General features: G+C 71.5%; 35 protein-coding genes (1 of these 35 only partly in view). 13 read left to right on the forward strand and 22 right to left on the reverse strand.

All coding sequences use genetic code 11. The features are described 5' to 3' along the window. The 4 genes in view from ACIRRY_RS44210 to ACIRRY_RS44225 are tightly spaced (at most 31 nt apart) and all read left to right on the forward strand, a layout consistent with a single transcriptional unit that may run on beyond the window. A protein-coding gene (locus ACIRRY_RS44210) for a GPW/gp25 family protein (protein WP_200691096.1) crosses the window boundary here: on the forward strand, positions 1-207 show its 3' end. 237 nt of this gene lie to the left of the window's left edge; only the last 207 of its 444 coding nucleotides appear in the window; the start codon falls outside the window, past its left edge; it ends in the stop codon at positions 205-207. A gap of 3 nt (positions 208-210) precedes the next feature. After that, on the forward strand, positions 211-2,169 hold the full coding sequence (locus ACIRRY_RS44215) for a putative baseplate assembly protein (protein ID WP_403984696.1): 1,959 nt from the start codon (positions 211-213) through the stop codon (positions 2,167-2,169). Positions 2,170-2,200: 31 nt separating this feature from the next. Next, complete coding sequence (locus ACIRRY_RS44220) at positions 2,201-2,767, forward strand: phage tail protein (RefSeq protein ID WP_403984698.1); 567 nt, start codon at positions 2,201-2,203, stop codon at positions 2,765-2,767. Continuing rightward, entirely contained in the window at positions 2,764-4,311 is a 1,548-nt protein-coding gene (locus tag ACIRRY_RS44225) for an NADase-type glycan-binding domain-containing protein (protein WP_403984700.1), read from the forward strand. Before ACIRRY_RS44220 ends, ACIRRY_RS44225 begins: the two co-directional genes overlap by 4 nt. Before the next feature lie 15 nt (positions 4,312-4,326). On the opposite strand, the gene ACIRRY_RS44230 is transcribed toward ACIRRY_RS44225, so the two are convergent. Further along, positions 4,327-4,785 carry a cupin domain-containing protein gene (locus tag ACIRRY_RS44230; RefSeq protein WP_403984702.1) on the reverse strand — a complete coding sequence of 153 codons (459 nt, stop codon included), beginning with the start codon at positions 4,783-4,785 and terminating at the stop codon, positions 4,327-4,329. Between the two features lie 175 nt (positions 4,786-4,960). On the opposite strand from ACIRRY_RS44230, the gene ACIRRY_RS44235 reads away from it, so the two are divergent. Then, positions 4,961-5,575, forward strand: a complete 615-nt coding sequence (locus tag ACIRRY_RS44235) for a TetR/AcrR family transcriptional regulator (protein ID WP_403984704.1) — start codon at positions 4,961-4,963, stop codon at positions 5,573-5,575. A gap of 101 nt (positions 5,576-5,676) precedes the next feature. Here the strand turns inward: ACIRRY_RS44235 and ACIRRY_RS44240 are convergent, their stop codons facing one another. Continuing rightward, a complete protein-coding gene (locus ACIRRY_RS44240; protein WP_403984706.1) occupies positions 5,677-6,735 on the reverse strand; it encodes a YbhN family protein in 1,059 nt (352 codons plus the stop codon). A 231-nt stretch (positions 6,736-6,966) separates the two neighbouring features. Between ACIRRY_RS44240 and ACIRRY_RS44245 the strand changes: the two genes are divergently transcribed. Continuing rightward, the gene (locus ACIRRY_RS44245) at positions 6,967-8,445 is read left to right on the forward strand and encodes a glycoside hydrolase family 3 protein (RefSeq protein WP_403984708.1); all 1,479 of its coding nucleotides are present in this window, start codon (positions 6,967-6,969) and stop codon (positions 8,443-8,445) included. 49 nt (positions 8,446-8,494) lie between these two features. Here ACIRRY_RS44245 and ACIRRY_RS44250 read toward each other — a convergent pair whose 3' ends face one another. Next, positions 8,495-9,787 carry a glycosyl hydrolase gene (locus tag ACIRRY_RS44250; protein WP_403984710.1) on the reverse strand — a complete coding sequence of 431 codons (1,293 nt, stop codon included), beginning with the start codon at positions 9,785-9,787 and terminating at the stop codon, positions 8,495-8,497. An 8-nt stretch (positions 9,788-9,795) separates the two neighbouring features. Here ACIRRY_RS44250 and ACIRRY_RS44255 point away from each other — a divergent pair, with 8 nt between their 5' ends. Together ACIRRY_RS44255 and ACIRRY_RS44260 are read left to right on the forward strand one after the other, a co-directional pair. Then, complete coding sequence (locus ACIRRY_RS44255; protein WP_403984712.1) at positions 9,796-10,815, forward strand: N-acetylglucosamine kinase; 1,020 nt, start codon at positions 9,796-9,798, stop codon at positions 10,813-10,815. Then, a complete protein-coding gene (locus ACIRRY_RS44260) occupies positions 10,812-13,070 on the forward strand; it encodes a glycoside hydrolase family 3 N-terminal domain-containing protein (RefSeq protein WP_403984714.1) in 2,259 nt (752 codons plus the stop codon). The genes ACIRRY_RS44255 and ACIRRY_RS44260 overlap by 4 nt, the downstream gene beginning before the upstream one ends. On the opposite strand, the gene ACIRRY_RS44265 is transcribed toward ACIRRY_RS44260, so the two are convergent. The 6 genes from ACIRRY_RS44265 to ACIRRY_RS44290 all read right to left on the reverse strand — a co-directional run bounded on the left by ACIRRY_RS44265 (position 13,060) and on the right by ACIRRY_RS44290 (position 22,410). Beyond that, positions 13,060-13,944: a carbohydrate ABC transporter permease gene (locus ACIRRY_RS44265; RefSeq protein WP_403984716.1), complete on the reverse strand. Its 885-nt coding sequence runs from the start codon at positions 13,942-13,944 to the stop codon at positions 13,060-13,062. The genes ACIRRY_RS44260 and ACIRRY_RS44265 overlap by 11 nt on opposite strands. After that, positions 13,941-14,954 (reverse strand): carbohydrate ABC transporter permease, encoded by a 1,014-nt coding sequence (locus ACIRRY_RS44270; protein WP_403984718.1) that lies wholly within the window; start codon positions 14,952-14,954, stop codon positions 13,941-13,943. The genes ACIRRY_RS44265 and ACIRRY_RS44270 overlap by 4 nt, the downstream gene beginning before the upstream one ends. 2 nt (positions 14,955-14,956) lie before the next feature. Then, positions 14,957-16,327, reverse strand: a complete 1,371-nt coding sequence (locus ACIRRY_RS44275; RefSeq protein ID WP_403984720.1) for an extracellular solute-binding protein — start codon at positions 16,325-16,327, stop codon at positions 14,957-14,959. A 128-nt stretch (positions 16,328-16,455) separates the two neighbouring features. Continuing rightward, entirely contained in the window at positions 16,456-17,169 is a 714-nt protein-coding gene (locus ACIRRY_RS44280) for a peptidyl-prolyl cis-trans isomerase (RefSeq protein WP_403984722.1), read from the reverse strand. Further along, positions 17,166-21,392: an NEW3 domain-containing protein gene (locus tag ACIRRY_RS44285; RefSeq protein ID WP_403984724.1), complete on the reverse strand. Its 4,227-nt coding sequence runs from the start codon at positions 21,390-21,392 to the stop codon at positions 17,166-17,168. The genes ACIRRY_RS44280 and ACIRRY_RS44285 overlap by 4 nt, the downstream gene beginning before the upstream one ends. A gap of 133 nt (positions 21,393-21,525) precedes the next feature. Continuing rightward, positions 21,526-22,410, reverse strand: a complete 885-nt coding sequence (locus ACIRRY_RS44290) for a MurR/RpiR family transcriptional regulator (RefSeq protein ID WP_200713152.1) — start codon at positions 22,408-22,410, stop codon at positions 21,526-21,528. 118 nt (positions 22,411-22,528) lie between these two features. Here ACIRRY_RS44290 and ACIRRY_RS44295 point away from each other — a divergent pair, with 118 nt between their 5' ends. Further along, a complete protein-coding gene (locus tag ACIRRY_RS44295; RefSeq protein ID WP_403984726.1) occupies positions 22,529-23,293 on the forward strand; it encodes a sugar isomerase domain-containing protein in 765 nt (254 codons plus the stop codon). 197 nt (positions 23,294-23,490) lie between these two features. Here ACIRRY_RS44295 and ACIRRY_RS44300 read toward each other — a convergent pair whose 3' ends face one another. Both ACIRRY_RS44300 and ACIRRY_RS44305 read right to left on the reverse strand, forming a co-directional pair. Next, entirely contained in the window at positions 23,491-23,613 is a 123-nt protein-coding gene (locus tag ACIRRY_RS44300) for a hypothetical protein (RefSeq protein ID WP_403984728.1), read from the reverse strand. Positions 23,614-23,716: 103 nt separating this feature from the next. Then, the gene (locus tag ACIRRY_RS44305; protein ID WP_403984730.1) at positions 23,717-26,737 is read right to left on the reverse strand and encodes a BTAD domain-containing putative transcriptional regulator; all 3,021 of its coding nucleotides are present in this window, start codon (positions 26,735-26,737) and stop codon (positions 23,717-23,719) included. Between the two features lie 264 nt (positions 26,738-27,001). Here ACIRRY_RS44305 and ACIRRY_RS44310 point away from each other — a divergent pair, with 264 nt between their 5' ends. Next, complete coding sequence (locus tag ACIRRY_RS44310) at positions 27,002-29,458, forward strand: tetratricopeptide repeat protein (RefSeq protein WP_403984732.1); 2,457 nt, start codon at positions 27,002-27,004, stop codon at positions 29,456-29,458. A 204-nt stretch (positions 29,459-29,662) separates the two neighbouring features. Here ACIRRY_RS44310 and ACIRRY_RS44315 read toward each other — a convergent pair whose 3' ends face one another. From ACIRRY_RS44315 to ACIRRY_RS44345, 7 genes are all read right to left on the reverse strand, one after another. Next, the gene (locus ACIRRY_RS44315; RefSeq protein ID WP_403984734.1) at positions 29,663-30,937 is read right to left on the reverse strand and encodes a hypothetical protein; all 1,275 of its coding nucleotides are present in this window, start codon (positions 30,935-30,937) and stop codon (positions 29,663-29,665) included. Between the two features lie 112 nt (positions 30,938-31,049). After that, positions 31,050-32,132 carry a class I SAM-dependent methyltransferase gene (locus ACIRRY_RS44320; RefSeq protein ID WP_403984736.1) on the reverse strand — a complete coding sequence of 361 codons (1,083 nt, stop codon included), beginning with the start codon at positions 32,130-32,132 and terminating at the stop codon, positions 31,050-31,052. Beyond that, positions 32,129-33,328, reverse strand: coding sequence for a glycosyltransferase (locus ACIRRY_RS44325; protein ID WP_403984738.1), 1,200 nt, complete (start codon positions 33,326-33,328; stop codon positions 32,129-32,131). The genes ACIRRY_RS44320 and ACIRRY_RS44325 overlap by 4 nt, the downstream gene beginning before the upstream one ends. After that, complete coding sequence (locus ACIRRY_RS44330; protein WP_403984740.1) at positions 33,325-34,137, reverse strand: alpha/beta fold hydrolase; 813 nt, start codon at positions 34,135-34,137, stop codon at positions 33,325-33,327. The genes ACIRRY_RS44325 and ACIRRY_RS44330 overlap by 4 nt, the downstream gene beginning before the upstream one ends. A 3-nt stretch (positions 34,138-34,140) precedes the next feature. After that, positions 34,141-34,443, reverse strand: coding sequence for an acyl carrier protein (locus tag ACIRRY_RS44335; protein ID WP_403984742.1), 303 nt, complete (start codon positions 34,441-34,443; stop codon positions 34,141-34,143). Continuing rightward, positions 34,440-39,041 (reverse strand): beta-ketoacyl synthase N-terminal-like domain-containing protein, encoded by a 4,602-nt coding sequence (locus ACIRRY_RS44340; protein WP_403984744.1) that lies wholly within the window; start codon positions 39,039-39,041, stop codon positions 34,440-34,442. Before ACIRRY_RS44340 ends, ACIRRY_RS44335 begins: the two co-directional genes overlap by 4 nt. A 1-nt stretch (position 39,042) precedes the next feature. Next, on the reverse strand, positions 39,043-45,918 hold the full coding sequence (locus ACIRRY_RS44345) for an SDR family NAD(P)-dependent oxidoreductase (RefSeq protein WP_403984746.1): 6,876 nt from the start codon (positions 45,916-45,918) through the stop codon (positions 39,043-39,045). Positions 45,919-46,286: 368 nt separating this feature from the next. On the opposite strand from ACIRRY_RS44345, the gene ACIRRY_RS44350 reads away from it, so the two are divergent. The 3 genes from ACIRRY_RS44350 (at position 46,287) to ACIRRY_RS44360 (ending at position 49,335) form a co-directional block, all read left to right on the forward strand. Then, complete coding sequence (locus tag ACIRRY_RS44350; protein ID WP_403984748.1) at positions 46,287-46,892, forward strand: GPP34 family phosphoprotein; 606 nt, start codon at positions 46,287-46,289, stop codon at positions 46,890-46,892. A 400-nt stretch (positions 46,893-47,292) separates the two neighbouring features. Then, positions 47,293-47,469: a hypothetical protein gene (locus ACIRRY_RS44355; protein ID WP_403984750.1), complete on the forward strand. Its 177-nt coding sequence runs from the start codon at positions 47,293-47,295 to the stop codon at positions 47,467-47,469. Between the two features lie 42 nt (positions 47,470-47,511). Then, a complete protein-coding gene (locus ACIRRY_RS44360) occupies positions 47,512-49,335 on the forward strand; it encodes an HEXXH motif domain-containing protein (protein WP_403984752.1) in 1,824 nt (607 codons plus the stop codon). 34 nt (positions 49,336-49,369) lie between these two features. On the opposite strand, the gene fxsT is transcribed toward ACIRRY_RS44360, so the two are convergent. Genes fxsT through ACIRRY_RS44380 form a run of 4 tightly spaced genes read right to left on the reverse strand, consistent with a single transcriptional unit; the run spans position 49,370 to position 57,637 of the window. Next, entirely contained in the window at positions 49,370-53,770 is a 4,401-nt protein-coding gene (fxsT, locus tag ACIRRY_RS44365; protein WP_403984754.1) for an FxSxx-COOH system tetratricopeptide repeat protein, read from the reverse strand. Then, positions 53,767-54,990, reverse strand: a complete 1,224-nt coding sequence (locus ACIRRY_RS44370; RefSeq protein ID WP_403984756.1) for an AAA family ATPase — start codon at positions 54,988-54,990, stop codon at positions 53,767-53,769. Before ACIRRY_RS44370 ends, fxsT begins: the two co-directional genes overlap by 4 nt. Then, positions 54,987-56,531 carry a hypothetical protein gene (locus ACIRRY_RS44375; RefSeq protein WP_403984758.1) on the reverse strand — a complete coding sequence of 515 codons (1,545 nt, stop codon included), beginning with the start codon at positions 56,529-56,531 and terminating at the stop codon, positions 54,987-54,989. Before ACIRRY_RS44375 ends, ACIRRY_RS44370 begins: the two co-directional genes overlap by 4 nt. Before the next feature lie 38 nt (positions 56,532-56,569). After that, positions 56,570-57,637 carry a hypothetical protein gene (locus ACIRRY_RS44380; protein ID WP_403984760.1) on the reverse strand — a complete coding sequence of 356 codons (1,068 nt, stop codon included), beginning with the start codon at positions 57,635-57,637 and terminating at the stop codon, positions 56,570-56,572. Between the last annotated feature and the right edge of the window lie 34 nt (positions 57,638-57,671).

The following is a 57,671-nucleotide window of genomic DNA, read 5'->3' on the forward strand; positions in this document are numbered from 1 at the left end:
CTCGACCGCTGGGAGCCGCGCATCGAGGTCGAGGACGTCGAGGTCACCGCGGGCACCGAGCAGAGCGTGCTGTACATCGACGTGCGCTACGCGATCCGCGGCACCAACAACCCGCGCAGCCTCGTCTTCCCCTTCTACGTCATCCCGTCCCACGACGAGCCGGACACCTCCGGCACGCCCGGCACGGCTGCTGAAAGCGACAACTGACCGATGGCTCTGCCCTCCCCGAACCTCGACGACCGGCGTTTCCAGCAGTTCGTCGACGACGCCAAGCGCTACATCCAGCAGCGCGCCCCGGAGTGGACCGACCACAACGTCTCCGACCCCGGCGTCACCCTCGTCGAGACGGTCGCCCACATGGCCGACCAGATCGTCTACCGCCTCAACCGGGTACCGGACAAGAACCACTTGGCCTTCCTCGACCTGGTCGGCATCACCCTCTTCCCGCCGTCGGCGGCCCGTACCGACGTCACGTTCTGGCTCTCGGCGCCCCAGGAGGAAGCGGTACAGGTGCCGCTCGGCACCGAGGTGGCGACGATGCGCACCGAGGGCGAGGAGGCGGTGGTCTTCGCCACCGAGCGCGAACTCGCCGTAGTACCCAGCGCGTTGCGGCATCTGGTCGTGCAGCACCGGGGCAAGCAGGTCGTCGACCGGACCCACGACCTGGCCGAGGGCAACCACGTGATGTGCTTCGCCGAGTCGCCCGACCCCGGCGACTCCATGCTGTTCGGCCTCACCGCCGCCGTCCCGCACTGCGCCCTCGCCCTCGAACTCGACAGCCGCGTCGACGGAGTTGGCGTCGACCCGCGCCAACCACCCCTGGTCTGGGAGGCGTGGACCGCCGACGGCTGGCAACTGTGCGAGGTGGACCGCGACGGCACCGGCGGCCTCAACCGCCCCGGCGCGGTCGTCCTGCACGTCCCCGGCGGCCACACCCTGTCCCGCAACGGCGGGCAGGAAGCAGGGTGGTTGCGCTGCCGCGTCACCGAACCCCACCCCGACCAGCCCTTCTACACCACCTCGCCGACCGTCCGCTCCGCCGAGGCCTTCACCATCGGCGGCACCACCACCGTCGTCCACGCCGACACGGTCTACGACGAGGCGCTCGGTGAGTCCACCGGCCTGCCCGGGCAACGGCTGCGGCTCGCGCACACCCCCGTCGTCGGCGACAACCCGCCGCTCCTGCTCCAGACCGCGGAGCACGAGGGCTGGACGGACTGGCAGGTCGTCCCGCACTTCGCCGCCTCCGGCCCCGACGACCGCCACATCACCCTCGACGCGGCCACCGGTGAACTCGCCTTCGGCCCCGCCGTCCGCGAACCCGACGGCTCCCTGCGCCAGTACGGCACGGTCGCCCCCAAGGGCGCGGTGATCCGCGCCCGCCGCTACCGCACAGGAGGCGGCCGGGCCGGCAACGTGGCACGCGGCGCCGTGCAGATCCTGCGCAGCTCCATCCCGTACGTCTCCGAGGTCGTCAACCGCGAGGCCGCACGCGGGGGAGTGGACGGCGAGACCGTCCAGGAGGCCAAGACCCGCGCCCCGATCACCCTGCGCGCCCAGGAACGGGCGGTGACCCTCCGGGACTACGAGGAACTGTCCCGCCGGGCCGCCCCCGAGACCGCCCGCATCACCTGCCTGGAGGGCGACGAGGGCGAGCACGGGGCCTACGCGGTACGGGTGTTGGTGGTCCCGCAGGCCGTGCCCGACCCCGGCGGACGACTGCGCTTCGAGCAACTCGTGCCCGGGGACGCCCTGTTGGAGCGCATCACCCGGCACCTCGACGAACGGCGCCTGATCGGGACCCGGTTGGCGGTCGGCCCGCCCTTCTACCAGGGCATCACCGTGGTCGCCACGGTGCACGCCTTCCGGGGCGTCGACACCGACCGGGTGCGCCGCCAGACCCACGACGCCCTCTACCGTCACCTCGACCCGCTCACCGGCGGATCGGACGGAAAGGGCTGGCCGTTCGGGCGTCCGGTGCAGTCCGGGGAGGTCTTCGCGGTGCTCCAGCGGGTGCCCGGCGTGGAGCTGGTCGACGAGGTCGTGCTGCACCCGGCCGACCCGCTCACCGGCAAGCGTGGCGACCCCACCGACCGTATCGACCTGGAGCGGCCGTCGCTGGTGTTCTCCTTCGACCACCGCGTCCGCGTGATCGGAGACGGCGCGTGAACACGGCCAACTCCCCGATGGGAGGCGTGCGTTGAGGGGATCAGTGGACGGCCTCGGCTCGTCCGCGCCGATCGGCGCGATGCTGCCCGCCGTGTTCGCCGACGACGACCTCGCCCAGCGTTTCGTCGCCGGGCTCGACGAGGTCGTAGCGCCGATCCTGAATGTGCTGGACTGCCTGGACACATACTTCCGGCCGTCGCTCGCACCGCTCGACTTCGTGCAGTGGCTGGGGAGTTGGGTCGGTGCCGAGACCGACGGCAGCGAACCGGAGGAGCGACTGCGGGCCGCCGTGGCCGCCGCCACCTATCTGCACCGCATCCGCGGCACCCGGCGCGGACTGGCCGAAGCCGTCCGGCTCGCCTTCGGGGTCGCACCCGAGATCACCGAGAGCGGCGCCGCCGACTGGAACGCCCGACCGCTCGGCCCGGTGCCCGGCGAACGCAGCCCCCGGCTGCACGTACACCTGCGGCTGCCCGCGCCGACCACGCTGGACACCCACCGGCTGGACGCCCTCGTGGCGGCCGCCCGCCCCGCCCACATGCCGTACACGGTCCAGGTCACCACCACCGTGCCCGCCGAAAGGAACCCCGAGAGATGACGACCACCCAGAGCTGCGCCGAATGCGGAACCCGCGCGGAACCGGGCCAGTCGTTCTGCGACTCCTGCGGTGCCGTCCTGAGCTGGACGGACCGCGCGGGCGCACGCACCGGGGCCGCGGGCGGCGCGACGGCCGACGGCCCGGGCCGGGACACCAACGACCCGAGCGCCTCAAGGGACAACCGGGCCCCGGCACAAGGAAGTTCGGTCCTGGACGACCCCGCGGCCCGACTCGACGCCCTGTCCCTCCGCCTGGACGCCCTGGCCGCCGGCGACTCGTACGACTCCGCCGCCGCGACCACCGCACAGGACCCGGCGAGCGCGGACACCTCCGGCGGCACTACGACATCCCATGCGTCCGGTGGCGCTACGACGTTCCACTCGTCCGCCGGGTCTACGACTCCCCACTCCTCCGGTGGGGTTGCGACTCCGCACCCGTCCGGTGGGGCTATGACTTCGCACCCGTCCGGCGGTCCTACGACCCACCCCGCGTCCGGCGGCAGCACGCCCCACCCGTACCCCAACCCTTACGCGGACCCGAGCCCCGCGCCCGTCGCCCCCTACGGGCACCCCGACATGGCCACCGCCCCCACCCAACCGGTCCCCGCCACCGCGCCGCGATCACCGGAGTCACCGGACTCGCCGGAGTCCGAGGCCGAGCGCGCCCGGCGTCTCCTCGTCCCCGTCTCCGACCCGGAGCCCCGCCAGGCCCCCTCCGTCGCGCCGGTCCTGCCAGGCCGCCCGGTGGCCGCGCGCCCGCAGGCCGTCCGGGCACCCGGTGTCGAACCCGGTGCCGTGGGCGGGGTGCCGTGCCCCTGGTGCGCGACGGCGAACCGGCCCGACCGGCACTACTGCGCCCGCTGCGCGATGCCCATGGCCGGTGACGAACACGCCCCCGGCCGGCTGCCGTGGTGGCGGCTGCTGCTCACGTTCCGGAACGGTGAGATCCCGTGGGCGGGCGACCGGCCCCGGCTGCGTCGCACCTTCGACCGGGTGCTGACCTGGCTCGGAGCCGCGCTCGTGCTGACGCTGCTGATCGTGCTGGCCGTCAACATCCCGCGTGCCGTGGACGCGACCAAGGACCACTTCGCCAAGCGCGCCCCCGTCTACCCGGACCGCGTCAGCGCCTCCCGTTCCTTCCCGGGTCACAAGCCGGAACTGGCCTTCGACCGGCTGAACAACACCTGGTGGGGGCCGGGGGTGAGCCAGTCCGGCAAGGGGCAGTGGCTGGAGGCACAGTTCGACGAGCCGACCCGGCTGCTGGACCTGATGATCACCCCCGGCGTCTCCACCCGCCCCGACCAGCTCACCCAGTCGGCGCTCCCGCACCGGATCGAAGCGGTGATCACCACGGCCAAGGGCAAGACGATCACCCGGCAGATCACCCTCGACCAGGGGGCGGGAGCCCAGCGCCGTTCCTTCCGGGTCGGCACGGTCACGTCGGTCCGCTTCACCATCGAGTCCGCCTACGGAACCTCGGGGAAGAAGCAGGTGTCCATCGCCGAGATCGAGTTCTTCGGCCCGTCCAGCGCGGGCAGCTCCTGAGCCTCGGCGGCCGGCTCAGGCGTAGTCGGTCGAGGGAACCGTGGCGTAGCGGCTCATCGTCTCGATCGTCGACTCGGCGTTGAACTCCCGGCCGCCGGCGATCATGTCGCGCAGGTCGCGGAAGTACTGCACGAACAGGTCGGGCGTGAAGGTGTTGATCATCACCGCGGGTTCGTCGCCGGGGTTGGCGAAGGTGTGCGGGGCGCCGGGCGGGATCATCGCGAGGGTGCCGGCCGGGGCGAGGTGGACGGTCTCGCCGATGGTGAACCGCACGGTGCCGGAGACGACGTAGAAGCCCTCGTCGTGCTGGGCGTGGCGGTGCTGCGGGGGGCCCTGGGTGTGCGGGGCGATGGTGATCTCGCCGATGCCGAGCCGGTGGCCGGTGGTGCTGCCGTCCTCCAGGATGCGCATCGTGACCGGGCCCAGACGTATCGTCTCGCCGTCGTCCGGACCGACCACGGAAACCTCGTTCATCGCCGACTCCCTTGTGTTTTACGCCTGTTGAGCGCTCCACGCCGTGGCGCGCTCAACAGGCACACTAGGCGGGCGGCTCTCGTTATGCAAGCGAACTCTTACGATGAGAGCTGTTTGTGATAACGTGTGGAGGACGGCGGGCGACGGCGAGTGAACACGGGGAAGTGACGCACCGATGGCGACAGCACAGACGGACACGGGCCGCAGCAACCAGAAGAAGCGCACCCGTACGGCGATCGTCGACGCGGCCCGCGCGCTGATCGGCGGGGGCGGTGAGGTGACGATGCCCGAGGTCGCCCGCGCGGCCCTGGTCTCCGAGGCCACCGCCTACCGCTACTTCCCCGACCTGCCCTCGCTGATCGGCGAGGCCCTGGCCGGTGTCTGGCCCGACCCCGTCGACGCGCTCGCTCCGGTCGCCGGCTCCCGCGATCCGGTCGAACGAGTCGCGTTCGCCTGCGAGTTCCTGCTTCGCGGCACCCTCGCCCGGCAGGGCGGGGTGCGCGCGATGATGGCGGCGACCATCGTCCGCCCCGACGCGGAGAACATGAGACTGGGCGTCCGCTTCGGGCTCATCGACCACGCGCTGTCCCCCCTGGCGGCCACCCTCGGAGTGACCGACCCGGACGCCTTCACCCAGCTCAAGCGGAGCCTCGCCGTGGTCGTCGCCGCGGACGCCCTGTTCACCCTCACCGACCAGTGCGGACTCACCCCCGACGAGGCGATCACCAGCGCCGTACGCACGGCGACGACCCTGACGGAGGCGGCGGTGCGCACGGCGGCGGAGGGCTAGGGGCCCCGGGTACCTCTCGACTGCCCGGTGCCGCTCAACTGGCCTTTTTGGCTACGGCAGTTGGGGCGGCCACCGGTCGGCGTCGGGCAAGGGGACATCCGTCACAGCACCTTCCGGTGGACCAGCGCAGACAGCAGCAGCGCGCCCGGCAGCAACGGCACCCACACCGTCAGGACGCGGTAGCCGATGACGCTCGCCGTGGCGACGTCCATGGGGGCGCCGAACGCGACCATCGTGAACACCGTCGCCGCGTCCACCGGACCGATCCCGCCGGGTGCGGGAACGGCGCCGACGGCGGTGCTGGCGGCGAGGAACGCGAGCACGACCTGCGCCCAGGACAGCGGCAGGCCCAGCGAGGCGCCGACCGAGAAGATCACGGTCGCCTGGAGCACGGGAGCGGCGGCGGCTCCGCCCCACAGGGCGAGGATCCGGCTGGGCATGGTGTGCAGCTGCCGTACGTCGGTCAGGGCGGCGCGGACACAGCGGAGGACCGGGCTGCGCAGCCGGCGTACGGCGCAGAGCAGGACGGTGAACGTGGCGAGAGCGGTCGTCAGACCGCCGACCGCGAGGAGCAACGACCAGCCCCTCGGCGCGAGTTGGCCGAAGCGCAGCATCTCGGGGAAGGAGATGAGGAAGACCAGCAGCACGAGTGTCTTCGCGATCGGCCGGACGAGTGAGTAGAGGGCGAGCGACGCGGTGGCGCGCGGGAGGGGGATGCCCTGGCCCTGGAGGAAGCGCAGCGTGACGGCGTGCGCCCCGATGCTGGCCGGCAGTGCGTGGTTGGCGGCGCCGGCGGCGAACTGCGAGGCGATCAGCAGACCGGTCGGCAGTCGCTCGGGCACGGCACCCTGGCGGACCAGGGCGGCGGTGCCCCAGCCGAGGCAGGTGAAGAAGAACGCGGCGAGCAGCCACCAGGGGTCGGCGGAGGCGAGCCGCGACGTGCCCTCGTACATGGCACGCCAGTCGACCGCCGCCCAGACCGCGATCAGCAGCAGGGGCAACAGCGCCAGCACCTTGGTGGCGAGGCGTGCGAGGGAGGGGAGGCGGAGGGAGGCGGGGACGGGGGTGAGCGTGGGGGTGGCTACGGCGACGGGGACGGGAGTGGGGCCGGTGGTGGCGGGGAGCGGCCCGGGGAGGTCTTCGAGCGGAAGCAGGGACACGTGGCGAAACGTTCCCGTCCGGTATGACGGCGTGGTGTCCGTAAGCGGAAGGGGCGCGGGCGGCTGGGCGACGCGGATGACGCGCATGGCCTGAAGGGCACGGGTGAACGCACCGGTCGTACCACCGGCACCACCCACACCATCGCCCACGCCACCACCCCAGATCATTGTCTGAATCAACAATCCATCGGTTTGTTGACTTTAGGTTGAGCGAGCCATTTGAATTCCAGTATGACCCACGCCGAGCGTACGTCCGCCGCCGTCACCGCCCTGCCCGCCGACCTCGACGAGGCGGCCCACCGCTGTCTGGTCGCCGGGTTCGACGGCACGACGACCGTGCCGCACACGCTCAAGCGGCTCATCGACCGCGGCCTCGGCGGGGTCATCCTCTTCACCCGCAACGTGCGCGACGCCGACCAGGTGCGCCGGCTCACCGACGAACTGCGCGCGCTGCGCCCCGACCTGCTCGTGGCCATCGACAACGAGGGCGGGGACATCGGCCATCTGGTGAGCGCGGGCGCCCCGGACGTCCCCGGCTCCTACGCCCTCGGAGTCGTCGACGACACGGCCCTCACCGCCCGGTGCGCCGACGCGCTCGCCGGTCATCTCTCCACACTCGGCATCACGGCCTCCTACGCCCCTGTCGCCGACCTCCAGCACCAGCCGCGCAACCCGATCGTGCGCACCCGCTCCTTCGGCGCCGACCCCGACCTCGCCGCCCGCCACCTCCGCGCCTGGATCACCGCCACCGACATACGCGGCATCGCGTCCTGTGCCAAGCATTTCCCGGGCCACGGCGGCACAATCACCGACAGCCACCACGGCATCGCGATCGACCCGCGGCCCCACGACGAACTCCTCGTCGACCTCGCACCGTTCCGCGCCGCCATCGCCGCCGGCGTGCCCATGCTGATGAGCGCCCACGTCGTCTTCCCGGCCCTCGACGCCAACCGCCCCGCCACCCTCAGCCGCCGCATCCTCGGCGATCTGCTCCGCCTCGAACTCGGTTTCGACGGCGTCCTGGTGAGCGACGCCCTGGAGATGAAGGCGATCGCCGACGCGTACGGCGAAGCCGCCGGGGCCCGGATCGCCCTCGCCGCCGGGGCGGACCAAGTCATCGTCGCCGTACCGGACTTGGACGTCACCCTGGGCTGCCGGGACGCCGTGCTCGACGCGCTGCACTCGGGCGTACTGCCCGAGGACCGGGTGTGGGAGGCGGCCGGCCGGGTACGGCGGCTCGCCGAGCGGTACGCGACCCCGTGCCGAACGGCCGCCGCCTGGGACGCGGACGCGGGCCTTGAGGCGGCCCGCCGCGCCGTGCGCACCCGGATCCTTCCCCCGCCGCCGCGCGGCGCCCACGTCGTCGACCTGTTCCCGGCCCCGCACCCCGCCCTGAACTGGGGCGGCGAGGACCTCCTCACCGAACTCCGCGCGATCGACCCCACCGCCACGGGCACCGCGCTCAACGCGGAACCGGCCGACCCCGCCGCCCTCGTGGACGGAATCCTCCGCACCGGCGCCCCGCTGGTCGTCGCCACCTCCGACGCCGGCCTGCACCCCTGGCAGGCCCGACTGCGCGACACCCTGGCCGCCCGGCGACCCGACGCCGTCCTGGTCGACACCGGGTTGCCGGAGGGTGGCGCCCTCTGCTCCTACGGGCGGGGCCGGGTCAACCTGCGGGCGGTCGCGGAGGTACTGACGGGCGGGTGAGCGCGCGCCTCATGGCAGGCGTACGCCCTTCATCGCATGCGGACGGCCTTCATTGCGGGTGTACGACTTCCTTGATGCCCCGCGCCGCCAAGTACCCCTCGTCCTCGGCCCGTTCGGCCAGCACCACGGCCGGGCGGGTGCCCTCCGCGCGCAGCCGCATCCACTCCTCGAAGTACGCGCCGCCCGGCCCGGACACCGAACGGGTCGCCGGGGTGCAGTCCAACACCACGGCGGTGTCGCGGAGTTGGACGGTGTGCGGCTCGGCGATCGCGGCGGCGAAGGCCTCGGCGATCGGCTTGGCGCGGCCCGCCGAGTCGAACAGGCCCAGCGTGTACTCGAGTTCGGGGTAGTCGGCGAGCGAGCGGTCCACATCGTGCGAGCACCACCAGGTCACCCCCCACAGTCCCGCGCACTCGGCCGCGTTGCGCACGGTCGCCCGCGCGAACTCCGGGGCGTCGGCCGCCGGGATGTGCGGCTCGGGCGCGCCGGTCTCCTGCACCCAGACGGGCCGGGCCGGGTCGACGGCGTACGCCTTGGCCAACTCCGTCCCGTACTCGGCGAGATGGAGCACCTGCGGCGAACGCGGACCGTACCGGCGGGCGCAGTCGCCGGAGAACACCCACGGGTGGACCGTGGTCAGATCACCCTTGCGGGCCGAGGCCTCCGGGGTGAACGGATGGTCGTCGCCGTACCAGGCGGCGTCGTACGCGGAGTGCGTGACCAGACGGTCCGGCGGCAGATGCTCGCGGGCGGCGGCCAGCAGCGTGTCGAGATAGTGGTCCACCTCGGCCGGCGTCACCGGGTTGTGCTCCACCAAGTTGTTGAGCTCGTTGCCGAGTTGGAGACCGATCAGGTTCGGGCGGTCGGCGAGGGCGGCGCCCAGCGTGCGCAGCAGCTCCGCCTGCGCGGTGATCGACTCCGGGTCGGTGAACACGTTGCGGTGGTGCCAACTGCGGGTCCACTCCGGGTAGAAGTCGAAGCTCGACAGATGGCCCTGGACCCCGTCCACGAGCACGTCGAGCCCCGCCTCGCCCGCCAGATCGACCAGGTGCACCAACTGGTCCACGGCCGCCCTGCGGATGAGCGTGCGGTTGGGCTGGAGCAGCGGCCAGAGATGGAAGATCCGGACGTGGTCCAGGCCGAGCCCGGCTATCTGGGCCAGATCCTCGCGGGCGTGCGCCGGGTCGAAGTCGTGCCAGGAGTGGAACCAACCGCGGCGCGGCGTGTAGTTGACGCCGAAGCGGAGCGTAGGAATGGGATCCTCCCCAGGTCCGGTCTTGCCCTGACTCTTCTGTGGCTCTTGTCTTTGGCTCTTGTTCTGCGCGAATGTATCAACCACCATAGTCAGTGATGAGCAATGATTTGAACCAAGAATGCGCGGTGGATCTCGTCGTCGGCCTCGATGCCGGAGGCACCCGCACCCGTGCCGTCCTCGCCGCCGCCGAGGACGGGCGCCTGCTCGGCGAGGGCGCGGCCGGACCCGGCAACGCCCTGACCGTCCCGGTACCCCGCCTCGCCGATCACCTGGCCGAGGCGATCGCACAGGCCGTCCCGGAGGGGGCGCGCGCCCGGGTGGTCGCCGTGTCCGGCGGCTTCGCGGGCGCCACGGCCGCCTCCACCGAGGAGCCGGGACACGTCAACGCCCGCGCCGCCCTCACGGCCGCACTGGAGCGCCTGGGCGTCCCGGCCGACCGGCTCCGCATCTGCAGCGACATCGAGGCCGCGTTCGCCTCCGCCCCCGGCGCCCCGGCCGACGGCCTCGCACTGGTCGCCGGCACCGGCGCGGTCGCCCTGCGCATCACCGGCCGCCGCACCACGGCCACCGTGGACGGCGACGGCTGGCTCCTCGGCGACGACGGCAGCGGCTTCTGGATCGGCCGCAGCGCGGTCCGCGCGGCCCTGCGCATGGCGGACGGACGCGGCCCGACGACCGTGCTGGCCCGGTCCGTCGGCCAGGCGCTCGGAGTGCCCGCCGAGGCGCTCCCCGGCGCCGCCGACTGGTCCCGCGTCCACCGCGAGGCCTACCGCATGCACGTCCTCCCCGCCGTGATGGCCGAACTCCCCATCCGCCTCGCCCGCTTCGCCCCGCTGGTCGTCGAGGCCGCCGGGGCCGCCGGGGGCACGGACACCGTGGCGGAGGGGATTCTCGACGAGGCGGCAGACCAACTGATCGCCACAGTACGGGCGTTGGAGCCGACCCCCGGCGAGCGGATCGTCGCCACCGGCGGCCTCCTCGGCCCCGAAGGCCCCCTGACCGGCCCCCTCAGCACCCGCCTCCACACCCTCGGCCTCACCCTCGACTGGGTACCGGACGGCTGCCGGGGCGCGGTCGCCCTCGCCCGGCTCGCGTACGACGGTGACGACCGATGACCGACACCACCACCCCCCTCTACCGCGATCCAACTGCCCCCGTGGACAAACGGGTTCGAGACCTCCTCGCCCGGATGACCCTGCGCGAGAAGGTCGGCCAGCTCAACCAGCGGATGTACGGCTGGGACGCCTACCGCCGCACCCCGCAGGGCTACGAACTCACCGACGCCCTCCACGCCGAGACCACCCGCTTCGCCGGACTCGGCGCGCTCTACGGCCTGTTCCGTGCCGACGCCTGGTCCGGCGTCGACCACACCAACGGCCCCGGCGCCCAAGACAGTGCAGGCCTGGCCGAGTTGGTGCAACGCCATGTCGTCGCGAGCAGCCGGCTCGGCATTCCGGCCCTGTTCGTCGAGGAGGTGCCGCACGGCCACATGGCCCTGGACGGCACGGTCCTCCCGGTCAACCTGGCCGTCGGCGCCACCTGGGACCCCGACCTGTACGAGCGGGCCGCCGCCCATGCCGCCGCCGAACTCCGCGCCCGTGGCGGTCACGTGGCCCTCGTCTCCGCCCTGGACATCGCCCGCGACCCGCGCTGGGGCCGCACGGAGGAGTGCTTCGGCGAGGACCCGCACCTCGCCGCCCGCCTCACCGAGGCACTCGTCCGAGGCATGCAGGGCGACACGACAGCCGGGACCGCCGCCGGCGAAGCCCCGGTCGCAGGAGCCGTCTTCGCGCCCGACAAGGCCCCCGTCGTCCTCAAGCACTTCGCCGGACAGGGCGCCACGGTCGGCGGCCGCAACTCCGCCGAGTCCGAACTCGGCCTCCGCGAACTCCACGACATCCACCTCCCCGCCGCCCGCGCCGGAGTCCGCGCCGGGGCCGCCGCCCTGATGTCCGCATACAACGAGGTCGACGGCCTGCCCTGCTCCGGCAACCGCGCCCTGCTGACCGAACTCCTGCGTGACGACTGGGGTTTCGAGGGCCTGGTGATGGCCGACGGCCTCGCCGTGGACCGGCTGGCCCGTATCACCGGCGACAAGGTCTCGGCGGGCGCCCTCGCCCTCAACGCGGGTGTCGACCTGAGTCTGTGGGACGAGGGCTTCACGCATCTGGAGGAGGCGGTCGAGCGGGGCCTGGTGAGCGAGGCCACCGTCGACGCGGCCGTGGCCCGGGTACTCCGCCTGAAGTTCGACCTCGGCCTCTTCGAACACCCCTACACCACCACCGAGTTGCCGTCCTCGCGGCAGGGCAAACAGTTGAGCACGGCCCTCGCCCGAGCCGCCGTCACCCTCCTCCACAACGACGCCGGTGTCCTGCCGATCCCGCCGACGGTCTCCCGTATCGCGGTCATCGGACCCCAATCCTCCACCTACGCACACCAGTTGGGCGACTACACGGCACCGCAGCACGACGGCGTCAGCGTCCTCGACGGCCTGCGCCACCTCGCCCCGCCCGGCACCGACCTCCGCCACGCCCCCGGCTGCGCACTCACCGGTGACGACCTCTCCGGCATCCCCGAGGCGGTCGCCACGGCCGCAGCCTCCGACCTGGCCGTCCTGGTGCTGGGCGGCAGCAGCGCCCGTACCCCCGACACGGACTTCGACGCCAACGGGGCCGCACGGAAAGCCGTTTCGGCGATGACGTGCGGCGAGGGCGCCGACCTCGCGGGCCTGAGCCTCGGCCGCGCCCAGCACGCCCTCCTGGACGCGGTCACCGCCACCGGCACCCCCACGGCGCTCGTCCTGATTGAGGGCCGCCCGCATGTCGTCCCCGAGCGGGCGGGCGCCGTGCTCACCGCCTGGTACCCCGGCCCGTGGGGCGGCGAGGCCATCGCCGAGGTACTCCTCGGCCGCGCCGAACCGACCGGCCGCCTCCCCGTCTCCGTCCCTCGCTCGGTGGCCCAACTCCCCGTCCACTACAACCACAAGGACACCGAGTACGGCGGCTACGTGGACACCGACGCCGAGCCGCTGTACTCCTTCGGGCACGGGCTGTCGTACACGAGCTTCGCATACGGACCGCCACGTCTCGAGGGGAGCGTGATCGAGGTCGACGTCACCAACACCGGTCAGTGGCGCGGTCGTTCGGTCGTCCAGGTCTACATCCGGCGGCTGCTCACTCCGGTGTGGCCGCGCACGCTCGAACTGCGCGCCTTCCAGGGCGTCGAGTTGGCGCCAGGGGAACGCCGTAGGGTCGGAATCCCCTTCGGCACCGACCAGTTGGAGCAGGTCGGTGCCGTGGAGATCCGGGTCGCGCGGTCCGCGCGGGACGCGCTCGCCGTGGAGCCGGTCGTCGTGGACCTCAGAGCTTGACGGCTCCCGCCGACACGCCCTTGTAGAACCAGCGTTGGGTGATGACGAACAGCACCAGCACCGGGATCACGGAGATCACCGAACCGGCCATCACCACCCGCTGGTCGTAGCCGAACGACGAACTCTGGAGTCGTGAGAGGCCCAGCGTCAGCGTCATGTGGTCCTCGGAGCGGAGCACGATCAGGGGCCAGAGGAAGTCGTCCCAGGCGCTGATGAAGGTGTTGATGGTGACGACCATGATCGCGCCCCACGCGGACGGGAGATAGAGATAGCGGAAGCGCTGCCACTCGCTCGCGCCGTCCAGCATCCCGGAGTCCTCGATCTCGCGCGGCACGGCCAGGAACGCGCCACGCATCAGCAGCACGTTGATCGCGCCGACGAAGCCGGGCAGCCACACACCCACCACACTGTCGACCAGACCGAGGTCGCGAATGCTCAGGAACAGCGACACCATGATCGACTCGAAGGGGAACATCATCGAGGCGATGAGGAGGATCCAGACCGCTCTGCGGCCCTTCCAGGCGGGCTTGGAGAGCATGTAGCCGGCGGTGGTGGAGAACAGCAACTGGCTTGCCACCGACAGGAGTACGACGATCATGCTGTTCTTGATGTACGTCGCCACCGGGACCTGGCTGAAGACCTCGCGGTAGGCGTGCAGCGTCGGGTGGTGCGGCAGCAGGGAGGCGTCCGCGCCGAAGACGTCCTCGCCGGTGCCCTTGAGCGAGGCCAGGAACTGCCAGATCAGCGGGCCGACGGTGAGGCCCAGGACGAGGAGCAACAGCAGGTAGCGGACGAGGAGTTCGCGGGGGCGGCCGTAGTCCCGCCAACGAGGCGTCGGACGCCGGGACTTGGGTCGCACGGCGGTCGCCGTCATGACTCGTCCTCCTTCGTGAGGCGCTGCGCCAGCAGGGTCAGACCCAGGGTCAGGACGAACAGCGCCACGCTCACCGCCGAGCCGTAGCCGGCGTTTCCGGTGATGGGGTCCAGGCCGACGTCCCGGATGTAGAAGGGCAGCGTGCGGTCGGCGCCGCCGGGGCCGCCGGTGGAGCTGCCGAGCATGTAGATCTCGGTGAACACGCGCAGCGAGCCGATGCCGGTGAGGGTGCCGACCAACATCATCGCCTGCCGGACACCGGGCACCGTGATGTGCCAGAAGCGGCGGGCGGCACCGGCGCCGTCCATGGAGGCGGCCTCGTGCAGTTCCTTGGGCACGTTTCCGAGGGCGGCGAGGTAGAAGACCATGTACCAGCCGAGGCCCTTCCACAGGGTCAGGCCCATCGCGGAGAGCAGGATCAGCCACGAGTCGGACAGGAACGGGATGGCCGACCGGATCAAGTGGGCCTTCTCCAGCCAGGTGTTGACCAGTCCGTCGTCCGCGAGCAGCCACTGCCAGCTCAGGCCGACGACCACGCTGGAGGCGAGCACCGGCGTGTAGAAGGCGGAGCGGAAGAAGCCGATGCCGGGGAGGTTCTTCTCCACCAGGACGGCGAGCAGCAGCGGCAGCAGCACCATCAGGGGGACGACGATCACGGCGTACAGGACGCTGTTGCGGGTCGCCAGCCAGAAGTCCGAATCGTCCAGCATCCGGGTGTAGTTGGAGAGCCCGACGAAACTCGCGGCGCCACCAAGCGGCTTGGCGTTCGTGAACGAGAGCAGCACGGTGTTGAGGAACGGGAACACCCCGAACGCCGCCGCGCAGACGATCGCGGGCGCGGTCCACAGCCAGGGGAGCCACCAACGGCGGTACAGCGCGGCCCCGTTGGCGCCGGGGGCGGGACCGGGGAGGACGGCCCGGGTGAACTTGCGTATGCGGGTCGTGCCCGGTGCGGAGGCGACGGCCTCCGCACCGGGCACGGACACCGGCTTCGCGGTCTGTGTCGCCACCGTCAACCAGCCTGCTTCAGCAGCTCGTCGGCCTTCGCCTGAGCGTCCTTCACGGCCTGCGCCGCGCTCTTCTTGCCCTGCATCGCCAACTGCACCTGGGACACGATCGCGTTCTGCACGGCCGGCGAGAGGTTGGTCTGGTAGGCCGTGGTCGTCTTGAGCTGGTCGGCGACGAGCTTGCGGGCCTGCGCGAACTGGTCGCTGCCGCTGACCTTCTGGAAGAACGGGTCGTTGAGCGAGGTGGTCGTGGTCGGGAAGATCACCACGTCCGGGTCCTTGGCCCAGGCCGTCTGGTTCTCGGCGTTGGTGAGGTACTCCGCGAACGCCAGTGCCACGGGCGCGTGCTTGCTGGTCGCGGCGACCGAGACGTACTGCGGGGCGCCGGTGGTGTGGCCGAGCGCGTCGAAGGGCTGCTGCCCGACGCCCGTCTTGGCGTAGATCGAGGGGCTGTTCTGCTTCACGAACCGCACATAGCTCGGGTTGGTCGAGCCGTAGGCGACCTTGCCCTGCGTGTACGGCGTGGACGGGTCGTTGCTGGAGGACAGCGAGTCCTTCGGCATCGCGCCCTCCTTGTACAGCTTCGCCATCCAGGCGACCCACTGCGTGGTGCGCGGATCGTCCGCGAACACGGCCGACTTGCCGTCGCTGGAGAGGGTCTTGATGTTCATCTGGTCGAAGTCCGCCGGGATCCGCCAGATCGGATTCGCCATCGTCGCGTAGTACTTGCCCTCGGCCGACTTGGCGATCTTCTCGTAGTCGGCGAACAGCCCGAAGATCGTCGTCGGCGGCTTCGCGGGATCGATCCCGGCCTTCTTCAACAGGTCGGTGTTGTACGTCAGGACGATGCCGCCGGTGTACCAGGGCAGCACGGTGTGCAGCGCGGAGCCCGAACTGTCCTTGAACGTACTGGACTTCCAGAACGCGGGGACGAAGGGCTTCCCGGCGTCCGGGTCCTTCACGCCGAGGTTGAGGAGGTAGCCGGCCTTCGTGAGTGCCGTCGCCGTCTCCGCGTTGAGGTTGATGACGTCCGGCAGCGTGCAGGCCTGGGCGTCGGCGACATTGCGCTGGGTGAAGGTGCTGTCGCCCGGATCGTCGATCCACTTCACCGACGCACCCGGGTGAGCCTTCTCGAAGGACTTGATGACCCCGTTGAAGAAGCTCCCGAAGTCCTTCTTCAGGTTGGTGGTCTGGAAGGTGATGCCGCCCTTCACCTCACCGGTCAGCTTCCCGGACCCCACGTTGCCCTTGTCGACCTTGCAGCCGCCCGCGGTGGAGTCGCTGTCGCCCGAGCTGCCGGACAGCCCGCAGCCGGCGGCCGTCAGGGTCAGGACGATGATCCCCACCATCGATCCGGTCAGTCTTCCTGTGCGCATCGCTGCCCTCCTGAGCATCAGCCAGCAGTTGGTTCAATTAACCAACTTCGACTCCGATTGATGAAAAGGTGGACCAGAATTCATCGGAGGTCAATGGTTCTCGTGTTGCTTTTAGGTTCCGGGGGAGATCAGTGCCTGTGCTCATGGTCCGGGTGCGCCGGATCGCCGGGGTGTTCATGACCGGCCGTATACACGACTCCGGCCTTGGCCTGGTCCAACCAGCCGAAGAAGGCCCGCCGCCCCGCGGCCCGCAGCAACTCGCGCGCGACCCCCTCGCGTGCCTGCTCATAGGGCACGAAGTCCTCCGATGACACCCCGCCGAACGGGTCGACACCGCGCCGCAGCGCCTCCGCCGTGAGAAAGCGGTCCCGGTTCCGGTCGTAGTAGTCCCGTACGGCGGCCTCCGCGACCTCATGCTCGCCCTCCAACTCGGCCAGCAGCAGTCGGGCGGCCGGGGAGTGAGCGAGGGCCGCCGCGACGATGCTGCCGAGATCCGCGACATCGGTCTCGGCGACGGCCGGCACCCGGTCCGGCGACACCTCGGCAGGGGGCTTCAACCCCCGCTCCACGCAAGCCCGTTGGGCCAGTTCGTCGATGACCACGACCTGGGTCGCCCACCGCCGCCGCTGCCGCTCGGCCCGCGCGAGGCGCTCCGCTGGATGACCCGCAGCGTGATGTCCCTCGTCTGCGGCGCCGTTGTGGCTGGTCGCGCCCTGCGGCGGAGCCGCTGATGAATGAGGCCCCGCACCCCTTTGGGGCGCTGCCCGACCGCCGTGGAGCAGTGCGTCCACCTTCCCTTTGGCGACCATCTCGCCCTGCACCACGGCCGCGTGCTCCGTCATGGGGTCACCTCCAGCGGCACGGTTTCCGTATAGGCCACACACCCGTTCCAGGCCACCTTCACCAGCAGCCAGTACGACCCCGGCGCCACCGCCGAACCGTCCACCTCGATCACGCACTCCCGTTCCGCGCCCCCGGCCACCGTGAAGCCCTGGCAGCCCGGCTCGACCCCGGCCCAGGTGCCCCACGAGGAGACGGCCCAGAGGGTGCCGTTGACGGGCCCCCGGGTGGTGTTGCGGACGGTCACGGGGACGCGCGCGCGTTCACCCGCTCGTACGGTGATCCGTTCAACTCCCGGACGGGACACCAGCGTTGGCCCGTGCTGCCCGTCCGGCACGTCAAGCGCCACGGTGTCCTCGTACGTCTGCCCGCCGTAGGACAGCCGCGCGGCGAGCCAGTGGCGGCCGGGGGTCGGGTCGGGCGGCGGGGTCACCGTGATCTCGGAGAGGGTGAACCCGGACGGGCCCAGCGCGTACGGCAGTTCGGCGGGTTCGGTGGTCCAGCCGGGCGGGACCTCGAAGGTCACGGTGCCGGACACCGGCGCGTCGGTGAGTTCCGAGCCGACCCGGACGGTCGCGGTGACCGGGCCGGCGGCGGTGAGTGTGCCGGGGGAGAGGTACACCGAGACCGGTATGTTCCCGCGCGGCGCGGGGCCGGAGTTGTGCAGCCAGTAGCGGGTGTGGATCGGCTGCGCGGGTTCATGTGCCGCGATTCCCGGACCGGTTGAGGGTTCGGCGGCAGTGGTCGCCAGCACCGTCGCGACCTCGAAGCCGGTCACGTCGAGGGCGAGCCCGCCGTCCCGCTCCGGTGCCAACTCCGCGCCGGGCGCCTCCAGTACGTCGGCCCGGGTGCCCCCGGCCCAGTCGCGCGGCCCGTGTATCCGGGCCCGCACCGGCCGGCCGTTCACCTCGTGCATCCGGACGACGACACCGCGCCCCGGGTCGACCGGTACCGCGCTGCCCCGGGCGAGCGGGGAGCCGACTGGCTTGAGGGCGTCGAGGATCACCTCGCCCGCCGGTTCCAGGGCGAGCAGGGTGAACTTCCTGGGCAGCGTGCCCTGTTGGGCGGAGGTTCGGAGGCGGGCCGTCAGCGGGTGGTTGAACTCATGTCCGGCCTGCGGGAGTCGGGCCTCGCGCCAGTCCCCGGCGCCCGCGACCACGGCGTACTCGAACTCGTGGGTCCAGCGCTGGAGTTGGAAGGCGGAGCCGTCGGGAGCGGTGCGGCGGGGCGGGTCGACCCAGATGCCGGAGGGCCAGCCGGTGCAGGAGCGCATGAGGGACATGTAGAGGTCGCCGGAGGAGGTGACGACACAGCCGGGCGTGCCCCGGTTGAGGACGGCGAAGCTGCGGCCGTCCCAGGCGTCGCCCGGCGGCAGGGCCTCGCAACCGCCCGCCGCCGTGGCCGTGACGACCGCGTCGTCGAGGTCGGCGATCAGCGCGTCGACCGCCTTGGCGTCGTCCTCGGGGCGGGCGCCCGCCACCACGAGCAGCGGCAGCCGTTCCAGGTCCCGTAGATCCGCTCCGGGCACCCACTCCTCGCGCAGTCCGGCACGCGGTGCGACCCAGACCGCCGCCACGCCCCGCTCGGCCAACTGCCGGCGCAGCTCGCGTCCGGCGGCCGGGTCCCAGCCGAGGGCCTCGGCGACCACCGAGTTGCGCTCGGGCGCGCCCACGGCGATCCGGAAGTCCGGGAGATTGGAGTCGACTTCGAGGTCGCCGTAGCGCGGGCCGCCGGCGATCGTCGAGGTCGCGGTGACCCCGACGCGGACCAGGGCCGCCGCGAGCGGCGCACCGAGTTCGCCGGCCAAGTCCCAGTCGGCGTAGACGAGTTCGGCGACTCCGATCGACCGGTGGCCGAGCAACTGCCCCGACTCGTCGTGCACCGCGACCCGCGCGGTGGACCCGAGCCCGAACCAGGTGTTCGCCGGGTTGTCGAGCGTCCACGGAAACTCCTCGCTGTCCACCTCGACGAACCCGAACCCGCGCCCGATCACCGCGTCCGCCACCTCGTGCACCGGCAGCCCGCCGGTCACATCGGACGGCCAGCGCACCCGGATCAGCCGGTCGGCGCCGTCGTACCCGTCGATCGTGGTGGTCACGTCGAGGCGCGGGACCCCGGCCCACAGCGTCAACCGCTGGGTGTACCGGAACAGTCCGAGGTCGGCGGTGACGGTGATCCGCGATCCGGCGGGGGAGTGCCGGACATCGATGTCGGCGGTGACGTCGCGACTGCGTGCGGCGGTGGTCCCGGTCGGCGTGAGATGCCACGGGCCCTCACCGAAGCGCGGGTGGCGCGCGTACTCCTCCTGTACGACGAGTTCGTTGCCGAGATCACCGGAGCGCAGCAACTCCCGCTCGTCCTCGCCGAGTTCGCGCAGGCCGCTGACGCCGCCGCCCCGCGCGGGGTCGACCGTCACCTCGTAGAACTCGTTGCGGATGGTGAGGCCTTCGCCGGGTGTCCATCCGGCCACCGAACCCTCGGCGAGCGGGAGGGCCTTGAGGCCCATGCCGGGTACCTCCGGTACGACGACGCGGAGTTGGTCGCCCTCGCGCACGGCGGGCAGGGGCAGACCGGTGTCGTCGAGGGGCACCAGGCCGGGGTACGCGACGGTCAGTACGTCCCGGCGCTCCCAGGTCGCCGCGTTGAACACGACCAAGTCGGCTCCCGCGCCCGGCAGTTGGGCGACCTTCCCGGCGATGGCCTCGGTCGCGTCGGTGTGCACCGCCTCCGCCAGGTCGTACAGCTCGCGCCAGCCGGTCATCAGGTCGATGTACACCTGGTCCGACTCGGAGCCGGTGATCGCGTCGTGGTGGGCGCCGTAGATGAGCTGCCGCCAGGCCTTGTCCAACGCCGCGTCCGGGTAGGGGTGTCGGGCGACGAGCGAGGCGAGCGTGGCCCAGGCCTCCGCGTCGGCGAGGAGCGTCTCGCCGTAACGCTGGGCCTGCTTGGTGTCGATGTAGGAGACGTCCTTGCCGGTGTAGATCGGGTTCATGTCCCGGGTCTGCGGGGACGCCTTGCGGCCCTCCTCGGCCAACTCGGCGCGGACGGCGGCGAAGAAGTCCCGGGGGATCGCGCTGACGAAGCGCGGCCAGACGTAACGGGCGTTCCAGTCACGGTGGATGTCCATCACCCAGCGGCACGGCGGCGCGTAGTCCCCGCCGACCGGGAGCAGCACATTGCGGGTGAGCGCGACCTTCTTGAGCCCCCGGAACAGCTTCAGCGCCGCCGCTTCGGCCTCGGGGAGCGTGGGCGCGTTGTCGATCGCCCACCCGGCGCCGTAGTGGTTGACCATGTAGGCGGTGAGGAGCCCGCGCCCGGAGGGGGCGATCCAGTCGAACTCGGCCGGGAACTGCATGCGTCGGGGGTCGCGCGGCTCCTCGCCGAAGACCGAGAGCGTCGGCCCCCACTGGTGGAACGGCCCGCGCGCCCATGAACTGGAGGACACTCCCGCGTCCGCCATCAGGCCCGGGAACTGCGGGTCGTGCCCGAACGCGTCGAGCTGCCAGGCGGTTTCGGGACTCGCGCCCAGGATCCCGCGCTGAAAGCCGTCCCCGTACAGGGCGTTGCGTACGGTCGCCTCGGCGCCGGTGAGGTTGGTGTTCGGCTCGTTGTAGGTGCCGCCCATGATCTCGACGCGGCCGGTGCGGATCAACTCCCGTAGAAAGGCGCGCTCTTCCGGGAAGGCGTCCCAGTACGGCTTGAGGTAGTCGACCTCGGCCAGCACGAAGGTGTACGCCGGGTCGCGGCGGGCCAGGTCGCAGTGGGCGCGGACCAGGCTCATGCCGGACTGGCCGCGGGAGTCGAAGGTGCGGGCGGGGAGACCGGTGGAGGCGGGGTCGTCGGCGACGTCCCAGGTCTCGGTGTAGGCGCCCTGGGTGTTCCACCAGACGGGGTCGTAGTGGAAGTGGCTGACCATGAACATCGTCCAGCCGGGTTCGGCGGCCGTGAACTCGGCGCTGCGGGTGGCCAGTTGGTCGCCATCGGCCGCCGTCACCTCGATCGCGCACCGCTCGCCGGGCGCGAGCTCGCAGGTCACGGGTATCTCGGCGCGCGCGGTGCCGTCCTCGCCCACGACCGTTTCCGCGCTGCCGCGCAGACCCGGGCCCTCGACCGTGAGGCGGACCGGTCGGCCCGGGACATGGGCGAGTTCGACGGCCATCACCTGGAGCGGATGCTCGGCGGTGCCGACGAACAACTCGGTCGACAGGGCAGCGGTGACACGCATGGGTCTCCTACCAGAGGCTCGGCGGAGCGCCCATCCTGACACCGCGAAGATGATTCAAACAACCATCCACGCGTAACTTCGGTGGTTCATCCATGCAGACTCGGCCGAGATCACGGCCGGGTCCTGGCTGAGATCACCGACCCCTGCGGGACTTCACCGTGTGCTCCCCGGCGATGTGGTCGGTGAGGGCCAGGGAGGCGCTCGCGCGCTGGTAGGAGAGCTGCGCGATACGGACGTAGAGGCAGTCGATGAGGACCAGCACGGAGTGGCGGGCGCCGATGATGCCGGTGGGGAAACTGGTCGCCGAGGACGAGGAGATGAGCCGGATGTCGGCGGCGCGGGCGAGCGCGGAGCGTGGGTCGGAGGTAAGGGCGATCGTGGTGGCGCCGCGCTCCTTGGCCAACTCGAACGGTTCGATGGTCTCGCGCGTCGAACCCGAGTGGGAGATGCCGATGGCGACGTCCGCCGGGGTGAGGAGGGCGGCGGAGGTGGCGGCGGCGTGCACCTCGGTCCAGCCGCGCACCGCGCAGCCGATGCGGAACAGCCGGGTCTCGGTCTCCTGGGCGACCGCCCCGCTGCCGCCGATGCCGTAGACGTCGATGCGCCGCGCGCGGGCGGCGGCGGTGGCCGCGCGCTCCACCGCGTCGAGGTCGATCCGGTCGATGGTCTGCTGCACCGCGCGCAGGTCGGCACTGCCCACGACCTGCACGACCCGCTCCAGATCGTCGTCCGGGGAGATGTCCGGGCCGATCTCGGCGGTGCCCCAGTCGGACACCTCGCCGCGCCCGCGCTCCTGGGCCAGTTCGATCAGCAGATGCTGGTACGAGTCGAGGCCCACCGCCCGGCAGAACCGGGTCACCGTCGCCTGCGAGGTGCCGGTGCGGCGGCCCAGCTCGGCGGCCGAGCAGTGGGTGACGGCGGCCGGATCCTCCAGGATCAGCTCGCCGACCTTCCGCAGCGAGCCGGCCAGCCGGGGCAGCTCCGTGCGGATCAGGGTCGTGACGTCTGTCGGGGGCATGTGGAGAAGGTATCAGCCACCCCAGAGGCCATCGATTGAATACCAGGACCGTGTGTGATTTATTGATTCATTGATCGGGAAAGTATAGGTGGTTTGAGCCACCGGTGGGGAGAATCGTGTGTCCGCCGAGTCCGTGAGCGCCGAGACCTTCGCGCGCGAGAGCCTGGCCGTCCTCCAGCACATCACCGAGTCCAGCCGCGAGACCGTGTCCCGCGCCGCCGAACTGATCGCCGACTGCGTCCGCACCGACGGCGTCATCCAGGCCTTCGGCACCGGCCACTCCCAGGCCATGGTCCTCGAACTGGCGGGCCGGGCCGGGGGTTTGGTGCCCACCAACCGCCTGAGCATCGCCGACCTCGTCCTCTACGGCGGGGAGGCCCCGAGCGTCCTCGACGACCCGCTGCTGGAGCGGCAGGCCGGAGTCGCCGAGCGCCTCTACGATCTCGCGGCGCCGCGCCCCGAGGATCTCTTCGTGATCATCTCCAACTCCGGTGTGAACAAGGTGATCGTGGAGATGGCCCTGCGGGTGAAGGAGCGCGGGCACCGGCTGCTGGCCATCACCTCGCTCGCCCACACCCGCGCGGTCCCGGCCGGTCACCCGAGCGGCAAGAAGCTCGCGGACCTCGCCGATGTCGTCCTCGACAACGCGGCCCCGCGTGGCGACGCGCTCCTCGAACTGCCCACCGGGGGAGCCGTGTGCGCCCTGTCCACGCTCACCGGCGCGATGCTCGTGCAGCTGTCGGTCGCGGAGGCGGCGGCCCGGTTGCTCGCCTCGGGGGATCGCCCGCCGGTGTATGTCTCGGCCAATGTGCCGGGCGGCTTCGAGGGGAACCTGGAGTTGGAGGCGCGGTACGCGGGGCGGATTCGCCGTACCGCGAGCTGAGCGTTGCGGCGGCACGCCGGCGACGACCGGCCGAAGCCCCCGGAACCGGGCCGCGGCCGGTCGCCGCCATGTGGCGTTGCTGCGAGAAGTATGGAATCACCGGATGGGATCGGATGCGGTGAATGCATCAATCCGGTGGGAGTGTTCATGGAGGCCCGGCAGTGGAAGAATCCTTCCACTGCCGAGCCGGGAACAGTTCAGGCGAGGTTTTCCAGAATGCTCGGGATGCAGATGAGTATCCCGAGGGTGAGAGCGGAGAGGCCGGCGAACGCGAGCGTCAGGCGGTACCGGAGGGGCCTCTTGAGGGTGCTTCGTGCCATGGGTAGTGGTACTCCCGAATCACGTGTGCCCGATTGTGGCGCAGATCGCCACGGGGAATGTGATACATGATCATCGGCCCACTGTGCAACTCGGTCGGAATCTTCATTCAGGGGCTATTCGCTGAGCCCCGAGCCTGATAATGGGGCTTCCCTGTAACTCGGCCAGGCTTTCCCGCGCCTGTGCCGCTTCGCGTGCCGCGCCGATCCTGTCGGCTGCTTCGACGGCCTGGGTGATGTGAGCGACGGCTGAGCCGCTCTGCCCGAGGCGGTGTTCGGTGAGCCCCAGGGAGTGGAGGGCCTGTGCCTCCTCGTGGGCGGCGCCCACGCTTCTGGCCATGTCCAGCGCGTGCTCGTGTCGGACGGCCGCCTCGGCGAACCGGCCCGCGGCATGAAGGGCGACCCCCATCGCGTGCAGTGTGTCGGAGGCGTTCCGGCGGGCGCCGAGCCGGCGAAAGGTGGCCAGCGATTCTTGATAAAGATCCATCATGGTGTCCAGCTCTTCGGGGGAATTCATCGTGTTGGCCAGATTCACCTGGGTGACGGCACGCTCGGACGGGCTTCCTGATTCGCTGAGCACAGCGAGTACTTCTTCGAGGAAATTCCGGGCGGAATCCGCGCGACCCATGCGGAGATAGAGGTCTGATAAATTATTCAAAACGTGCGCGTATTCACGCATGTCGGTCACTTTTCGGAATCCGGCCAACGCGAGATCGAAATTTTCCTGGGCCTCCTGGAAATTCCCTAAATATAAATGGGTAATCCCCAAGTTGTTCCGGGATCGGGCGATCTGCCAGACGTCGCCCGAAGCGCTGCGCAGGCGCAGGGTTTCCTGCTGGAATTCGAGGGCCTGTGCCAGTCGTCCTGTGTTCCAGTGCAGAACGCCGAGTTGGTGGAGGGCTTCGGCGCCGGCCTCGGTATCGCCGATGTCGGTGGCTGTCCGGTGTGCTTCTTGGTAGGCGGCGCGGGCTTCGTCGTAGCGCCCGCAGTGGGACAGCGCGTTGCCGAGGTCGATCGACGCGTGCGCTTCGGACTGCCGTTCGCCCGTCGTGTGCCAGTGCTGAACAGCGGAGGCGTGCATGCGTTGGGCGTCCGCCGAGTACCCCTCGTCGTCGAGGAAGGCGGCCAGCGCGCCGGCGAGTGCCGCGGCTTCGCCCAGCCGTCCGGCCACTCGGCAGTGGCGCTCCGCGGCGATGAGCGCGGTCCGCTCGGCGAGGAGCCAGCGCCGGGCGGACTGGGGGTCGTCCCAGGGCGGGAGCGGGTGCGGTGAAGCGGGGGACGGCCGGTCCGGACGCAGGCCTCGTGGGTAGATCATCCGGTCCGCGATATCCGATGCGTGCAGATAGAAACGGATCACTCGCCCGATCGCCTCGGTGCGTGCGGACTCCGTTTCCTCGGACATGACGAGGGCGCGTGAGTATTCGCCGAGGAGATCGTGGAGCGTATAGCGCTCCGGCTCGGGCTCTTGGGCCAGATGTACGTTCAGCAAGGCCTCGACGGCGTCTTCCGTGATGTCGTGCGGCAGGTCGGTGAGTGCCGCGATCCCGTAGGTGTCCGCGTCGGGTCCGAATCGCAGTCCGAAGAATCGGAAAACCGTTCGTTCTTCGTTCGTGAGTGCCCGGTACGAAATGTCGAACGTCCTGCCGATTTCTCCGCGTGTACCGTCCCGGATCTCCTTCAGTCGGCCTTGTCCGCGCGTGAGTCTGCGCAGGAGGTGGGCGGTCGTCCAGGTCGGGCGGGACGCGAGGCGCCCGGCGGCCAATTCGATGGCGAGTGGCAGATATCCGGTGAGTCGGACAATCTCCGCCACCTCCGCCGACTGGAGAGTGCGGTCCTCGCCGGCCACGCTGCGGAAGAGGGTGATCGCGTCCTTCGGGGGGAGCACGTCGAGCTGGATCGAGTGGATGCCGGGCAGTCCGGTGAGCCGACGCCGGCTGGTGACGATGAACAGCGAGGGGGAGGCGCCCGGCAGAAGGGGGCGTAGTTGTTGCGGGCTCGTCGCGTCGTCGAGGACGATCACCGCGCGGCGGTTGCTGAGCAAGCTGCGCCACAGGGTGACGAGGCCCTCCAGGTCGTGTGGCAATTCCGTCGCCGGGACGCCGAAGGTCCGGATCAGCGAGGTGAGCGCGGTCTCGGCGGCGAGGGGTTCCCGCCCCGGTGAATGGGCCTGCAGATCGAGATACGCGATCCCGTCCGGGAAGAAGGACGAAAGGCGCTTCGCGGCGTGCAGGGCGACCAGCGATTTCCCGACGCCGCCCATGCCGGAGACGGTCTGCAACGCGATCACCGTGCGGGCGGCGGGAGGGGCCGTCGGCAGAGGTACGGCGTTGTGCATGATCACCGCCAACTCCGCTTCCCTGCCCACCAGTTCGGAGTAGCTGGGCAGGGACTGCGGGGCTGCCGCGGTGGGTTCGGTGCGGGGCAGGAGACGGTGGACCGCCGCTCCGTCGAGGATGAGTTCGTGCAGCCGGGTGAGAGCCTTGCCGGGGTCCGCTCCCAGGTCTTCGAGGAGGCGCCGCCGGACGGTGTCGTAGACGCGCAGGGCGTCGGCCTGTCTGCCGCAGCCGTAGGTGGCTGTCATGAGCTGGCCCGCGAGGAGTTCGTCGGTGGGGTGTTCCTCCAGCAGGGCGGCGAGGTCGGGGACGAGTTCGGCGAAGTGACCGCCGCGCAACTCGATGCCGATACGGATCAGTTGGGCGGACAGGTGCCGCTCCCTGAGGACGCTCCGGATGTGTTCGGCCCACAGTCCCGGCAGGCCGGTGAGCGGCTCGCCGTGCCAGAGTCCGTCCGCCTCTCGCAGCACCCGCAGGGCGCCCTGGTCGTCGCCGCTGTCGCTCAGTGAACGGGCCCGGGTGATGAGGAGTTGGAAGCGGTGGCAGTCCACCTGGTCGGGGCGCACGTCCAGGGTGTAGGCGTGGGCCTGCCTGCTGATTGGCTCACCGCCGCCGATGGCGCGCAGGCGGCGTCGGATGCGCGCTATGTACGAATGCAGACTCACGCTCGGGCGGGCGGGCGGATTGTCGTCCCACAGCCGGTGGATCAAGGTGTCGTGAGATACCGGCCGCCCTGCGTCCGCTCCCAGGGCCGCGAGCGTCAGACGTTCTTTGACCGAGCCGAGCGCGTCCACTTGCTGATCTCCGCGCAGTTCCACTGGTCCCAATAAGCGGATTTCCAAGTCCACCGGTGCCCCCGTCTGACGGCCGACCTGTGTTCTGGAGTGGTCAAGAGTCGCACGTGGTCAATAAGTGTTCAAATATGAAACCGACTTCCACTGAATAATGGCTCATTTATGACTCATCTGATCAGGTTGGGAATCGGTTCGGTCTGTCGCGAGGAGCCACTGGGTAGGACGCAGACAACGGGAGACCGGGACCCAGGGGGAATGCGACGCATGGACCAGGTGACGGCCGTGGAACTGCGAGCTGCCCTGACCTCGGCCGCACGGCGGCCGGAGGAGAGATGGTCGCTCGCCCGCCTCGTCCGCCCGGTGCCGTCCGCCGCTCTGGACGCGGCGGTCCGGGACTGGCTCGGCGGCGGTTCGCGAGTCGGTGAGGATGTCGCGGGACTTGCCGAACTGCTGGCACAGGAGGCGGCGAGCAGACCGTGGTTGGCCGAAGAACTGCTGCTGTGGCGCGCCAGGATCGCCACGGATCCCGAACCCGTGAGTGGTGGCGGAGCCACGAACACCGTCGGGACCTCCGCCCGGATCACCGGACCCGTGGTCCAGGCCCGCGACGTCACCGGTGGCATCCACTTCCATCCCGCACCGGAACCGGCGGTCGTCGTGCCACCCACTGTCCCCCGCCAACTGCCGCCTGTGCCAGGTCACTTCATCAACCGGCAGGACGAACTGGCCGCGCTGGACCGACTGCTGTCGAGTCACCGCGACAGCCCGGTGATCGCCGTCATCAGCGGACCGGCCGGTGTCGGCAAGACCACCCTGGCCCGCCGGTGGCTCCTCGGCCGGGCCGAGTCCTTCCCCGATGGGCAGTTGTACGTCGATCTGCGCGGACACTCGCCCGACGGCCCGGCACGGCCCGGTGAACTGCTCACGGAACTGCTCAGATCCTTCGGCCACGAGCGCATCCCCGCAGAACTCAACGAGCAGGCGGCACTGTGGCGTTCGGTCACCGCGGACGCACGCATCGCGCTGCTCCTCGACAACGTGTTCAGCGCGGCGCAGGTGCGTCCGCTGCTGCCTGGATCACGGTCCGCGTTGACGGCTGTGACCAGCCGGAACCGGCTGACCATGCTGGGGCTGGACGGTGCGGCCTTCCTCCAACTGGGCGTTCTGGGTACGACGGACGCCGTCGAACTCCTCGCGCGGCGTGTGGGGGCGGACCGGGTGAGGCGGGAGCCCGAGGCCGCCCTGGCCATGGTGGAGGCGTGCGCCGGACTCCCGCTGGCCGTGTGTGTCGCCGGGGCCCGGCTCGCGGCCCGCCCGCGGCAGCCTCTCGCGGTCATGGCACGGGCGCTGAACGGCGGCGAGGAGGGCGCGCTGAACGCGCTCCGCGTCGGGGGCGAGTCTGCCGTACGTGCCGCGCTGCAGGAGTCGTACCGTCTCCTCGTGCCCGAACTGGCCGCCGGATACCGGCGCTTGAGCGTCCTGCCGGTGCCGGTGATCACCCCGCCGGTTGTCGCGGCCGTATGCCAGGTGTCACTGGACGAGGCGGACCGGCTGCTCGACGAACTCGCCGAGGTGAACCTCCTTGAGGATCTCGGCCCCGACCAGCGGACCGGGCTGGGGCGCTACCGGTTCCACGATCTGCTCCGTGCCCACGCGCGCGAACGCGCCGCGGCGGAGGAGTCCGTCGAGGGGGTGGAACGGGCGGTGCGCTCGGTCGTGGACTTCTATCTTTCCGCCGCCACCGCGGCCGAGGGCCTGTTGACACCGAGTCATCTGACCCTGCGCCGCGACTACGCCCGACCGCCCGGCCCGCCTCCGTTCGCCGGAGCCACCGGCGCGCTGTGCTGGCTCGACGCGGAACGAGCCGCTCTCATGGGGGTGTTGCGCGCCGCGGCCGAGCGTGGCTGGCATGCCGCCGCCTGGCAACTCGCCGACGCCTTATGGCCCTTGGCGATTCGTCTGCGACCGTACGACCTGTGGATCGAGGCCCACGAGATCGGCCTCATGGCGGCTCGCCGTGACGGCGACCGGGACGGGATCAGCCGCATGCTCACCTCGGGCGGTGTCGGGCTGTACAGCGTGGGCCGGTACGAAGAGGCCGCCTCCTGGTTCCAGCAGGCACTCGACGCCGCGGAAGAGGGTGTGGCCAGGTTCACCGCGCGGGGAGAGGAAGAGGGTCTCGCCGCCGCTCGGCGTGGAGCGGGCCAGGCGCTGCACGGCCTGGGGCAGACGTCCCGGCTCGCGGGCCGACTGACCGAAGCCCGGGCCTACTTCGGCAGGGCGTTGGCCCTGCGCGAGGACATCGGGCACCGGCGTGGAGCCGCTCTGACGCGCCTCGCCCTCGGGGACACCGCCCTGGCCGCAGGCCGGTTCGACGAGGCGCTGCCCCACCTCGTCGAGGCACGCGAAGGCCTGCTCGCCGAACGCGATGTCCACGACGCCGCTCGTGCCCTGGCCTACCTGGGGCGCGCACATGCCCTGCGGGACGGAGTACGTCACGAGCACGCTGAACGCCAACTGCTCGACGCCCTCGGGGAGTTCGAGGCCATCGGTTCCGTCCCCTGGCAGGCGCGGGTCCTCGAACTGCTCGGTCAGGGAGCCGAGGAACGTGGTGACACCGAGCGGGCCAGGGACTGGTACGAACAGTCCCTGGCCCGCTACGGGCCGGTCAACAGGAGCGACCGGCAACGCCTCGAAGAGCGCCTGCGCACCCTGCCGTGACCTGGGAAGGCCGGACCCGCGCCACGCAACCACCGCCCACCCGGGGGACCAGCACCAGCGCACACCCCGGATAGCGCTCCAACACCCGGCCGGCGAGCAGCCACGCGTCGACGGGCGCGTGCCGGCGCGTGCAGTACAGCACGTCGGCGCACTCGCGTCGGCGCTCGTCCGAGTCACCGTCCAGACACTCGATCACCAAGTCGTTCATGCCGACATGTCGCCCGTGCGGGTGCGATGGGCACGGCGCGAGCCCCGCAGCCGCCGGGGGACGGGCAGCGGTGGCAGCGCGGGTTCGAAAGCGGGTTCACCGAGCCCGAGCAACCGGTACATCAACCTGCGGGTGTTGCGTCCGAACCTCCCGGGCTCGGAGGAGATGCGCCGCGCGATCCTCGCGTACTCCGCCACCGGCCGGGTGTCCCGGGCGTACGACAACTGCTCGGGCAGGGCATGCGACGGTGACAACGCCGGTACGACACGGGCCAGTTCGGCACCGGGCGACGCCGGATCGACGTCCGCGTCGGGGAAGCGGGCGAGGACGATCGCCGCCTGGGTGAGGGTGGCGTAGAGAGTGACGGACCCGTGGTCGCCGATCACCCAGTCCGCCGCGATGATCATCGAACGCCAGTCCGATCCCGGAGGGATCAGTACGATCCCGCGACGTCGGGCCGCCGACAACCAGGACCGTACCTGCCAGTCGCCGTGCCCGGACCAGACGTTCGGGTGCACGAGCACCGCGACCCGGTACTCCTCCGACGGCAGTTCCGCCAGGAGCCGGGGCAGCAGCGCGTCCAGCCGGCTGAAGGAGGATCCGGAGCCCCAGGTGGAGGAGACCACCAGCAGCCGCTGGTCGCCCCGCAGCCCCAGCGCCGAACGGTAGCGCCGGCGCAGCGGCAGACTCGCCGTCATACGGTCGTAGGTCGCGTCGCCGACCACCTCGGCGATGGGCAGCGCCTCCGGGCAGTGCCGGCGCAGCGTCAGCAGATCGCCCCGGTGCGCGAGGGCCAGCGCTCTGGGTACCACCTTTCCGTTCCTGACCAGATAGTGCCTGCCGAACCCACCGACGGTGCGCGGCGCACCTGGATCGCGGTCGTCGGCCGGCCGCGAGAGCTTTATGTGCCCCGCGCCGTGCGGCAGCCGCAGCAGCGGACCCCGCAGTCCGTCCACGCCCTGCGAGCCGGCCGCCAGCACCAAGTCGTAGCGGCGGCTGCGAGCCTCCTCCCAGGGCAGGAGGCCGTCACGCGTGTGGGGAAGGGAGCGCGTCGCGCCCGCGTTGAAGGCGTGCGGAGCGATGGTGAAGTCGACCTGTATCCGCAGATCCGACTCCAGCAGCGGCAGTACGTCCCGCAACCGCTGTCCGTACACCTCGGTGTGGACCACGACCAGGACCCGCTTGCAGCCGGACAGCGTCAGCCACTGCGCGGCGCCGGCCGCGCCCGTGGATCTGGCAGTCGCCGTCCCGTCGTCGATGTCGCGTTTCATTGATACCCCCGTTGTCGTGTGAAGAGAGCACTCGACGTTCCACTCGGAGGTGCCCCGACGACGGGACGGAAGGCTTGCGGCGGCCTTGCCGAAACCTTGCAGAGGCGTCGGCTCAGTCCCGCCGCGCCACCAGCCGATACGCGTTCGACACCCGCAGCCGGTGCGACAGCCGCTTCACCACGAACCGGTCCAGCAAAGTGCCCAGGACCAGTGCCGGAATCCCCGCGATCAGCACCGCCGCGCGGAGCACACGGGCCAGTCCGGTCGGGGGCTTCGGCAGCCATGGGAGGTCGTCGCGGGGCGCGGCCGTGTCCAGGGCCAGCCAGGTGCCGGCGAGGAGATCGACCGGGTCGTGCGGTTCCGCGTGCTGCTCCGCCACGACGGTGAAGCCCAGGTCGGTGAGTCTGGCGCGCAGGTTCTCGACCGGGATGAAGTGCAGGTGCTGCGGCTGGAGCCACGGCAGCCACCAGCGGCCGAGCAGCCGGGAGTAGCGGCTGTCGGGGTCCGGGACCTCGATCAGCAGATGCCCGCCGGGACGAACGGCCGTGTGCGCGGCGGCCAGTTCGCGCTCGGGCTCGGTGCTGTGCTCCAGGTAGTGGAACATGCTGACGACGTCGTAGTGGCCCGCGAGGTTCGGGGCCGACTCCGGGAAGCTGCCCCGATATCCGCGCTCCACCCGGCCCGCCTGCTCGGCGAGTTCGGCGCCGTCCGTGAAGTCGAGGCCGTCGAAGGTGGTGCCGGGGTACACCGTGCGGGCCGACTCGCAGAAGTGCCCGTGTCCGGTGCCGACGTCCAGCCAGTTCTTGGGAGTCGGGGAATGCGGGAGGAGTGACTGCGCACGCTGCTCGTACATCTTGGTCCGGGCCGCGAACGTGTTGCCCAACTGCTTCTCGCCCAGGCCGTCGTAGAAGTCCCGGTAGTAGAACTCCAGCCCCGCCGGGCTCAGTCGGGGATTCTGGAACGTGTGCCGGCACTCCTCGCAGCGGTCCAGGACGAACGTGCCCGGCTTGTGCTGGATCAGGTCCCTCGTGCGCAACCGGGTCCGAAGACGCGACGAGTCGCACCAGGGACAGGTCTCGCGCCTGGGCTCGAAGAACCGGTCCAGACCGTCGGCCAAGTCGGCCTGGTAGCCGGGCCGTAGCGCCGCCACCTGCTCGGTGCGGCTCGGGGGCTTGGGGTCGTCCTCGGTGCTCACGGGGTCTCCTTCGGGGACGCGCCGGTGGCCAGCAGTTCCAAGTGGGTGGCCGCCGCGCGGGTTCCGCCGGCCGCGCGGAACGCCGTACGGACACGGTCGGCCGCGGCGCGGTGGTCGGGTTCGTGGAGTACGGCGTCGATGGCCGCGCCCAGCTTGGGTGCGGTGACCCGGCCGAAGCGCACCCGGATGCCCGCGCCCGCGCCGGTGACCTGACCGGCGATCACCGGCTGGTCGTCGCGGATGGGCGCCACGACCAGGGGGACGCCGTGCCACAGTGCCTCGCACACCGTGTTGTGCCCGGCGTGCGAGACGACCGCGTCCGCCCTTTCGAGGAGCGGGAGTTGGGGGATGGAGGGCAGGACCAGGAGGTCCTTGTCCTCCTCGTCGGACGGCCCCAGCGCGCCGCCCGGATCCGCGATCACCGCCTGTACGCGGTCCGTTCGCGCCCGCAGCGCGGTGACGCACTCGGTGAGGAAACGGGCGCCCACATCGGTGTTGGCGGTGCCGAGGCTGACCAGGACCAGGGACCGGGCCGGGTCCAGCCAGTCCCAGGGGAAGTCGGGCGCGGCCGGGCGGGGCGCGATCGACGGGCCGACCCAGCGGATCTGCTCGCCCTGCCGCGCCTCGGGGCCGACGAGTTCCGGGGTGCTGAACGCGAGCACCAGGTGGGGGGAGAAGCGGAGGTCGGCGGTGCCGGACGGGTCGCCGAGGTCGGCGCGGAGCCGGTGCAGCAACTCGTCCAGCCAGAGGCCGACTTTGGGGATGCCCGCGAACACGTCGGTGAACTCGGCCGAGGTGGTCGCCGAGGTCGCCCACGGGATGCCGAGGCGCTCCGCCACCAGGCCGCCGGCCAGGGCCTGTTGGTCGGCGACAACCACGTCCGGCTCGAACTCCGCGACTGCGGCGGTGACTCCGGGCGCCATCTGCTCGGCGAGCGGCGCGAGGAACGCCTCCCACAGGAACTTCAGCGCCTCGGGCCCCCGGATGTCGGGCGGCCGTACGCCCTCGCCCGTGCCCGGTACCGGTCCGGCGCACGGGAACACCCGCGCCGACTCTCCCGCGAGCCGCCGTACGAGATCGGGGTCGGCGCACGCCCACGCCAACTCGTGGCCGCGTGCGGCGAGTTCGGTGGCCACGCCTGTCGCCGGGTTGATGTGGCCGACCAGCGGCGGTACGACGAAGAGGAACCGGCTCACCGGACGGCCACCTCGGTCGCGCTCGCCTCCTGGATCAGGGAGAGGATGTGGCCGCCGACCGTACCCGCCGCCTCGACCAGCACGGAGTGCTCGTGGCCGGGGACGACGACGGTCCGGCAGTCGGGGAGCGCGGACTCCAGCCAGGGGGTGAGTTCGGCGAGGTCCGAGTCGCCGCCGTAGATGCCGAGCACCGGGCAGCGCACCGCGCGGATCTGATCTTCCGTCAACACGCTGCTGGCCGGGATGTCTTGAGAGAGGGAGGTCTCCCGGGCCAGCCGGGCGGCGCCCTTCGCGAGACGGGCGGTGTTGTGGCCGCGGTGCGCGCTGATCCAGGCGATCGCGTCGTCCTCGTTGTGCGCCAACTCGTGCAGCACGCGCTGGAGGATGCCGCCGAGTTTCGGTGCCCAGGCCGCCGTCGCCGGTTCCGACTCGATGAGGGAGACACTGGCCGCTCGCTCCGGATGACGGGCCGCGTAGCCGAACGCCACCGTCCCGCCATAGGAGTTGCCGACCAGATGGACCGGACCGGTCACCTCCAGCCGGTCGAGCAGCGCCTCCAGGTCGTCGATGTTGTCGTCGAGGGTGTAGCCGGTGGCCGGACGCCCGCTGCGGCCGTGACCGCGCAGGTCGTACATGACGACCTCGATACCGGCCAGCGCGAACGGCGGCGCGATGGTGAAGTAGTAGCTGGCCAGGCTGTCGGTGAGCAGACCGTGCACCAACACCGCGGTGGCGGTGGGGCGACGGCCCTCGGGCGGGCTCATGCGCTGTACGTGCAACCGGAGTTGACCGGTGTCGACCATCGCCATGGCTCAGCCCGCCCCGGCTGCCTTGAGGCTCTGCACGACATACTCGACGAGCCGGCCGACGGTGAGTTCGATGATCTCGTCGAACTCCATCCCGGCCAGGAACTCGGCGAAGTTGACCTTCGTGCCGTAGTGCTCCTGGAGCAGCCCGGCCAGGGTCACCAGGTCGATGCTCTCCAGTTCCAGATCGCGGTTGAAGGTCGTCGTCATGGTGATCTCGACGTCGTCGACGCCGTACTCGTCCTCCAGGAGCGTGGTCAGCATGCCGGTGAGCTCGGCGAGGACGGTGTCCTCGGTGGTGGGGGTCATCGGTCGTACTCCTCTTCGTGCGCGGGTCCCGTCGTCCAGGCCACGACGTAGGTCCTGTCCGGCAGATTGGGGGGATTGCCGGCCGGCTCGCAGTGCACGGTGTAGGCGCGTTCCAGGCGTCCCGACACCAACAGCCGTGATCCGGAGACCACTTGGAAGACAGTGAAGTCGCGCGGCCGTCCCCGGAAGCCGGTGCCCTCCGCTTTGGCGACCGCCTCCTTCGCCGCCCAGAAGCGGGCGAACCACAGCGCCTCGGACTCCCCGGTGGTCGCCAACTGGGCGCGCAGAAGGGCGAGTTCCTCCTCGCCGAGCGCGGTGGTGAGGGTGGCCGGGGGGCGGTCCACGACCTCCTCGATGTCGATCCCGGGGCCGGGACCGGGGGAGTGCGGCCGGACGATCGCGACCGCCGCCTCGGCGCGATGAGCCAGCGAGACATCCAGCGGGGGCAGGGTCCGGCCGTGCAGACCGGTCACGTACGGGCGGCCCGACTCGTCGTTGTGGACCCGGATCTCCGCCGGAAAGACGGGCCCCTCGCCCTGGCCCCACAGCCACTGCCGTACCGCGTCCTTCACCGCGATCCGGCCCAGCAGCCACTGTCGGCGCCCGCGCGGCGGATGCTCCGCGTACTGCGAACGCTCCACGCTGCTCAGGGAGTTGCGCATGATCAAATCACGCGAGGCGAGGTCGGGCCAGCGCTCGTTCAGCAGGGTCCGGCCACCGGGGCGGGCCTCGGAGAGGGTGTTGTGCTCGGGGAAACGCTCGACCGGTCTGGTCTGCGGGTCGTTGTCGAACCGCCGGTCCTGCCAGCCGGTCAGCTCCGCCCACACCTCGCCGTCGACCGTGAGCTGTACGTCGGCCTCCAGCGCGGTGTCGGTGAGCGAGGTGATCCGCACCAGGCACTCGACGTCCGTGCCGGGGCGCGGATGGGGGCCGTGGAAACGCATCTCGCGCATGCCGACCGGGAAGACGACCGTGCGTTCGGTACGGGTCGCCATGATCCAGTAGCCGAGGATCTGGCCGACGTTGTCGAGCAGGGCGCCCGGGGCGGGGGGTGTGGTGATCGTGCCGCGTACGTGGCGGTCGCCGATCGCGGTGAGTTCGGTGACGCCCTGGAACGCCGGACCGTGGAACATCCAGCGCTCGTCGTAGAGATGGGCCGCGGTGTGGTCGGGGACGCGTTCGGTGCCGGGGTCCGGGCGGGGGCGCGGTGGGGGTGACGGGGCGTGGGCGGGGGCCAGCTCGACCACGCCACGGGCGTGCGGGCCGAAGGAGACCGCGAGCCGGTCGGGGGACTCCGTGACCACCCGCACCGGTACGTCGGCCGAGGGTGTCGCCGTCAGCCACCGGTCGAACCGCGCGTCGTGCACGGCGACCGCGCGTCTGCCGGGGGCGGCCCGCTCCGCCGCCTCGATGATGTGCTGGACGATCGTGGTCGCGGGGACCACCGGCCAACGGTCCGCCACGTCCGGCCAGTCGGGGCGCTGCGGGAAGAAGCAGTGGTCCATGAGGTAGGGCATGGACTCGGGGGAGACATGGACGGTGGTCTCCCATTGCCTTGCGGGGGCGGGGAGTTGGGGTGGTGGAACGGGGGCGGACACCCGGGGCGCGGGGACGGCCGCGATGCGTGCGGTACGAATACCGCCGCCCGCGCCGATGAGTTGGGCGGCCGTGTCCGCGGTGTCGCGCATGAGGGCGTGCAGTTCGGCCGCGGCCGGGAAGCGGTCGGTGAGCGCGGCCAGGGGGGATGCCGTGGTGCTCGCGACGGGCGTGCGCAGTTCCGCCCGCAGTTTCACCAGGCTCGGGGCATCGAGCGACACGAGTGCGCCGTCCATGTCGAGCCGTACCGGGGGCCGTTCCCGTCGTACGGCCGGTCGCTGCGCGGCCAGCGCCGTGGGGTCCGCCGTTCCGCCCGCCGCCCACAACGCCACGGCCACGCGCCGGAGTTGAGCCAGTCCGGAGCGGTGGGGCGAGTTGGCGGCCACGACCAGGTGATCGCGTCCGCTGAGCGTGGCGTCGATCAGGGAACCGAGTTGGCCCGTGCCGACCTGGACGAACGCGCGATGCCCCGCGCTGTACATGGCCTCGACGAGCTGCCGGAAACGGACGGGCTCCAGCAGGTGCCGGATGAACAGCGCGCGGACCGCCGACTCATCAGTGGGATACGGCGAGGCGGTGGTCCCCGACCACAGGGGGACCGTCGGCGGATGGAGGCGGAAGCGGTTCGTAGCCTCCTCGATCGGGGCGAGGTAGGGCTTCAACATCGGTGTGTGGAAGCCGGATTGGAACGGCAGCACCTGGCTCAGGACGCCCTGCGCGCGGAAGGACCGCACGAACCCGTCCACGGCCTCGGCGGGGCCGCACACCATCGACTGGCCCGGCGCGTTGTCGTGGGAGAGGACGATCCCGGCGCCGGTCCACTCGTCGGCGAGCGCCGACAGCACATGCTCGGCCGGGGCTCCGATCGCGCCGAAGGCCAGGCCAGGCACCGTCACCGAGTCGGGGTCGAACGCCTCCATGAAGTCGCTGACCTCGTCCGGCGAGTACACCCCGGCGGCCGTCATCGCGGTCCACTCACCGACGCTGTGCCCGGCGACCGCGTCCGGGACGACACCCATCCGCCGCAGCGCCGCGTCCAACAGCCGCCCGACGCCGACGACATCGAAGCCGTGACGGCCGACGTCCCCTACCTGGGCGGGAGTCGAGGACTTGTTCTCGCGCAGTCCGAAGTGCGCGGCGACATCCCCGACCCGGGGCGTGAAGTCGCCCTCCAGACCCGGGAAAACGAACGCCAGTTTGCCCCCGCCGGCCCCGAGCAGCGGGCTCGGCGTGAACCACACATCGCTACGGCCCTGCCACGCCCGCCCCTTGGCGATCGCCCGGCGAGCGAGCGCGAGCCGCTTGGCGTCCGGGGCGACGATGCCGAGCCGAGAGCGGCCGGACGGGGGACCGGTCCGTGCCGCCGCCGCGGCCAGTACGGCGGAGTCGTCGGCGTCCAGCAGTGCGGCCAGGGCCTGCGGGCTGTCGGCGGCGAGGAGCAGTACGGGTTCCGGTTCGTCCACCGAGGCTGTGTGCGCGGGGGCGGTGGTGCGGCCCGGCACGGCCGCGGAGGCTGCGCCGACGACGGCAGTCGGGCGTTCCGGTGCGCCGCCGACCACCGCCGCCGGACGTGCCGCGCGCACCCCCGGCGCCTCCTCCAGCACCACATGCGCGTTGATGCCGCCGAACCCGAACGCGTTGACCGCGGCCCGCCGTACCGGCTGCTCGGACGTCGTCTCCCAGGGCGCCGCCTTCTCCAGCGGACGGAACCGGGTCGCCGCGAGTGCCGGGTGCGGGTCGTCGCAGTGCAGGGTCGGCAGCAGCATGCCGTGATGGACGGCGAGGGCGGCCTTGACCAGACCGGCGACCCCGGCGGCCGGCATGGTGTGCCCGATCATCGACTTCACCGAGCCGATGACCGCACGGCCGTGCGAGGTGCCGGTGTCCCCGAACACCTCGGCCAGCGTGGCCAGTTCGGCCGAATCACCGGCGGGCGTCGCCGTGCCGTGCGCCTCCAGCAGACCGATCGAATCGGGGCGCGTCGGGTCGAGCCCCGCCGCCGCCCAGGCCTGTCGTACGGCATGGGTCTGGCCGGCCGAGTCGGGGTTGACGAGACTTGCGGTGCGGCCGTCGCTGGACACACCGGTGCCACGGATGACGGCGTAGATCCGGTCGCCGTCGCGTTCGGCGTCGGCGAGACGCTTGAGGACGACCACTCCCGTGCCCTCGCCGATCAGGATGCCGTCGGCGTCGCGGTGGAAGGGGCGGATGCGCTGGCTCGGGGAGAGCGCGCGCAGTTGGGAGAACACGCTCCACAACGTGATGTCGTGGCAGTGGTGGACGCCTCCCGCGAGCATCAGGTCGCAGCGCCCGGCGGCGAGTTCGGTGACCGCCTGGTCCACGGCTATCAACGAGGACGCGCAGGCCGCGTCCACCGTGTACGCCGGGCCGCGCAGGTCCAGGCGGTTGGCGACCCGGGACGCCGCGAGGTTGGGCACCAGCCCGATGACCGACTCGGGACTGTCGGGACCGAGCCGCTCGGTGAACGCCGTACGGATCCGGTCGAGTTGGCCGGGGTCCAGGTCGGGCAGCAACTCGCCCAGTGTGCGGACGAGTTGGCCCGCCGTGCGGACCCGCTGGTCGAGGCGGACCAGGCCGGGGGTGAGATAGCCGCCCCGGCCGAGCACGACACCGACCCGCCGCCGGTCGGGCAGGCGGGACTCGCCGCCCGCGTCGGCGAGGGCGGCGGCGGCCACATGGAGGGCGATGAGCTGGTCGGGTTCGGTGCCGGGCACCGAGTTCGGCATGATGCCGAACCGGGTGACCTCGACCTCGGCCAGCCCGTCCACGAACCCGCCGCGCCGGCAGTACACCTGGTCGGCCACGGCCGGACCGCTCGCCGAGTCCGGGCGGTAGTAGTCCGCGTCCCAACGCCCGTCCGGTACCTCGCTGATGGCGTCGGTGCCGCCCAGCAGATTCCGCCAGTACGCGTCGAGGTCGGCGGCGCCCGGCAACAGCACCGACATTCCCACGATGGCGACCGGCACTTGACGGTCCCTCATGTCACCAGCCCGAGGCGGTGTAGACGACGGCTCCGGCCGACTCGTCGCCGAAGGCGAGTTCGCGCAGCAGGGCCGAGGTGCCCTCCTCGGGGTCGATCAGCGAGATGCCGCGCCGGGCGTACTCGCGTCCCAACTCCGGGGTGACCATGCCGTGGTGACCGCCGGTGGGCGCCCATGGGCCCCAGTGCACGGTCAGCGCGCGGTGCCCGGTGCGGGCGGCCCAGGCGGTGCCCAGGCTCTGCAGGGCGTCGTTGGCGGCGGCGTAGTCGACCTGTCCACGGTTGCCGAGCACGGCGGAGATGGAGCCGAACAGCACAGCGAAGGCAGGGCCGTTGGGCAGTTGCTCCAGCGCCGACAGCAGGGTCTCGGCGCCGTGGGTCTTCGTGCCGTAGACCCGCTCGAAGGACTCGGTGGTCTTCTCGGCGATCAGCCGGTCCTCGATGACGCCGGCCGCGTAGACGACACCGTCGAGGCGGCCGTGTTCGGCGTGGATCTCCTTGACCGCCTGGAGTGCGGCGTCCGGTTCGCGGAAGTCGACGGAGTGGTAGCGGGCCCGGCTGCCGAGCGCCGTCAGTTCGTCCAGGGTCGCGGTGATCTCCCGCTGGGCGAGCAGGAGTTCGGCGGTGCGGTTGATCTCGGCGGGGGTGAGCCCACCGCCCTGCCGGGCGAGGGCGGCGCGCAGTTCGGCCGGGGTGCGGGCGCCCGCCGTCACCGGGTCCTCGGGTCCCGCCGGTGCGGCGGTCCTGCCCAGGAGTTCGATACGGCACCGGGAGGCGGCGGCGAGTGCGACGGCGAACTTCGCGGTGATGCCCCGCGCACCGCCCACCAGCAGTACCACCGAGTCGCGGTCCAGCCCGATCGCGGCTGCTTCGGCGACGCCGTCACCGGCCGGTCCGGCGCCATTGGTCGCGAGCGCGCCGAGCGGCGTCTCGACCAGCTCAAGTCCGTGCCGTCCGACGGCGGTTCGCAGCACCACCGGCTCCGCGCCGGGGGCGAGCAGTTCGGCGATCAGCGCGTCGGCGACGGCGGCCGGCGCGGTGTCCGCGAGCTCGACGACCCGGGCGACGGTGTCCGGATACTCCCGGGCCACCGTACGGAACAGTCCGTGCAGCCCCGCCGATCCGCCGTCCGCCCCCTGTACCGCGAGGAGTTGGCGCGGGCCGCGCCGCAGTGCCGCCTGGAACACGGGGAACGCGTCGGGCAGCACCGGCGCCGACGCGGTGAGCGGTGCGAGATACAGGACGGCGTCCACCTGGCCGTCGGCGTCGGTGAGTTGGTGCCCGGGAGCGACGATCACCGTGTCGGCGCCGTACGAGGAGAGCCGCGCCGCGACCACCTCCGGGCCGTCACCGTCGCCGTGGACGACGAACCGTCGGCCGCTCAGTACGGACGTCGGGTCCGTCGGGTTGTCGCTGTCCTGGTGCGGCAGCAGTACCGGTCGCAGTTGGAGGCGCTTGGGCGCGGAGCCGGTGACCTCGTCACGCGGGGACGTGTCGGCCGCCGGGGCGGCGGGCTCGGTCAGTCGTGCCGACAGCCAGCCCGTGACGGAGGCCGCCGTGCGGGCCTTCGCCAGATCCTCCAGCTCGGAGTCGTCGAGCGAGGCGACGTCCATACCCCCGCCGATACCCAGACGTTGGGCCAGTTCACCGGCGATCTCGGCACGCTTGATGGAGTCGATGCTGAGGTCCGCCTCCAGGTCGAGATCGGGCTCGATCATGTCGACGGGATAGCCGGTGCGTTCGCTGATGATCTCCAGGACGACCCGGAGCACATCGGCCTCGGTGACGGCCTCGGGGGCCGACTCCGGCTGTGCGATGGGCTGTTGGGGTACCGGCGCCTCGGCGGCCGGCAGGGCGGCGAGCTGCGGGAGCGCCTCGACCACGGCGGGCACGGGTGCGGGCACCCAGGTTCCCTGCGGCACCGTGGCCTGTACCGCGCCGAAGTACGTCAGCAGCACATCCCGTTGCGCGGCCACCATCTCCCGGCTGGTGCGCAGGAATTCGGAGATGAGCGCGTCCCTGTTCGCCTCGACGGGGGCACCGGCCGTTCCGTCGGCGGGGTTTGTCGTCACAGTCGTCTCCACAACGCGTCGGGCCGGTGCGAGGGCACCGGGCAGAAGTGCTCCGGCGGCGGTACGGACGAGTTGTCCGTCGACCGTCCAGCCGGGTCGCGAGGGCACAGGAGTCCGGGCCGCGTCGACGGCGTCGCGCCCGTTGAACAGCCATCCGGTCCGCACCGGCAGCCCCGCGACGGCCAGTTGGGCCAGCGCGTCGAGCCAGCCGCGCAGCCCGCTGTCCTGCCGTGGCTCGCACGCGACCGTGCGGTGCGGGCGGTCGCCGAGGATCTGGTCCACCAGCCGGGTCAGCACGGACCCGGGCCCGGCCTCGACGAAGACCCGCGCCCCCGCCTCGTACATCGCCTCGATCTGCGCGACGAAACCGACCGGGGAGCCTATCTGCGCGGCGAGTTCGGCCCGGACCGCGTCGGCGCCCTCGCCGTACGGGGCCGCCGTGCGGTTGGACCACACCGGGAACTCGGGAGTGAGCACCGGCCGTTGGGCGAGGGCCCGCGCGAACCGCTCGCCCGCCGCCGCCACCAGCGGGCTGTGGAAGGCGCAGGCGACGGGGATGCGCTTGGCGCCGAGCCCGGCCTCGCGCAGCAGTCGTACGGCGGTGCCGACGGCCTCGGTGGGGCCCGAAATCACCGTCTGGCGGGGCGAGTTGTGGTTGGCGACGACGACGGAGCCGGGGGCGTCCGCCGCCTTCAGGGCCTGCTCGACGTCCTCGGCACCGGCCGCGACCGCGGCCATGGTGCCCGGGTCGTCCGCGCCCGTGGCTTCGAGGATCGCCGCCGCGCGTTCGGCGCTCAGCTCCAGCAGCGCCTCCGGCGCGATCGCGCCCGCCGCGCACAGGGCGACCAACTCGCCGTAGCTGTGCCCGGCCGCCATGTCGGGCCGTACGCCCGCCTCGGTGAGCAGGGCGTGCGCGGCCAGCCCGGCGATGCCCAGCGCGGGCTGCGCGACCCGGGTGTCGGTGAGACCCGCCTGCTGGCGGTCGCGGGCGGCGTCGTCGAAGGCGGCGGGCGGGTACAGCGCGTCGGCGTGGTCGCGGCCGAGGTGCAGATAGTGCTGCAACTCGGGGAACGCGATGAACACGTCGGCGAGCATGCCGGGCCGCTGACTGCCCTGGCCGGGGAAGAGGAACGCGACCTTGCCGGTTCCGGCGTCCGCGTCCGCTCCGGCCTCCGCGAGGTGGACGCCCCTGGCCGGATCGTGTTCACCGGCCAGTGCCCACCGCAGTTGACCGGCCAGCTCTTCCACATCCCGTGCCACGACGGCCACTTGCACCGGCTCGTGCCGGGCGTCCGCGCGGCGCGACGCGCTGAGGGCGAGGTCGCGCAGCTTCCAGGAACCCGTCTCGGCGAGCTTCAGGATCTCCTCGATGCCCCGCCGTGCCGCCGCCCGGTCCGCTCCCCGGAAGGTGAACAACTCGGCGGGCCACGCGTCCAGTCCGTGAGCGGGCGGTACGGCCTCGCCGTAGGCCCCGATCACCGCATGGAAGTTGGTGCCGCCGAAGCCGAACGCGCTGAGGCCCGCGACGCGTTCCTCGGCGGGGGCCGCCCAGGGCCGTGGCCGGGCGTGGAAGACGAACGGGCTGTTGTCCTCCTGCCAGGCCGAGTTGGGCCGCTTCATGTGCAGGGTGGGCGGCTTGACGCCGGTGTAGAGCGACAGCACGGTCTTGATGAGTCCGGCGAGGCCCGCCGCGCACTTCGTGTGCCCGATCTGGGACTTGACCGAGCCGAGCGCACAACTGCCCGTCGCCGCCCCGGACTCGGTGAACACCTCGCTGAGGATCGAGAGTTCGGTGCGGTCGCCGACGACCGTCCCGGTGCCGTGCGCCTCGACCAGGCCGACCTCGGCGGGGGAGACGCCCGCGTTGCGGTACGCCCGTTCCAGCGCGGCCCGTTGACCCTCGGGCCGGGGTGCGGTGAGGCCCAGTGAGCGGCCGTCGCTGGAGCTGCCGACTCCCTTGATCACACCGTAGATCCGGTCGCCGTCCCGCTCCGCGTCCGCGAGCCGCTTGAGGACCACGCACGCGACGCCCTCGCCGAGCGCGATGCCGTCCGCAGAGCTGTCGAAGGCGCGGGAGCGGCCGGTGGGGGACAGGGCGTGCACGGAGGAGAAGAGGACGTAGTCGTTGATGCCGTTGTGGAGGTCGGCGCCGCCGCACAGCACCACATCGCTGGTGCCGCCCACGAGTTCCTTGCAGGCGACGTCGACGGCGGCCAGCGAGGACGCGCAGGCCGCGTCGACCGTGAAGTTGGCCCCGCCGAGGTCGAGCCGGTTGGCGATCCGGCCCGAGATGACATTGGAGAGCATGCCGGGGAAGGAGTCCTCGGTGAGGGTGGGGAGCTGCTCCTCGATGCCCTGCGGGATCTTGCCGTAGTAGGAGGGCAGTACGGCGCGCAGCGTGGTCGCGTTGGACAGGTCGCTGCCCGCCTCCGCGCCGAACACCACGGAGGTGCGCGCACGGTCGAACTCCCGCCCCCGGTCGCCGTATCCGGCGTCCTCCAGCGAACGCCGGGCCGCTTCGAGGGCGAGCAACTGCACCGGTTCGATGCTGCCGAGGGAGGTCGGCGGGATGCCGTAGCGCAGCGGGTCGAAGGGGATGCGGGGCAGGAAGCCGCCCCACTTCGACGGGGTGGCGCCGCCCTTGTCCGCCGAGTAGTGGACGGCGGGGTCCCAGCGGTCGGGCGAGACCTCGTCGACGGCGTCGCGCCCGCCGAGGATGTTCGCCCAGAAGGTGGGGAGGTCGGGGGCCTGCGGGAACATGCACGCCATGCCGATGACAGCGATGTCCAGGGGAGCGGGCGCCGCCGGCTCGACACTCTCCTCAAGTCCCAGGCGGACGCGGGCGGTTCGCGCGCTGTCCGCCAGGAACTCGGCGGCCTCCTCGGTCACCGAGCGGTGCAGGGCGTCGATCGTGGTGGTCGCCGAACGCAGCACGGCGACCTCGCCGGCCATGAACATCCCCTCGGCGAGCTGGCGTTGCTCGTCCACGGCGGTCAGCGCGCCGTCGGCGTCCCGCTCCACGCCCTTGCTGGCGATGCGCAGCCGGCCGACGTTGAGCCGCTCCAGCTTCTCCCAGATCTGCCGGTCCGGTACGCCCTGCTCGCGCAACTGGGCTTCGAAGTCGAGGTAGTTGTCGCTGAACGGGCTCGGCACGCAGCGGGTGGCGTGGCCCGGCGCGGTCTCCAGCAGGGCGGTGCGAGTCGCCAGGACGACCTGCTCCTGGAACAGGGGCTGGACCGCGCCGCGCGTCACCGCCTCCTCCGTGAACAGATAGGCGGTGCCCATCAGGACGCCGACGGCGGCACCACGTGCGGTGAGCGGTGCGGCGAGGGCGGCCACCATCGCCGCCGAGCGCTCGTCGTGGACGCCGCCCGCGAAGAACACCTCGATGTGCTCGGCCGTACCGGGGTCGGCCTTTTCCAAGAAGTCGTCCAGGACGGCGAGTTGGGCCTCCCACAGCGGGAAGCTGCTGCGCGGCCCGACATGCCCGCCGCACTCGGACCCCTCGAAGACGAACCTCCGCACCCCCGCGTCCAGGAACTGCCGCAGCAGCCCCGGCGAGGGAACGTGCAGGAAGGTGGAGATCCCGGCCCGCTCCAGCGCCTCGGCCTGCGAGGGACGGCCGCCCGCGATGATCGCGTGCGTCGGCCCCAGCTCCCGTACGGCTTCGAGCTGGGCGTTGCGCATCTCCTCCGGCGCGAAGCCGAGCACCCCGACACCCCAGGGCCGGTCGCCCACGGCGGCGCGGGTCTCGGCCAGCACGGCACGCGACTGCTCGCCGCTCGACAGGGCCAGCGCGACGAACGGCAGGCCACCGCCCTCCGCGACGGCCGCGGCGAACTCCGCCTGGTCGCTGACACGGGTCATCGGGCCCTGGGCGACAGGGAGTCGAGTGCCGAGGGCCCGGCTCATCGGGGAGTCGGCGCGCAGGGCGTCGGCCGGTCGCTCGTCCCGTACGGATTCCCTTATGGCGGCGGTGAGTTCGCGCACCGTGCGACCTGTGTCGCCCCAGCGGTCCGCGAAGCGCGCGGCGAGGAAACCGTCCTGGCCGACGGGCAGCAACTGGGTGCGCGGGTCGCGGGCGCCGAGCAGCTCGGACACCCGCTCGGCGGCCACCTGAGGGGCGTCCGGGCCGCGTCGCAACAGCACCCGGTGACCGGCCACCACCGTGGTCTCGGAACCGTCCATCGAGCGCAGTGCCGCGGCGGCTGCTTCGGGCAGGCCCGACTCGGCGAGCAGCGCCAGCTGGCTGTCCAGGACGACCCCGGCCGCGCCACCGGCCACGGCAGCGGCGGCCGTACGGGGGCCGATGCCGCCGCAGGCCCAGACCGGGACGTCCACACCGGGCTCGGCGAGCAGCCGCTGAAGCAGCACGAAGGTGCTCAACTCGCCCACCGGGCCGCCGCTTTCGGCACCGCGGGCGATCAGCCCGTGCGCACCGGCGCGGACCGCCGCGAGCGCCTGCTCCGGGTCGGTGACCTCGGCCAGCACCCGGTGCTCCGCGGCGACCTCGTCGATCCGCCAGGGCGCGTCCGCGGCGAGGACCACGGTGTGCGGGGCGGCGCCACCGCCCGCCGTGAGGTCAGCGGGGCCGATCCGGCAGTGGGCCGTGATCCGTACCCCGAACGGGCCGGGAGACCAGCGCCGGATACGCGCCAGGGCCTCTCTGGATCTTCGGTCGCCCAGCCCCAGGTCCAGTACACCCAGCCCACCGGCGCGGCTGACGGCCGCCGCGAGTCGGGCATCCGGTTCATGGAACGGAGTGATTCCAATGATCAGTTCTTCGGCGCGCGCGACAGACGTCATGATTCTCCGAATAAACGGTGAAACTGCACGGTGGGGGGTTTCGGCAGGGGACGCCGATTCAATTCGCAGAGGCGCAAGATGGCTGATGAAAAGCTAGCCCCCCGGTTACTCGTCGGTCAACAACGGCAAGGCAAGCAGCTGGTGCAGGGGAGTGATCCGGCCAGCCGGAAACAGGTCCCAAACAACCGAAAACCCTGCCAATTTCCTTCAGAGGGCACAGCATTCGGACCGCAGTGGCGCAAGCGGTCCAAAAGCCCCCGATATTCATCCGGGGCTCACAGTCCCGAAACACCACTGACGGCGGGACGGAATTATGTAAACGTTGGGTGTCGATGCCTCCTCGCATAAGCCGCGCTAGGTTGGCATCCATGAGCACACCGCGGGACCTGATGATCGTCGCCCTGGATGTCGCACCGGACCGCCCCGTCGAGACCGGTGATCTTTCGCTCGCGCTCGCCGGAGCGGAGGTGATCGACCTGATCGCCGCCGAAGTCGTCGTGCTGGACGGCGACTTGATCGTGCCGAAACTCCAAGTCACCCTGCCGGACGGTCTTTTGGACCAGGCGGCGACCGCGCTGGTGCGGCAGTCGCCGTACGAGTCGGTCGAGGACTGGCTGTGGCGGCGGGGGCGTGGCCTCTCCTCCGCCTATCTCGCCGCGCTGGAGGCGGAGGGACTGGTCGCCCGGCAGCGTGGCCGCTGGCTGCCCGTCCGCACCGGCAGGACGGCCCTGGTCGACTCCCCGGCCCGCAGCCGCGCGGCGGACCGCTGGGCCGAGGGCGAACCCGTCCTCGCCCAGCTCGCCGCGGCCGCCGGGATCGGCGAGGTGTCGGACGAGGACTCCGCGAAGGTCACCGACGAGTCGCTGGACACGGTCCTGGCCGTCGTCCATGACGCGGTGACGGAGCTGGAGGCGGTACGGCAGCGGAAGAGTGTCGAGGACGCGGCGTACGACAACGTGTGGCGCGGTATGTGACGGCGGCGCCGGCCGGGGTGGCGGCGGGCGGGTGCCGGTGGGCCGCGGTCCGTCCGGCTCGCGCCCCCGTCTCCGCCCTGCCTCGCCGGCGAGTCCCGTGAGCATGCCGCCCCGCTCAGCTCTCCGGGGCAGGGTGCGACGCCCGGGACATGTACCGCGGATGCCGCAACTGCCCACAAAGTAGGGTCAGTTGATGGTCGTGTGTCTCAGGTGACGCCACGTGACGCATGGTAGTCGCATCGGTGGTGCCGGGCCTAGGGTGCGCCGGGGGCCGCATATGCCTGGTGGCGGGCGTTGGCCATTTGTCATGCGCTCGGAGGGCAGCCATCTTCCGCAACCCCTTCGAGTGCGTAACCATGAAGGGGGATGCGTGTGTCATCGGCGATGAGGGGGACGAGCCGTGGATCTGTCGGCACTTGATCTCGAGACCGAATTGGTGGATCTCTCGGACGTGCCAGTGGCGGACCTCGGTTCTCTCGACTCCGTCGGACTGGCCGAAGAGGCCGCGCGGTTGCTCGCGCTGGTCGATGAGCCTCCCACGCTGGGCAACGCTTCCAGCGGCGGTAGCTGCTCATAGCGCGGATGACGGGTCCGGAGTCGGCAGTCGATGAGGAGGGCCATGTCGGTTGACGGACCCGCGCGGCACCGGCTCACGACTGATCAGTTCCTGGAACTCGCCCAAGGCGGCGGGTCCGTGGCCTCCGTCGCCGTGCTGCGGTCCGCGCAGCGCAGCCGGCGGCTGGTGCTGTTACGGGCGCTGGTCGAGACCGTGGACGAGCGCGCGCCGCACGGCAGCGCCCTGCCACCGGCGCAGCGCGCCTGGGAGCTTCTCGCCCGGGCGGAGAGCGCGGACCGGGACGCCGTCGAGGCGGTCCTTCTCCATCCCAGCGTGGGGAGTTGGCTGACCCGGGCACTGCGCGGGCTGCGCGTCGAGGTCGGTTCCACGGCCGGGTCGACGGCGCTGCGGGACGCCGATCAGGTGCACGCCCTCGCCGCCGCGGCGGCCCTGAAGGCCGGGATCGCCTTCCGCGCGGTCGTCCAACTCGTCGACGGAGGCGTGCTGTTGCCGTCCCTGGGCTACGCACCGCTTCCCGATCAGCCCGCCACCACTGCCGAGGCGTACCGGGATCGGCGCGGTGCGGGAGTGCGCTGTGCCTCCGGGACCGTACCGTTACCCGACGACCTCACCCGGGACGGCCCCGGCTGGTGGGCTCTGAGACGGCTGCGGTCGACACCCGAACTCCCTTCCTGCGCACCGCTGTTGGAGGACCTCGACCCCTGGCGGCACTATCTGCGCCGCTTACCGGTCGAGCGGTTGGACGAGACCGAGGCCGCCGTGTGGCAGAGCCGGTACGAGGCCGCCTGGGAGTTGGTGCGCGGCCAGCGCAGAATCGATCCCGCGGGGATCGCGGACTGCCTTCTCGCGATCACCCCGCTGCCCGACCGCAGCCCGGCGGAACTCTTCAGCGGCAGCGCCCCCGAGTCGTACGGCGGCGCGTTGATGAGCAGACCGGCGCGGCCCGTGGACATGGCCGCCGCCCTCGTCCACGAGGCCCAGCACGCCAAGCTCAGCGCGCTGCTCGACCTCGTCACCCTGCTGCGGGGCGGCCTGGAGGAGATCCACTACGCGCCCTGGCGGGCGGACCCCAGACCCCTGCGCGGAATCCTCCACGGGGTGTACGCGTTCCTGGGCGTCGCGACGTTCTGGCAGGCCCTGCGTGAGGGACCGGACATCGGCGACGCCGAACGCGCCGAGGCCGACTTCGAGTTCGCGCTGCGGCGGAGTCAAGTGGAGGCGGGCCTACGGGTGTTGTGGGCCGAGGGGACGCTGACCGACCTCGGCGAGCACTGTCTGCGCGGTGTCGAGCGCTCGCTCACCGTACTCCTGAAGGAACCGGTGCCGGCGGCGACGGCCCTCGCGGTCGAGGAGGCCCGCGACGACCACCGCATGGTGTACCGACTCTCCCAACTGCATGTGAACGAGGCAGAGTTGGCTGCCTGGGTACACGCCTACGACGACCGCAGACCGCCCCCGTTCCGTGCCCCCGACGCCCGCCCGCAGGCCGGTCCCGTCGCGGCCGAGATCCGCACCCGGCTCGTCCGTGTCCGCCTCGGTGACCCGGAGCGCTTCGCCCGCCTGCGTGACGATCCGCTGACCGGCGCCGGTGCCTCCCGTACGGACTACGCCTGGGCCGCGGGCGAACGCGAGACGGCACTCGCCGGCTATCGACGCCAGGTGGCCAGTCACCCGGATGACCCCACCGCCTGGTCCGGACTCGCCCTCAGTCTCCCCGAGGGACAAGCCCGGGAGGCCCTTCTGCACCGCCCCGAACTGGTCGCCGCCGTCCATCGCGAACTACGCCGCCGGGGGACCCCGCAGACTCCGGAGGCGGTGGCCGAATGGACCGCGGAACCGGCCGCCCGGACCGAAGGGGACGACTGACGCGCGGCGGACCCGGCGGGCCCGCCGCGTCGGTTCAGCGGTGTGCCTCCACGTCGCAGTCCGCGCGCATCCCGCGTACGCAACCCACCGTGGCGGGGTGGTTGGCGCCCAGCACGGTGCGGTAGCGCTGCAGCGTGTCGGCGTGGATGGTCTCGCCCTCCTGGCTGCGGCCCAGCGCCCGCAGGTCGAGGGAGAGGTTCATGGTGCAGGCGAGGGTCGCCGGGTGGTTCTCGCCGAGCTGGGTCCGGCAGACCGGCAGTGTGCGCTCGTCGATCTCGGCGGCCTCCGCGTAGTCCGCGAGCGCGTAGTGGTCGCTCGCCAGGTTGATCGCGATGGAGAGCGAGCCCGGGTGGTGGGCGCCCAGGACCTCGGCGTGGGTGGCGTACGTCTCCTTGTCCGCCGTCAGGGCCTGGTCCGCCTCGCCCAGCAGCCGCATCGTCACCGCGAGGTCGGCGGCGGCGGCGAGGACGTAGGGATGCCGGGGGCCGAGCACGTCCCGGAGCGTCTTCAGGCACTCGGCGCCCACCGTGCGGGCCCGTTCCAGCTCGGCGTTCTGCCGCAGGTCCATGGAGACGTTGAGCACGGTCGCGGCCACGTTGAGGTTCCGCTCGCCGAATCTGCTCCGGTAGAGCCGGAGCGTCTCCTCGTTCAGCTCCAGCGCGCCCGCGTGGTCACCGGCCTTGCGGCGGGCCACGGCCAGGGTCCGGGCGGCGATCAGACTGATCGGCGCCGTACGGTCCCTGATGACATGACGTACGCGTTGCAGGGCCTCCTCCTGCATCTGCCTGCTGGCGAGGTAGTCACCGCTCTCGCGGACGTCGATGGAGAGGTTGGTGGTGATGAGCAGGGTGAGGAGGGCGTCGTAGCCCAGTGACCTGACCGCCGACTCCCGTGCCTGGGTGTCGATCTCCAGCGACTCGTCGAACTTGCCGACCAGGCGCAGCGCGAGGGCATAGTCGTTGGCGGCGGCCAGGGTGGTCGGGTCGCCGTCGCCGTTCTCCCGTCGGGCCCGCCGCCAGCGGTCCTCCTCCAGTTCCACGGAGGCCGCGAAGTCGCCGCGGATCTGCGCGTTCTCCGACACCGCGCCGATGGCGCCGAGCGTGTTGGGGTGGTCGTCGCCGACGGTCGCCCGCAGCAGCCGCAGGTTCTTGTCGTTGAGGTCCGAGGCCTCCTTGAAGTTGCCCAGGGTGCGCAGCGCGTGGCCCAGGGTGGAGGCCACGGCGAGCGTCTGGAGGTCGGACTCGCCGAGCCGTTCGGTCCAGGCGTCGACCACCTCACGGCCGTACTCCCGGCAGGTGACGTGGTCGCCCGAGGTGTGGAGGTAGCGGACGACGTTGCGCACCATGTCGCGCACCCAGCCGTCGTCGCAGTCCACCGCGCGCGAGAACCGGGCGTGCACCAACAACTCGGCGTAGCGCGGCCAGTTGCTCACGGCCAGGTCGCCGGGGTCGTAGGTCGCGAGCAGGACATGGGCCGCGTGCCGCATGTCGGCACGCTCCTGCGGGGACATCCGGCCGACCAGGACGGCACGGACCAGACGGTGCATGTGGATCGTGTTGTCGCGGTGGTTGATCTTGATGAGGGAGTACCGGCTGATCTCCCGGATCGCCTGCCCCAGTTTGACCGGGTCGCGCAGCACTTCGGTGAGTTCCGCGGGGAGTTCGACCCCGCGGACGCCGGTGAAGATACGGCGGGCGATCGGCTCGGGCGCGAAGAACGAGCAGGCCTGCAAAAGTTGGTGGGCCCCTGGATGGCGCTCGGCGAGACGGCCGAGGGACATGTTCCAGGCGGCGGCGACCGGTTCCGGGTAGTCCACGGGGACTCCGGAGGCCAGCAGTTCATTGCGCTGGGAGTCCAGATCGGCCCGTTCGTCCTCGAAGATCTGCAGATACTCGTCGACCGGCATACCGGTCTCGGACAGCCAGGCCGCGGCCTGTTCGAGAGCCAGCGGCAGATTGCCCAGCGCCACCGCGACCCGGGCGGCCTGCTCCGGTTGCAGCTCCGGGCCGCGCCGGGCCAGGAGTTCGACGCTCTCCTCGGTGGTGAACACGTCGATGTCGACGGTCCGCGCGATCCGCCCCCACTGCGGGTTGCGGGAGGTCACCAGGATCTTCCCCGGGCCGCCGAGCGGGAAGAACTGCCGTACGACGTCCGGGTCCTCGGCGTTGTCGAAGATCAACAGCCACCGGTGGTACGGGCGGCCGGTCCGCAGCGCGTTGAGCACCGCCGCGATGGTGATCTCCTGCTCGCCGCCGGTCTCGATGCCCAGCGCGCCGCCCAACTGGGTCAGCGACACCCGGATCTGCTCGGGACGTTCGGCGGAGATCCACCAGATCACGTCGTATTCATCGGCATGCTGATACACGTATTCGACGGCGATCTGGGTTTTCCCCACGCCGCCCAGACCGTGGAGTGCCTCGGGCAGTACGGCCGCCGCTCCCTCAAGGGTGAGCCTGCGGTGGAGGGCGTCCAATTCCTTGCCCCGGCCGGTGAAACTCTGGTTCCGGGGCTGGACGTTCCACACCGGGACGAGATCTCCGGCCCGGCGCTCCTCCACGGCGGGCCCGCTCCGGGCGAGGGGGAGTTGCACTGAGTCTCCTTCTGAGTATTCTTCGGGTAATTCAACTGGTTCTGGATTACGTTGGTTTGTGGTTCCGGCCTCGGGTGGATCTTGGCTCGGATTCGGTGCCTGCGCCACGCTGATCACCTCGGGGCCCTGAATAATTGCAGTGGTTGATGCCCCCTCCTGCCCGGTGCCAGGGGGTGGGTGAGCTGGTGCGTATTGCTCCAGGCGGCTGCGGAGCGAGCGGGAGGACGCCAAGTAGGGGCCGCTCAGCGCCCGGGCGACTTTCACCTGAATGTGTGCATACGGAATGAGCCGTTCGTGCAGCGTGAGCTCCGTCGCCGGGGTATGCGGGTCGTCGAGCAGCGCTCCGAGTTCCAGCAAAGGCTGCCAGTTCCGGCCGAGCCGTTCGAGAGTGCTGCGCAGCAGATAGCGAGTCTCGTCCCGCGAAGGAGCCGCCGACAACATCAGATCGCGTACTCCGTCATGGAATTCGTAGGCGATTTCCAATTCGTTCAACGGATTTGTTCCGACTTGCCGCAGTAGACCGCTCAGGAGAACTTCGGCCAGTTCTCCGGGGCCTGTTCCGCTGTCGCCGGTCTGTAAGGCGAATTCCATCGTGGGAATGTTCAGCGGAATTGCGGAGAGCCGCGCCGCGAGTTCCCAGGCGGCCGGACTCGCGTCGGCCCTGAAGCGGGACACCCGCTCCATCGCGTCCGGCACCGCGACTTCTTCGGGGAATGCCTCGGCGAGGGCGAACTGCCCCGGCGAGGTCACCCACAACTCCTGCGCACCCGGCCGCAACCCCGCCGCCACCTGCGCCCAGCGGGCCAGCCAGGACGGGGCCAGTTCGAGTACGGGGACCACGGGGCCGTCCTCCGGCGCGGCACCCCGCACCTGCCAACTCGCGTTCGGGGCACCCGGACCCGGCACCCGCACCCGGGCCAGCCGCGCGGGCAGACCGGTGCGGTGCCAGGCCGACTGGGCGAGGACGTGGACCACCGCCACCGAGGCGTGTCCCGACCACTCGCCGAGCAGCCGGGCCGCCCGGCCGCTGCGCCAGCCCGGACCGACCCCGTCCGTCAGCAGGAGGACCACCAGACGTCCCAGGTCGGGCCGGCGCACGGGCAGGGTCGACCGGCCGATGTGCCATGGCGGGTCGGTGTCGCCGAGCTTGTCCCCGTCGATCTCGTGCACCCGGATGTCGCGGAAGGCCCCGGTGTGCCGGAGCACCTCCTCGAACTCGGCCGCGGGCCGCCGCCACACGGTCATCGAGGAACTGACGTCGACGATCAGCGCGGCGTCCATCCACCGCTCCCGCAACGGCCGGTACTCGGGCACCCAGCGGCTGCTGAGCGCGGCCGACTCCGCCGTCGCCTCCTCGTCCAGCTCCACCTCGGTCGTCGAGAGGGTGGGCCGCTTGAACGGCCGTAACGCGCGCGTGAGTTCACGGCTGCGGCTCGGCACGGACGTCACCCAGTGCGCCGTCGCGGAACCGAGCGCCGAGCGGGCGCCGCCCGCGACGGCCGAGCCCGGCGGGCGTCCCACGAGGCCGCCGAGCTGGGCGAGCAGACCCCCGGGCCGGTGGTCCGTCGTCCCCTGGCCGGCGCGCCCGGGCAGGTCGGTGGAGCCCGGGCCCCGGTGTGCCGGGTCGGGCTTCGGCGGCGGGTGTTCGTCCTCGGGCGGGGGGTCGGTGGGCAGGGGAGTGGGCAGGTCGGGGTCGGGTCGCGACGGGCCGCCGGTGCCCGTCCGGTTCCCTGCGGGGTCGGTGCCCGCCCCGTTGACCAGGAGGATCAGTGCGTCGGCGATCTCGGACCAGGAGATGCCCAGCGGCTCGTCGGTGTCCGGTTCGCCGCTGCCGTGCCGCGTCACGTGTCTCTCACACCGTCTAGGCGGTGCCAGACGGCGCGCAGCAGGGTGTCCCAGTCGGCGCCGCGGGAGTACGCGCCGGAGGTGGCCAGCCAGATCGAGTTCAGCAGCTGATCGGTCGCCAGGCCCTCCTCCTGCGCGCTGTGCTCGGCGAAGGTGCGGATGAGTTCGGCGACGCGCGGGTCCTTGTCCTGCGGGCCCAGGTGGGCGGCCACGATGTCGGCCAGACGCTTGGGTTCCGGTTCCTCCATGTGCAGGTGCAGACAGCGGCGCAGGAAGGCGGGCGGGAAGTCCCGTTCACCGTTGCTGGTGATGACGACGAGGGGGAACTCCCGGCAGCGGACCCGGCCGTTCTCGATCAGCACCGTGCGGTCGGTGTCGTCCGACCGGACCTCCACCACCGACTGATGGCTGCGCATCCGCGCCAACTCGGGGACGGTGAACTCACCGGCCTCGAAGACGTCGAGCAGGTCGTTCGGCAGATCCATGTCGCTCTTGTCGAACTCGTCGATCAGCAGGACGCGGGGCAGCGCGTACGGGAGCAACGCCGTTCCCAGCGGCCCGAGTTCGAGGAACGAGCCGATGTTCGAGACAGGGGTGTCCGCCATCGGGCGCGGTGCGTCGCCGGACGCCGGGGCGTCGTAGGTCGCGGCGGCGTGGATCCTGCCCACGGCGTCGTAGCGGTACAGACCGGACCTGAGGGTCGTGTGGGACGTGATCGGCCAGCGGAGCACCCGCCCCAGCCGCAGCTCTCTGCTGATCCGGTACGCCAGCGTCGACTTGCCGGTGCCGGGGCGTCCGGTCACCAGCAGGGGGCGGCGCAGGATCAGGGCGGCGTTCACGAGGTCGGCCTCGGTGGGGTCCGCGGGCATGCCGCCCAGAGTCGCGCCGAGCCGGCGCCGCAGCTCCGCCTCGCTCTCCGGAGGCGGGGTCGCCTCGACGGGGACGGCGGCGGCGGCCTTGCCGGTGTCCTTCTTGCCCGAGCCCGAGCCCGAGCCCGAGCCCGAGCCCGAGCCCGCGCTTGAGTCGGCGTCCGAGTCCGTGCCGGGGAGGCGAGCCGAGCGGCCGTCGAAGGTCCGCCAGGGCGGTGCCGGGGGCAGGTTTTCGGACAACTCGAAGTCGTGGAGCGGCAATCCAGTGCCCCGGTAGATCCACCAGGGCCGCGGAATACGTGACTCCGCCGCCGCTGTGCCGTCCCCGTCGAACGATGCCGTGCCGGTCATCGACCGCCCACCCCCTGGTCCGGTCCCGCCAACGGCTGGTGGCTCTCGATGGGCCGCGTGGGGTCGTCGAACAGCAGAACCAAGTGGTGACCCGGATGGTTGTCGCGGCCGTTCAAAGAACCCCCGTGGGCTTCGGTTCGCAATTGTGTCACGGCCTCGCGCAGCCCTGGAAGGTCGTGGAGCATGCCGTAAATGCGGTCGTCGGCCTGAACAACGCCCCGTGGTGTCGTCACGTCACGCGAGTCCCAGAGAAGAGCCGGCAGGCCGCAGCGCAAGGCGATCAGCGCCTCCCGCGCGCTGTCCGTCGCGGGTTCCGGCGGCCCCGACAGCAGCAGGCAGCCGATGGATCTGTCGCCTCTCAACCGGGCGTCCAGCGAAGGGAGATCGTCGCACCGCGGATCGTCGTGCCCCGGACCTCCCATGACAAGGGGCCGCGCCAGCTCGGGAGTTCGGGACAGGGACGTCCAGCGCTGCTTCCACGCGCGATGCCAGCGAGGCGTCCGGCAGCGGGTGAGCGAACGGACCACCACGCAGTATCCGACCCCCAGGGAAGCGGGCTCAGGGCTGTCGATCTCGATCCGGAAGCGATGCACCGGCAGATTCAAGTCCTCCTGCCCCAGGGCGAATTCGACGTGAATTCGATCCGCGTCCCGGGCCCAGTCCTCGTCCGCCTCGAAGACCAGCCGCTCCACTTCACGCTCCGCCTCCGCGAGCGTCACCTCGACGCTCGCCTCCTGCGCGGGCCGCCACGACGTGGGCTCGTCGGGGTCGTAGTGCCGCCACGAGGTGAGCCGGTAGCGCCCCGGTTCCTCCCGGCGCAACAGCCGCACCACCAGATAGGCGTTGCCCGGTTCCGGACTGTGCGCGTACGCCACCTGCTGACGCAGACTGCGCAACTCCGTGAGCAGGGACAGCCCGTGGGCCTGCGCGTCGTTCCAGGCGCGCAGCGCGATGCCCCGCTCGTACGGCGCCTCGGCGGCCACGTACTCGACGAAGGCCATCGTGGTGGGGAGTCCGTCGGGGCGGGCGTTGAGCCGGCTCAGCCCCTCGAAGGCGCTCCACGCGTCGTCGTACGGCGGCACCTGGCGCAGTCCGCCGGCCGCCCTGCGGCACAGGTCCGGCAGGTTGGGCAGGGCGAAGCCGTCCAGCAGCGGGCGGAGCGTCATCATCTCGCCGACCGGGAGCGCCGGGTCGGCCAGCAGATCGTCCGTCAGCCGGCGCAGTTCCGCCACGTCCTCGTTCAGGGCGGTGAGCGCCTCGTGGAGGGCGCGCATCGTGCGCGGGTTCTCCAGGCAGGCCCAGGCGAGTTCGAGGAGGAAGTAGTGCGCCACGTCGTGTTCCCGGACCGGGGGAGGAGCGCCGAGTTCCTTGGCCATCAGACGCAGACACAGGGCTCTGGAGCCCCTCTCCTGCAGACTGCCGCACCTGGCCAAGGCTTCCGCCAGCTCCCGTACTAGTCCGAGACCGCCGCCCCCGTAGGCAGTCATTCCCCCATCCCTTCGTCGCCGTGCGCGACGGGAATGCGCGGAACTTTGCCACATCCGCCGCCGTCCGTGAGGGTTCTTCGAGAGATCAAGTACTACTTTTGGCTTACGAGTTGATGACGCATCAGTTCCTCTCGAAGAGCCTCCACCGAAGGCGCGTCCGGTCGTAGGGTGTCCAGCGCTTCCACCAGCCGGGACCAGCCGTCGGTGAACTCGCAGGTCTGCAAAAGCGCCAACGCCTCCTGGCGCTGGTTGGGCTGACGACTGATCAGTACCGAGACCTCCGGCAGCAGATCGAGCAACTGCTGCCAGGTGACGGGGTTGGTGAGCCCGGGCACCTCAAGCAACAGCCCCGTGATCGCGCTGAGTTGCCGTACCGACAACCGAGGTCGCACCGCTGCCCGCCCCGGCACGACATCCAGCACCGAGATCAGCTCGAACGCGAACGCCGCCGCGTGCGCCGCCGCCACCGGCTGCCACACGGCGTCGTGCGCCCGGTCCTTGTCGCCGAGCAGGTCCGAGACGCCCCGGACGACCAGGGCCTGTACGGAGGGGTTGATACGAGCGGCCGTGAGCAGGCCGAGGGCCTCCATCTCGACGGCCAGCGCGTCGCCCGCCGACTCGCTCAGCAGCCGGCCGGAGGCCGAGCGGGCATGGGCGACCAGCTTCGCGCCCGCCGCCAGCGCGCCGACGTGCGCGGCCGGGAGCCGGGCGGGCACCGGGAAGATCCGCTGCTGCCAGCCGGCGTCGGCCGCGACCAGCCGGGCCTTCTGCACCAGGGCGAACGACGACGGCCAGGACTTGATACGCGGCCGGAAGCCGTCCTCCTCGTCCCGGCCGCTCTCGTAGCCGTAGACCGTGTCGGCCACCACCACGTCCCCCAGCGCGGCGTCCTTGCGGCCGCCCGCGACCCCCACCAGGAGCAGGACGTCGGGACGCAGATGCCGGATCGCCCGTTCGCACAGGGCAGCCGCCAACTCGTTTCCGGGGCCAGCCAGTTGGACGGCCACCGTGTGCCGGCCGAAACGACCGAGCTCGTAGGTCGCGCCCTCCCATGTGCGCCTCGTGCGGCCGGGTTCGAGGTGGCGGACGACGGCCCGGTACTCGGGCTCGATCGCCGTCAGCACGAAGACGTCGACGGCGCGGCCCTGCTGCGCAGCCACAGACGGTGCCCCCTCCCACCACGGACCGCCCCCG

It is taken from the genome of Streptomyces sp. NPDC101776, assembly GCF_044766845.1.
Classification (GTDB): Bacteria; Actinomycetota; Actinomycetes; order Streptomycetales; family Streptomycetaceae; genus Streptomyces.

Coding starts and splice junctions, on each gene's coding strand:
- ACIRRY_RS44215 (WP_403984696.1), top strand. CDS start 211: ATGGCTCTGCCCTCCCCGAACCTCGACGACCGGCGTTTCCAGCAGTTC.
- ACIRRY_RS44225 (WP_403984700.1), top strand. CDS start 2,764: ATGACGACCACCCAGAGCTGCGCCGAATGCGGAACCCGCGCGGAACCG.
- ACIRRY_RS44230 (WP_403984702.1), bottom strand. CDS start 4,785: ATGAACGAGGTTTCCGTGGTCGGTCCGGACGACGGCGAGACGATACGT.
- ACIRRY_RS44235 (WP_403984704.1), top strand. CDS start 4,961: ATGGCGACAGCACAGACGGACACGGGCCGCAGCAACCAGAAGAAGCGC.
- ACIRRY_RS44245 (WP_403984708.1), top strand. CDS start 6,967: ATGACCCACGCCGAGCGTACGTCCGCCGCCGTCACCGCCCTGCCCGCC.
- ACIRRY_RS44250 (WP_403984710.1), bottom strand. CDS start 9,787: ATGGTGGTTGATACATTCGCGCAGAACAAGAGCCAAAGACAAGAGCCA.
- ACIRRY_RS44255 (WP_403984712.1), top strand. CDS start 9,796: ATGAGCAATGATTTGAACCAAGAATGCGCGGTGGATCTCGTCGTCGGC.
- ACIRRY_RS44260 (WP_403984714.1), top strand. CDS start 10,812: ATGACCGACACCACCACCCCCCTCTACCGCGATCCAACTGCCCCCGTG.
- ACIRRY_RS44265 (WP_403984716.1), bottom strand. CDS start 13,944: ATGACGGCGACCGCCGTGCGACCCAAGTCCCGGCGTCCGACGCCTCGT.
- ACIRRY_RS44275 (WP_403984720.1), bottom strand. CDS start 16,327: ATGCGCACAGGAAGACTGACCGGATCGATGGTGGGGATCATCGTCCTG.
- ACIRRY_RS44280 (WP_403984722.1), bottom strand. CDS start 17,169: ATGACGGAGCACGCGGCCGTGGTGCAGGGCGAGATGGTCGCCAAAGGG.
- ACIRRY_RS44285 (WP_403984724.1), bottom strand. CDS start 21,392: ATGCGTGTCACCGCTGCCCTGTCGACCGAGTTGTTCGTCGGCACCGCC.
- ACIRRY_RS44290 (WP_200713152.1), bottom strand. CDS start 22,410: ATGCCCCCGACAGACGTCACGACCCTGATCCGCACGGAGCTGCCCCGG.
- ACIRRY_RS44300 (WP_403984728.1), bottom strand. CDS start 23,613: ATGGCACGAAGCACCCTCAAGAGGCCCCTCCGGTACCGCCTGACGCTC.
- ACIRRY_RS44310 (WP_403984732.1), top strand. CDS start 27,002: ATGGACCAGGTGACGGCCGTGGAACTGCGAGCTGCCCTGACCTCGGCC.
- ACIRRY_RS44315 (WP_403984734.1), bottom strand. CDS start 30,937: ATGAAACGCGACATCGACGACGGGACGGCGACTGCCAGATCCACGGGC.
- ACIRRY_RS44330 (WP_403984740.1), bottom strand. CDS start 34,137: ATGGCGATGGTCGACACCGGTCAACTCCGGTTGCACGTACAGCGCATG.
- ACIRRY_RS44335 (WP_403984742.1), bottom strand. CDS start 34,443: ATGACCCCCACCACCGAGGACACCGTCCTCGCCGAGCTCACCGGCATG.
- ACIRRY_RS44340 (WP_403984744.1), bottom strand. CDS start 39,041: ATGAGGGACCGTCAAGTGCCGGTCGCCATCGTGGGAATGTCGGTGCTG.
- ACIRRY_RS44345 (WP_403984746.1), bottom strand. CDS start 45,918: ATGACGTCTGTCGCGCGCGCCGAAGAACTGATCATTGGAATCACTCCG.
- ACIRRY_RS44350 (WP_403984748.1), top strand. CDS start 46,287: ATGAGCACACCGCGGGACCTGATGATCGTCGCCCTGGATGTCGCACCG.
- ACIRRY_RS44360 (WP_403984752.1), top strand. CDS start 47,512: ATGTCGGTTGACGGACCCGCGCGGCACCGGCTCACGACTGATCAGTTC.
- ACIRRY_RS44370 (WP_403984756.1), bottom strand. CDS start 54,990: ATGACCGGCACGGCATCGTTCGACGGGGACGGCACAGCGGCGGCGGAG.
- ACIRRY_RS44375 (WP_403984758.1), bottom strand. CDS start 56,531: ATGTGGCAAAGTTCCGCGCATTCCCGTCGCGCACGGCGACGAAGGGAT.